We start from the raw sequence: 57,671 nt of genomic DNA on the forward strand, positions 1-57,671 counted from the left end.
CCAAGCTGTTTGTGGACGTGATTAACACTTTAAATCATTGAAAATAAACGTTTAAATGAGAATTGGTGCGTGGAGCGGCGCTTCTTGATGTATTGGAAGGTGCGATTTAGGTTGCTAGCATTAAAAACTATATTGAATTAAAAAACAAATTAATACAAAATAGCGTCGCGGTATGTAAAAACTTCGATGCAAATACGGTTTATCGAAGTCATCCGTGGGCCGCGGATTCGCGGCGGGCGGGGTGCCGTTGCCTGACTGAGCAGCAGATCGGGATCACTGAAAAACTGAGGGGATGACTTTTATGAAGATGAAGCTATGTGTTGCAGCCGTCGGTTGCTTGTTTGGCGGGGCGGTGTTCGCGCAGACGAACGTCGCCATTTACGGCTTGGTCGACGCTGGTATCGAGTATCTGGACGAGGTGCCGAAGGCGGCCGGCGGTAGCGGCAGCCTGGTCCGCCTCGCCTCCGGCAACCTGTCCGGTTCGCGTTGGGGGCTGCGCGGCAGCGAAGACCTGGGCAATGGCTTGAAGGCGGTCATGCAGCTTGAGGGGGGCTTCGAGACCGACACCGGCATGCTCGGCCAGTCCGGGCGCCTGTTCGGCCGGCATGCGTATGTCGGTTTGCAGGGAGCCTGGGGCACGGTGAGTCTCGGCCATCAGCAGAACAGCCTGTACGACCTCATCATCCGCTATGACCCGATGTCGTTCGCTTCGCGCTATTCGGCGCTGACGCACGACAGTACGCTGACCGGCCGGCCCGATAACACGATCAAGTACACGGGAAAATTCTCCAACCTGACCGCGACGGCTTTCTATAGCTTCGGCCGCAACAACGACGGCGAGGTGCCCGGCGAGTCGAAGGTGTCGCGCAACATCGGCGGCGGCGTCAGTTACAGCGCCGGCGCGGCTGATTTCGGCATCGCCTATGACCAGTTCCAGGGCAACACCGTTGCCACCAAGGATCAGAGCGCGCGCCGACTGGCCGCCGGCGCGAACTATACCTTTGGTCCGGTCAAGGCATTTGCGGGTTACCGCTCGCTGAAAGACACGGTCGCTGCCGCGCCGGTGCGCTCGAATCTGTATTGGGCCGGTTTGAAATATAAGCTCACGCCGGCGCTGGATCTGACAGGTGCCGGTTACTACACCGATCGGAAAAACTCCGGCGCCGACCCGTGGAGTTTCGTCCTGTCGGCCGACTATTCGCTCTCCAAGCGCACGGATGCCTATACGACGCTCGGTTACGCGGGTAACAAGAACGGTTCCAATCTGGGCTTGAATGGCTTTGGCAGCAACATCGTTGCCGGTGAAGATCAGTTGGGCCTGGTGGTTGGCATCCGGCACCGATTCTGACCTGATCCGTGCCGATGCGATCTTCCCTTTTTATGGGCGGCTAGTTGCTGTGAAGTGGCGAGATATTTTGTTTAAAACAATAAAAAAATACAATGTATCTCGCCTTCACTCAATCCTTTGTCTTCGGCATCGCGGTCGCCAGATGGCGCCGCATCAGTGCCGATGCCCATTCCGGGTCATTGTTTTCCAGCGCGCTGATGATCTGCAGGTGTTCGCTGCACGATTCGCTGAAGCGCCCTAAGCGGAAGAAATCCGCATGCTCTTCCATCCGTCGCAGCTGGTTCTGCTGCTGCATCGCCTGCAGGATGAAGCGGTTGCCGGAAAAGCGCGCGAGCATTTCATGAAACGACGCATTAAGCGCAAAGAACTCGCTTGCCGACAGTTGTCCTTCCGCTTTCTGCAACAGCTTTTCATGCGCTTCCCGGCTGCGTTGCAGCTGTGCCTGGTCGACCTGGAACGTCGGCTCGAGCATGCCCGCACATTCGAACAAGATGCGGAAGCGATAACTTTCGGAGATCGCTTCTGGCGTGTCCAGCGATGGTGTAAACCGCCAGCCGTGGCCCTTGCGCTTCTCGATCAGGTCGTCCACGCTCATCTTCATCAGGGTCTTGGCAAGCAGGCTGCGCGATACCGGATAACGCGATAGCAATTCCTTCTCGGTCAGCGCTTCCGGTAGCCGCTTTTGCGCGCGATCATCGATCAAGGTCCGGTAGAGCGCATCGCTGGTCATGCCGGTGCCGCTGAAATCCGGCAATTCCTTGTGCGCCGCGTCAGCGCGCACAAAGTAACCGGCGTTCGGCCGGTATTCACTCAGTTCATGTTCGGCAAGCAATTGCAGCGCGGCGCGGATCGGCGTACGCGACACCTCGAAGCTGGCAGCGAACGTTTCTTCGGTCAGATGAGTGCCGGCCGCCAGTTCGCCGGATGCGATCTGGCGGCCGATGCGCTCTGCCAGCTCAAGTTGTAGCGGGCTGCGACGCTCTGTTTTGTCGGTGGTGCTTTTCATTGGAGGGGATAGGGAGTTATTGAAACATTTTGAGGGAACAAGGAATGTGCCGCAAGAAAAATTAAATTCATATTGAACTTAATCGCATTTTAGTACAAAATGCCTTCTAGAGTTTACTGAGGAGTGTGTATCGATGCCTACCATTGAATCCTTTCCGTTTGTAGAGACCGCTGGCGATCCCTACGAACGCGGTCGCCAGCACGGCAGCGCGGTGCCGGAGCGCGTGCGCCGCAGTGTCGCGCTGTACCGGTCGCAGCTTGAACGACGCGGCGTCAGCCCGGAAGCCTTGCGGACGATTGCGCTCGCGATGGTGCCGGTGATTGCCGGCTTCGACCGCGACTATCTGGACGAGATGCGCGGCATTGCGGACGGCGCCGATGTGCCGCTCGAGGATGTCATCGTGATCAACTGCCGGACCGAAATGATGTTCGGCCATAATGAACTGAAAAAGGCGCGCGCCGGCCTCGACGACGGCTGCACCGGGCTGGTGGTATTGCCGGGCAGGTCGGCCACAGGGCGCCTGATGCATGCGCATAACTGGGATTGGCGCGAAGAGTGCGTCGACACCGGCATCGTGCTGAAGATACGGCGCGACGACGGTCCGGATCTGTTGATGTTTACCGAAGCCGGCAGCCTGGCGCGGCATGGGTTCAATAGCGCGGGTGTTTCCTTGTCGGGCAACTTCCTGACGTCGGACCGTGATTACAAGCAGGAGGCGGATGTGCCCTTGGTGCTGATCCGACGCAAGATGCTTGAGGCGCAGAACATTGCGGCGGCAATGCGGGTGTTGTGGCCGACCAGACGCTTTTGCTCGAACAACCTGATGCTCGCGCAGGCGGACGGCGAAGCTGTGGATCTGGAATGTGCGCCGGACGAAATCTTCTGGATCACGCCGGAAGACGACATCCTGGTGCATGCGAATCACTGGATGTGCCCGGTGGCGCGCATGAAACTCAAGGATCTCGGACTGGTGACGAATGCCGATTCGATTTATCGTCAGCGGCGCGTAACGGAAACACTGCGCCGCGCGCCCGGAAAGATCGACTGGGACATCGTCAAGGCCGCGCTCGCCGACGAATTCGGCAAGCCGGACGGCGTGCTGCGCGCACCCAAGCCGGCCAGTTTCGACAGCATTTCCGCGACGGTGGCCACCACGCTGATGGATCCCGCTGCTAAAACCATGTGGATCGCACGCAAGCCGTACGAATCCATTCACTTCGTTGAATACCGTTTATAAAAAACCATGTACCCCACGTAACGCGTCATGGCGTGGCGGTTCGATTCAATCCGGAAGGAGACATCATGAAACAATCATTAGGCCTTTTCCTCGCATCGCTCACGCTGGCATCCGCCGCACCGCAAGCTGGCGCGCAGGCGAACGGTCCATCCGGCACACTGCGCGTTGCGATCAATGCGGACATCCGCAGTACCAACCCGGGGGTGAACCGGGACAACAATACCGATACCCTGATCCTGCATCTGGTCGAGGGCCTGGTCGCCTACGGCGAAAACGGACGGGCGCAGCCGCTTCTCGCGCACAGCATCGATACATCCGCCGACGGCAAGACGGTCACCTTCAAGCTGCGCGATGACGTCACTTTTCATAACGGCAAACCGCTGACCGCCGCCGATGTAGTGTGGTCCTGGCAGCGCTATCTGGAGCCGAAGACCAACTGGGTCTGCGCGGCGGATTTCGACGGCCAGCGCGGCAACAAGATCGAGAGCGTCGAAGCGCCCGACGCGCAGACCGTGGTGTTCAAACTGAACCGTCCGCAGCCGCTGCTATTGACGCAGATGGCGGCGCTTCAGTGTGGCGGCGGTGCCATCCTGCACAAGGATTCGGTCAACCCGGACGGTTCGTGGAAGGCGCCGGTCGGCACTGGTCCATACATGCTGCAGGAATGGCGGCGCGGCGAATACATCGACATGGCCGCCTACCCCGGCTACAAGAGCAGGAAAGGGCCGCGCGACGGCTACACCGGCAGCAAGATCGCGTATGCGGAAAAGGTGCGCTGGATGGTGATCAAGGACGATGCGGCGCGCCGGGTCGCCTTGATCAAGGGGCAGGTCGATCTGCTGCCGGGACTGTCGGTATCCGAGCTGGAAGAAATGGGCAGCCAGCCGAACGTCGAGGTCAAGAGCGCGCCGACCATGACGGTCAATGCGCTGCTGATCCAGTCGCACGACCCGGTGCTGGCCAACCCGCTGTTGCGGCGCGCGCTGGCGCAAAGCCTGGACCTGTCGGCGATCACCAAGTTGGCATCCGGCAGCACCGGCAGCGCGAATTCGTCGATGATTCCGACCGTCAGCCCATATCGCATCTCGCCGGTGCAGAACCAGGGCCATACTTTCGACGTGAACGCGGCCAAGCAACTGGTCGCGCAGTCCGGCTACAAGGGACAGCCGATCAAGCTGGTGACCAACCGCCGCTATCCAGACATGTACGATCAGGCGATGATGGTCCAGTCGATGGCCGCGAAGGCCGGCATCAATATCGAACTGGAAGTGCTGGAGTGGGCGACCCAGCTCGACCGCTACCAGTCCGGCAATTATCAACTGATGTCCTTCGCGTATTCGGCCCGCGTCGATCCGCTGATGAACTATGAAATGATGCTGGGCGACCGCGAGAAGAGCAAACGCAAGGTTTGGGACAATCCGCAAGCAATCGCGCTATATGAGCAGGCGGCCAAGATCAACGGCAGCGACCACGCCGCGCGCCAGAAACTGTTCGACCAGATGCACAAGATGATGCTGGACGATGTGCCGCTGATCGTCTTGTTCAATCCGGGCGATGCCAACGCGGTGAGCAAGAAGCTGGAAGGCTACGCGCCGTGGGCGCTGAACCGCACCCGTGTCTGGAACGTGAAGCGCAACGGCGCCTGAAGTGGATAGGGTCACCATGATATTGATAGTTGCTGCCGAAGCGAGGTGTACGCGATGTTGAGATACATTTTGCACAGGGTGCTGCTGGCGTTGCCGACGCTGCTGATCGTCGCCGTGATTGTGTTCGTGATGATGCGGATGATTCCGGGCGATCCGGCGCAGCTCATCCTTGGCGACATCGAAAACCCGGAAGCGCTGGCGCGCCTGAGGTCGGAGCTGGGACTGGATCGGCCGATCCTGATGCAATTCGTGCTGTGGATGACGAAGCTGCTGTCGGGCGACCTTGGCATGTCGGTCACACAGCAGCGGCCGGTGCTGGATATGCTGTTGTCCAGCTTCGCCGTCACTGCCTGGCTGGTGGTGCCAGCCGTTTTTCTGGCATCGCTGCTTGCAATTCCGGCCGGCATGCTCGCCGCGTGGAAGCAAAACACGGTGGTCGACGTCACGGTGGTGACCATCGCCATCGCGTTTCTGTCCGTTCCGAGTTTCTGGCTCGGCTTGGTGTTCCTGCTGGTGTTCGGCCTCTGGCTGGATCTACTGCCGGTGGTCGGATACGTGTCGCCGACCGAGGATTTTCGGGAAGGCGTGCGCTACTTGATCATGCCGGTCGCCTCGCTGGCCCTGATCGAAATGGGGGTGCTGATCCGCATGGCGCGCTCCAGCACGATCGAAGTGCTGCGGCTGGAATACATCACCCATGCACGTGCGAAGGGACTAGGCGAAATCGCCGTCGCGCGCCGTCATGCGCTGAAGAACGCACTGGCGCCGACCTGGACCATGATCGGCCTGACGCTCGGCGGCTTGCTGGGCGGCGCGGTGGTGACCGAAACCGTGTTCACGTTGCCGGGCATCGGCCACCTGCTGGTGGAAAGCATCTTCGCACGCGATTATCCGGTGGTGCAGGGCTGTCTGCTGTTTGTGACCGCCATTTATGTGTTCGTCAACCTGGTGGTTGACCTGTTCTATCCACTGTTTGATCCAAGGGTGCGCTTATGAACGCCAATGTCAGCACCAAGCTTGGCCCCGCTACCGGCGCGAACGCCAGTACCGGTGCCAACGTCAGCGCGTGGCGCGCGCTGTTCCGGCGTCCCAATGCCATGGTCGGCGGCGTGCTGCTGGCAATCATGCTCGCTGCCGCATTGATCGGCCATTTTTACACGCCATACGATCCGGTCGCCAACGACCTGACAGTACGTCTGATGCCGCCGACCGCCGAACATTGGCTCGGCACCGACGAATGGGGCCGGGATGTGTTCAGTCGCTTGCTGTTCGGCGCGGGCGTCAGCATGACCATCAGTTTCGTCACCGTCGTCTGCGCGGTAACGGCCGGAGCGCTGATCGGTGCCGCGACCGGCTTCTTCGGCGGCTGGTTCGAGCGGGTGGTGATGGCCTGGATGGATGCCTTGCTGGCGTTTCCGTCACTGATCATGGCGCTCGGCGTGATGACGGTGTTCGGCTCGTCGCGTTATGGCGTAGTGCTGGCCCTGAGCCTCGCTTATCTGCCGTCGGTGGTACGCATCGTGCGTTCCAGCGTGCTGTCGCTGCGCGAAAAGGAATACGTGGAAGCGTCGCGCGTGATGGGCAACTCCGAGCTGTACACAATGTTCCGCCACATTCTGCCCAACTGCGTGGCGCCGATCATCGTGCTGGCGACCGCCTTGTTCGGCTGGGCGCTGCTGTCGGAGAGCGCGCTGTCCTTCCTTGGGTTGGGCGTGCCGCCACCGGCGTCGAGCTGGGGCGGGATGCTGTCGGATAGCCGCAACTTCTTCGGACAGGCGCCGTGGCTGGCACTGGCACCGGGGCTGTCCATCTCGATTTCGCTGCTCGGCATTAACCTTTTCGGCGATGCACTGCGCGATCAGTTCGATCCACGCATGAAAAACCTGTGATGACCGCGATGAATTCTCTTCACTCAGCCGCCGGCGCGCAAGCCGACACTCCGGTACTCGCTATCGACAAACTGTGCGTCGGCGTCAGGCAGGCCGACAAGAGCCTGCGCCGCGTGGTTGACAACGCCACGTTTTCGATCAAGCCGGGCGAAATTATTGCGCTGGTCGGCGAATCGGGCAGCGGCAAGACCATGATCGGCCGCTCGGTGCTGCAACTGCTGCCGCAAGTCGCGCGCATCGAGAGCGGCAGCATCCGCTTCCAGGGGCAGGAACTGCTCGGCGCGAACGAAGCAAGGCTGCGCGACATACGCGGCAGCGACATCGGCATGGTGTTCCAGGAACCGATGGTGTCGCTGAACCCGGCATTGACGGTCGGCTTCCAGATGATGGAAGCGCTCAAGCTGCATCACAAGCTATCCGACGCCGAAGCCAGACAGCGCTGCCTGGCAATGCTGGAAAAGGTCAGGATCGTCGATCCGGTCGGCTGTTTTGCCGCGTATCCGCACCAGTTTTCCGGCGGCATGCGGCAGCGGATCATGCTGGCATCGGTGCTGGTGCTGCAGCCCAAGCTGCTGATCGCCGACGAGCCGACCACCGCGCTCGACGCGATCATTCAGAAGGAAGTGATGGACATCATGGCGGCACTCACGCGCGAGATGTCCACCGCGGTGCTGCTGGTCAGCCACGACCTCGGAATGGTCGCGCACTACGCGAGCCGGGTGGTGGTGATGCGGCATGGCCGGATGGTCGAAGAAGGCGCGACCGCCAACATTCTGCTGGCGCCGCAGCATGAATACACGCGGATGTTGCTGGACTCGCTGCCGCGCCGCGGCGAAGCGGTGCAGCGCGATGCGCCGGGCGGCACACTGATTGATGTGAAATCGCTGGCGATCGAGTTCCGCAAGCCGAAGACCGGTTTCTGGCAAAAGCCTGAAGTCAACCGCGCGGTGATCGACGTCGATCTGAAGATCGATCAGGGCGAGACGGTGGCGGTGGTGGGCGAATCCGGTTCCGGCAAGACCACGATCGGCCGCGCGATCGTGCGACTGGTGGACACCGCCGGCGGCAGCATCGAGTTTCTGGGGCGGGACATTACCCGCATCGGCCGCCGCCAGTTGATCGACTACCGGCTGCAGACGCAGATGGTGTTCCAGGACCCGTTCTCGTCGCTCGACCCGCGCATGACGCTGGAGGCGATTGTCGCCGAAGGCTTGCGCAATGTGCCGGATATCAATCGCAAGGAGTGCAGCCGGAGGGCGCGCGCGATGCTGGAGGAAGTCGGATTGGCCGGCGACTATGCGCAGCGCTTTCCGCATGAATTGTCGGGCGGGCAGCGGCAGCGCGTCTGCATCGCACGCGCGATCGTCGCCAATCCGAAATTCCTGGTCGCCGATGAACCTGTGTCAGCGCTGGATGTGACGGTACAGAAGCAGATACTGACGCTGCTGCAACGCCTGCAGCAGAAGTTCGGCTTTACCTATCTGTTCATTTCTCACGATCTTGGCGTGGTCGAGCAGATCTCGGATCGCGTGGTCGTCATGTACCGTGGCCGCATCCTGGAAACCGGGCCGCGCGACGCGATCTACGACGATCCGCGGCATCCGTATACCCTGCGCTTGTTGCAGGCGACCCCGCGCATTGCGCGCACGGCGGATGGCGCCTATCAACTGGCGCTTCGTAACGCGAAGAGACAGCAGGCGCCGCAGGGTTATAGCTATTTCAACCACGGCAGCATTCACGATATGCCGCCGAGCGCCGGCGATCCGCAGATGGTGGAGGTCGGCGACAGGCATTTCGTTGCCTGCGCACCTGCATGAAGGGTACTTAATTCCCCCCTTTAAAGGCAGCCCTGTAAACATGCGTAGGAGAAATAGCAATTAGTTTTAGGGAAGGAGTCCAATCCCGGTGTACTCATTGGCATGGGATTGGTATTAAGTCCATCCGGGAGGTGAGAGATTGAGGAAGGCAGTCCACTGAAGTACCTGGTGGATCTGATGCTCGATGTAGCGTGTGGTATCCAACATGGCGAGCAAGGCGCCAATCCGCGCTTCGCGGTCACCAGCCTGGAAGGCGGCGAGGCGACCGCGTTGTACGAAGAGCTGTACTGCCTGCGCGGCGAAGCCGAGAGCCGCATCAAGTAAGCGTAGCTCGATTTGTTCGAGCCGGCGTGCCAGTAGCAGCAATTCCGGTCGAATCAGCTGCGCCTGTTCTTCGCCACCGTCCAGGCGCTCGCACCATAGCCCCGATGAGTGCTGTCCCCGGCATGTCGACGAGCAATGGGGGGAGGGGGAATTGCGCCTTGCGGATGGAATTCCCACCCAGCGCCTCACCAACTGCCGCTTCCCACTACTGCAGTGGGCCGCTCATCGCGAGCCGGCACGCGTTTCGGCGTGTTGATGAAATATCCGGGCTAACGCGCTTGCAGATACTGCTCCAGGCGCCGGCAACCTTCTTCCAGTCTTTCCAGCGAACCGGCAAAGCACCAGCGGACATAACCTTCGCCTTCCGGTCCGAATGCACTGCCCGGCGCGAGGCCGAGTTTGGCATCTACTACCAGCCGTTTGCACAGCGCCAGCGTGTCACGTTCTCCATCGACACGGAAGAACAGGTACATCGCGCCCTTGGGCTTGGGCGTGGTGATGCCCGACATCGCGTTCAACCGTGCATACAGAAAGTCGCGTGCCGCCTGGTAGCGCGCCACGGTGTGCGCGATGATTTCATCGCCGCGCTCGACGGCGACGATGCCGGCGCGCTGCACGAAGCCGGGCGCGCACGAGGTGTTGTATTCGATCAGCTTGCCGAGGTCGGCCATCAGCGGCTCGGGCGCCACCAGCCAGCCCAGGCGCCAGCCAGTCATCAGCCACGACTTTGAAAAGCTGTTGGCCGAGACCACGCGGTCATCCTTGTCGGCGAGATCCAGGAAGGATGGCGCGCAAGAGCGCGTGCCTGGTGCAACATCCGTATTGTCGTAGACCAGACGTTCATACACGTCATCGGCCAAGATCCAGATGCCGTGCCGGCGGCAATGCGCGAGGATGACTTCCTGTTGTTCGCGGGTAATGACCCAGCCGGTCGGATTGTTCGGTGAATTGATGAATACCGCGCGCGTGCCGGGCGTCAATGTATCCAGCAGTTGCTGCACATCCAGTTCCCAGGTCTGGCCGAAGCGCAACGGCACCGTCACTACTTCCGCGCCGAGGATCTTGGGGATTTCAACGAGATTGGGCCACAGCGGCGTCACCGCCACCACACGATCGCCCGGATTGACGATCAATTGCGACAGCAGCATCAGTGCCGAGACGCCGGCCGAGGTGACTGCGATGCGGCCGGCATCGACTGGCCGGTGCAAGGCCGACACATAGCCGGCTATCGCTTCGCGCAAGGGAGGAATGCCGAAATTATGCGTGTAGAAGGTGTCGCCGGCATCCAGCGCCGACTTGGCGGCATCGCGGATAAAGGTCGGGGTTACCTGGTCGGGTTCGCCGAACCAGAATGGCAACACACCGGTCAGGCCGATACCGGCATTGGCGACTTCACGGATGCGCGATGCGCCCAGGGATTGCACGACAGGGCGCGCGGCAGGTGTCAGAAGCATAGGACGATTCGGTTGGCGAGATCAAAGACAAAGGAGGGCTGCAGATAGGCGGCGAAGGCAAGCGCCAGCACTGAGGCGCCCAGCGCGCCGAGTAGCAGGCGCACCAGCTTTTGGCGAGTTGGCAGGTTGTTGCTCATGGCCGCGCTCCGCAAAACGTGGTTGATGCCGGTCAGGCGAGCGCCGGCTGTTGCCGCACGATCGCCCTTTCATTGATGGGCAGATTGATCAGCGCGGCGAATACGCCCAGCGCGATCGTGATGCCCCATACGGTATTGTAGTTGCCGTCGCGCGTGAATAGAACGCCGCCCAGCCAGACACCGAGGAAGCTGCCGACCTGATGCGAAAAGAACACGAAGCCCGACAGCATCGACAGATACTTGACACCAAAGATGCCGGCGATCACGCCATTGGTCAACGGCACTGTCGACAGCCAGAGCAAGCCCATCGCGCAGGAAAACACGTAGACCGACCACGGCGTCAGTGGCGCCAGCAGGAACAGCGAGATCACGACCGCACGCGTGATATAGATCGACGACAGCAAATAGCGTTTGGGCAACACGCCGCCGAGCTTGCCCGCATAGTAGGAACCGAAGATATTGAACAAGCCGATCAGCGCCAGCGCCATGACCGCCACGCTCGGGTCCATGATGCCCTTGTCTTTCAGATAGGAAGGCATGTGCACGCCGATGAACACGACCTGGAAGCCGCACACGAAGTAGCCGGCGACCAGCAGCAGGAAGGGACGATAGGCGAACGCCTCGCGCGTGGCTTCCATGATGCTTTGTTCGCCGCCAGCCGGTTTTTGCACCGGCATTTCGCGCAAGCCGAAGGCCATCGGCAACATGACCAGCGCCACCAGCGCGGCCAGCAGGAAAAACGCGCTTTGCCAGCCGGTCAAAGAAATCAGTTGTTGCTCTACCGGCATCATGACGAACTGGCCGAACGAGCTGGCCGCCGAGGAAATGCCGAATGCCCATGAACGCCGGTGCTCGGGCGCGGTACGCCCGATGATGCCGCTGACTGCGCCGAATGCGGTACAGGCCAGCGCAGCGCCGATCAGCACGCCCGAACCGAGCACGAACGCGGTCGGCTGCGACACGGTTGCCATCCAGAGCAGGCCGCCCGCGTATAACAGCGCGCCTGCGATCACCACGCGTGCGGTGCCGAAGCGATCCGCCGCCATTCCGGCAAACGGGGCGAACAAGCCCCACATCAGGTTTTGCAGGGCCATCGCCAGCGAAAAGGTTTCGCGCGTCCAGCCATAGGCTTGCGAAATCGGTTGCAGCCAGAAACCGAAACCATGGCGCACCCCCATCGCAAGCGTCAACACCATGCCGGCGGCGATCAGGACGGTCTTGAGTTGCGGCGGTCGGGTGGCGGTCAGCATGGCGGATTCTCGATTCGGAAGGAAATCGAGTGTAGCGCAAAGCAAAAAAGCATGTGGCCTGCCGGATTGACCGGGCCTGTTGCGGGCTTGCGGTCAGGCGCCGGGACGGGAACCTGCGACTCGATTCAGGCGGCTATCGTCTCGATCGCGGCTTGCAAGGCTTGGCGGAAATGCAATATCGCAGGTATGCGGCCCTATTACACGCAACGCCCAGCGTGCTGCACGGCGGGTTGCATTCACGCGCTGCAAAAGAAAAAGCAGCAAGGATGCGGATCCTTGCTGCTTGCGCATAAAACGCTTACTGCTTGCGTCCGAGGAAGCCGCCGATCGCGAACTGGCCGGTGCCCGCGTTCGACAACTGGAAGGTGCCGCCCACTTCGGCAGGACCGCCACCAGCTACCGGACCGAAGTAGCGTCCGCCCACACCGCCGCTAAGCCCACCAACACTTGCGGTTCCGGTCATGTGGTTGGCCAGGCTGGAGCCGGCCGCACCCATCGTGGTCGTACTGGTGAAGTTCACCGGCACGGCGGTGCCTGCGCTGTCATCGGTGACCGCGTTCTGCACCGAGATCGTTACCTGGCGTGTGGCGAAGTTGACGGTCACGGTCGAGGCACCCCGGAATACCGATGGGTCCGACGCACGGTTGGGCGCGTACATGCCATAAGAGAAGCCGGTATACGTCACCGTGCCACTGGTTGGCACCAGGGTCGGGTTCGTCACCGCGCCATAAGCGATCATGCCGCGACGGTTCTTGTTGTGCTCATTGCCCAGTTGTGGTGCCCATTCTGCGATCACCACCGTGTCTTGCGTGATCCAGGCGCCCAGGTTGCTGTACTGCAGACCCCAGTTGTCGAAGCCGCGATAGCCCTTGGAACCCGGGAAAGGCACGCCGATGCCGCTGCCGCCTTCCAGTATGGTCGGATTGCCGTTCGCGTCGTTCGGGCCGTTACCGGCGTGGATGTCGCCGTCTTCATGCACGCGTATCGCGGTAAGGCTGTCCGGCGTGGTGCCGCCGCTGCGCCAGTTGCCGGCCTCGACCCTGGGGCCGCTCGTCTCTGTGGCGGGGCAGGGGTTCACATCAGGACCGCAGCGCGATGGATTGCCGGTGCGCGGGAAATAGCGGTTGTTTGCATAGTTCGCCTGCGTGGCGGCCGGGCCCAGCCTGCCAAAGTTGTAATAGTTCAGATCAGAAGGCGGCGGCAAGGTGGTCGACGTCATCGCACCGGTTGCAGTCAGAACGGTGCGGCCCTGGGAAATACTGAAGGTTTCGATGATGGGCGGCCGGTCGACCTTGCCATCCCATGTCAGGCCCAGATTGCTCAGTACGATGATGGGGGTGCTCATGTTGCTGTTGGCATCCTTGGCGATGCGCGCTTCGGCGAAACCGCCGGATGCAGGGGCAAAGCCCGAGGCAGTCGTCTTGACCAGAATCGGATTGGCGAGATCGCTGGTCGAGATGCCGTGTACCTGCACGCCCGAGTTGGTGACAGTGATCCCGTTATTCGTGCTCAGCACATTGGTGCCGCTGCACTGGAAATTGGCGCCGTCCGGACAAGACATGGTGGTCGCGGGCGCAGGCGTGGGTGTAGGCGTGGGTGTAGGCGCGGGACTAGGGGTGGGCGCAGGCGTGGGTGTAGGCGCGGGCGCAGGAGTAGGAGTGGGGCTAGGCGCAGGTGCTGGACTGGGCGCTGGGCCTGGTGTGGTAGAGCCCGGCGAAGTGGTGCCGGTCGATGGCGCGGCGCTGTCGCCGCCCCCGCCACCACATGCGCTCAGTGCGCCAGCGGCAATCAGCGCCAGGCAAATCGGTTTGATATCGAACTGCGACAACGTCATGTTTGATTCTCCCTTATGTGCGACGCCAGTGCGCTAGCGCGCCCTTGCATGCCCTGAGGCAAATTATTCATCGGTAGCCTTTCTATGAATATCGACATCCGGCCTGATACGGTTGCCGCCGGATCAAATTCGTGCAGCCCTGGTCGATTCGTTGATGCATGAGAAGTGAGGGGGGCAAATTGCCATGCAATGATGCCGTCTATTCATTTATACGTTCTTGATAACAATTAAGCGTTGGCTTGCAATGTTGTAACGAAAGTTTGCGGCTGTGGCCACTATTTCCGTGTATCTCGACGATCTTCATGACTTTGCGCTCACTTTCATGGCGCGACGCGCGCAATCGCGTGCAATACGACACGGGTCTGCCTTTTCATATCGTCGCGGCGGCATTGCTCTCATAGACGAAGGGCGCAAGCACGTCGCAATCCTTTCTTGTCGCCAGCAAGGAAAAGCGGCAGAGCAGGCATTTAGCAACACAATTTGAGGCTACACAAACAGGTACGGTCTCCAACTGGAAAAACACGCGCATGCGACGCATGATGTAGAGCCATGGCGATTAAAAGACTTGCTTCCTCCTAATATTCCTGCCCGCAAAAAAAGCATATGAATCGGCACATGACACCAAACGATATCAACGACATCACTATTTCCCTGTTTGGCGAAGCTGACGAAGCGATGCCCTCGCTCGAAAACGATCTCGAGAGGCTGTACCAGAGCCTGTATTCCACGCTTGCACATCATCGCGCCTATGGCGGTCTGCAGCCATCGGTGAACACCTATGTCGCTCGCAAGAATGGGAGGCCGCTCGCGATACTGCTGTTACGCAGGGAAAAGGATACGGTGCGTGTGCTCAATGAGCAGATCCGTCTCGATGAAGAAGAGCTGAGCCGCTTCGCCCGCTATATCTTCGATACCTTTGACGACGTCAATGTCATCGTGCTGCATGCGGTCGAAGTACGATTGCAGAGACTGGACTTTCCCTGTCAGCAGTTTCACTGCACCGAAGACATCGTACTTGATCTTCCCGACTCAACCGACGCTTATCGGGGGAGTCTGGGCAAGTCGACGCGCAGCTATATCCAGCGCTATCAAAACAAGCTGCGTCGCGACTTCCCAGGCATGCATTACGCAGTCCATGCCGGAGAAGAAATCGACGAAGCACAAGTGCGCAGCATCATCGAACTTAACCGCGCAAGAATGGCGGACAAGAACCGTACATCGTATATCGACGACCTCGAAGCAGAACGCATCGTGCACTTTGCCAGGAGATATGGCCTCATGAGCGTGATGTCGATTGACGGACGTGTCTGTGCCGGCGCGATCAGCTTTCGCATAGGCGACAATTACTTCCTGAAAGTGATTGCCCATGACCCTGCGTACAACGACTATCGCCTCGGGACCTTATGCTGTTATCTCACGATCTGCGAATGTATTGCGCGCGGCGGCAAGGAATACCATTTTCTATGGGGACGCTATGAATACAAATACCGGCTGCTTGGCGTGCAACGCGATCTCGATCATGTCACGCTTTACCGTTCACATCTGCAGATGGGTTTGAACGGACGACAGGCGCTCGGCAACGCCTGCAAGGGAACGGTGCTGCGTGCGCGAAGCTGGGTGCTGCAGCGCGCGCGCGACAATGACCGGCTCGGCATGGTATTGAAGTCCGTCTTGAGCGGATTGCAGGGTGCGAAGAGCCGGATGAAAACAGCGATCTCGTCGCTCAAGCAAAGTCGTTCGGCTTGAGCCCGGTCATGCCATCAGCACTTTTTCGAATTCTTCCGGTGGCATCGCACGCGAAAACAAAAAGCCTTGACCGTAATCGCAGCCCGCATCGATCAGCGAGGTTTTTTGCGCATCGGTTTCGATGCCATCCGCAATGACTTTCAATCCCGGTTCGTGTGCCATCGCAATGATGGATCGCACGATCGCGCGGTCACCCGGACTGGATTTCTTATCCTGCGTGTTGACTCGCATGTCCGCGAAAGGCGGCCTGCGACGCGCAAGTTGTTGTACCCTGAGTCAATAAATCAATTAAAAAAACGGAGACCCTGATGCGGCCACTGGCGAATATCCTGATCGGCGTGGTGTTGCTCATTCACGTGTACATCTTCCTGCTCGAAACCGTACTGTTCCGCACCCGCGGGCGCAAGGTGTTCGGGTTGCGCGCCGAACAGGTGGAAGTCATGGCGCCTGCAATGTCGAATCAGGGCTGTTATAACGGTTTTCTGGCGGCCGCACTGGCGGTTGCCCTACTGCATCCGGATCCGGCGATTGCAAAGGCGTTTGCGGTGTTTGGCTTGCTGTGCGTCGCCGTCGCCGGTGTGTGGGGCGCGGTCACCGTGCAGCGACGCATTCTGTTCGTGCAGACGGTGCCGGCCCTGCTTGCTTTGGCGGTCTTGTTGCTTGCACAGTAAGAGCACCACCGGCGGCTTATTTTTTCAGGAAGTCCCGAATCAGACCGATCTGTTCCGGCACGTTCAATGCGGGCGCATGTCCGCAGCCGGGAATGACTTCCAGTTGTGCGCGCGGGCCGCGCCGGGTCATTTCTTCGGCGGTGTCCTGCAGCAGCAGGTCGGAATCGATCCCACGCATCACCATGGTCGGCATGGTCAGCGTGTCGTAGGCATCCCACAAGTCATAATCCTGCGGATGGACGATGAATTGCCGCACCATCGCCGGATCGTAATGCGGCGTAATCTTCCCGTTCGGCATGCGGCGCGCTGAAGTCTCGACCATGCGCCGCCACTGCGCATCGCTTTGCCAGCCATAGGGCTTGTAGACGGTGCGCAGGAAATCCTCGAATTCGGTCACGGTGTCGAACTGCGGCGGATTGCCGGCATAGGCCTTGATCCGCTCGATCGCAGCTGCGGCCAGCGCAGGTCCGTTATCGTTCAACACCAGATGGCTGATGCGCCCCTTGAGCGTGGTCGCCGCTGCCACCGTTCCGATCGCGCCGCCCATCGACGTGCCGACCCAGCGCACGCTGGCAAAACCGAGCCGGTCGACCAGTTCGGCCGCAAGGCGTGCATAGAATGCCAGGCAATATTCATTGTCGGGATCGGGACTCCATTGCGAATAGCCGCGTCCCAGCGTGTCCGGGCAAATGATGTGATAACGGTCGGCCAGCGCTTCGGCCAACTCATCGAAGTCGCGCCCGGTGCGCGCCAGCCCATGCCACATGATGATCGGCGGCTGGCCGCGCGTACCCCACTCGAGATAGTGGATTTCGCGGCGGCAGCACAATGCGTAATGCGAAATAGGTTTCATTGGCGCTCCCGCAGTTTGCCGACGATACCGGTCGGGAAAAAATACACAGACAGGATGAACAGGATGCCCAGCCACAAGAGCCAGCGATCCGGCGACAGCAGTGCCGACAGCAGCGGGATAGCCTGAGTCGCATTCGCACCGAGCGCCATCAAGTCTTGCAGATAGCTTTGCGCAAGCAGGAAAGCGGTGGCGCCGAATACTGCACCATACATGGTACCCATGCCGCCGATCACAACGATCAACAAAATATCGATCATGATTTCGAACGATAGCGAGGTATCGGGCCCGTTATAGCGTAGCCAGATCGCCAGCAGACAACCGGCCAGCGTCGCAAACACCGCTGCCAGTACATTGGACCAGGTGCGGTAGACGACGGTGCGGTAACCGATGGCTTCAGCCCGGAAGTCGTTTTCGCGGATGGCTTGCAGCACGCGGCCGAACGGCGAGTTGACGATACGCAGCATCGCCAGGAACAGCACTAACGCGCTGAAGAACACGATGTAATACGTCAGGAACTTGCCGTCCAGCGAAGCCCCGAGGACAGGGTTTTCACTGAGTTGGAACGAAGGCGCCAGTACGTCCGGCAACTTGAAGTTCAAGCCATCCTCACCGCCGGTGATTTCGGACAATTGCGAGGCCAGTGTCTGGAATGCCGATGCGACCGCCAGCGTGATCATCGCGTAAAAGATCGCGCGCACCCGCAGCGAAAACAGGCCGATCACCAGCGACAGCACCAGCGACAGCACGACTGCGCCGAGCGCACCGGCGGCCAGGCTGCTCCAGCCTGGCCCCATGCGTGTGCTGGCAATCGCGATGCCATAAGCGCCGATGCCGAAGAACATCGTATGCGCGAACGAGACGATGCCGGTATAGCCAAGCAGCAAATCGTAGCTGGCCACCAGCACGATGAAGATCAGGATCTTGGCAGCGACATTGAGCGACTTTGCACCTGGGAAAATGAAAGGCGCGAAGGCCAAGCCCAGCACGATCACGGTCAGGATTACCGCCAGCACGCGGCTGCGTGGCAAGTCATGGGAGAGTAGACGGGAAATCATCGTGGCCTTACCTGTTGGTTACCGGATAGACGCCCTGCGGACGCCACAGCAGGATGGCGACCATCAGGAGGATGTTGGAAAACAGCGCGACTTTCGGCGCGAGAAAACCGGTGTAGTTGGCCAGCAGGCCGACCAGCAGCGCACCGAGAAAACAGCCGCCGGTCGACCCCAGGCCACCGATGATGATCACGATGAAGATCAGCACATTGACTTGCGCGCCCATCTGCGGGATCACGTTTTGCTGATACAGGCCCCACATCACGCCACCCAGGCCAGCCAGCGCCGAACCGGCGATGAAGACGCCGACGAACAGGCGGCGAATGCGGTAGCCGAGGCTTTCGACCATTTCGCGGTCTTGCACGCCGGCGCGAATCAGCAAGCCGAGCTTGGTGCGGTTGAGCACCAGCACCAGCGTCGCGAACACGACCAGACCGACGACCACGGCGATCAGGCGGTATTTTTCAATCGCCGCATCGCCCAGCAGCACCGAACCGCGCAATGCGGCCGGCAAGGGCAGCGGAATCTGCGCCGGTCCCCAGACCACCTTGATCAATTCCTCGCCGACCACCATGCCGCCCATCGTGATCAGGATCTGCTTGAGGTGCTGTCCATACACCACGCGCACCAGCACACGCTCGAATACCGCGCCGAGCACGCCGGCGACCAGCATCGCGACCAGCATCGCCGCGCCCAGCGCGCCCAGGTTCAGCGCAAGACTGTCGGCAGTGGTCCAGTCGGACATCGCGCCCATCACCGATACCGCGACGAAGGCGCCGAGTGCGATGAACACGCCGTGACCAAAATTGAGCACATCCATCAGGCCGAAGATCAGCGTCAGTCCCGATGCAATGATGAAGATGATCATGCCCATCGCCAGTCCGGCGGCGGTCAGCGTGATCCAGGTCGGCGCCGAGCCGATGAAGGGCAGGGCCGCGAAAGCAAGCGCGGGGACCAGGGCCAGCGGCGCCCAGTCGATCTGGCTGGCCGGCTTCGGCGCGGCAGGCGCAGCGTCGACGGCTGCGACTGCGGCGGGCGCGGTCGTGATTGTGGAAGTCTGTTCCATCGTCATTCCTTAGTGATGAGCGGCAAGCGACAGGCCGAGCAGACGCGTCTGCAAGTCTTCGTTTTCCGCCAGTTCGGCCATCTGCCCGCGATGCACGATCTTGCCGTCGTCCATCACCGCCACGGTATCGCCCAGCTGTTTGGCAAAGTTGAAGTTCTGCTCCACCAGCAGGATCGTGGTATCGGTCTGCTTCAATTCGCGGAAGGCGGCAATCATGTTGGCGATGATCGCCGGCGCCAGGCCTTTGCTCGGCTCGTCGATCAGCAGCAGCTTGCGCGGCTCGACAATGGCGCGCGATACCGCCAGCATTTGCTTTTGTCCGCCCGATAGCTTGCCGGCCGGATGCAGCCAGAATTTTTTCATTGCCGGAAACAGGTCAAAGATCCATTCCAGCCGTTTCGTGTCGATGTCGTCGACGCTGCGCGCCGCGCGCGCAGCCAGCAGCATGTTTTCCTTGACCGACAGGTCGGCGAAGATGCCCATGTTTTCCGGCACGTAGGCGATGCCGAGTTGCGAGATATCGGGCGTGGCGCCGGCGGTGATGTCCTTGCCATCGAAATGGATGCGGCCTTGCGATGCATGCCACAAACCCATGATGGTGCGCAGCGACGTGGTCTTGCCCGCGCCATTGCGGCCGAGCAGCATCGTCAGTTGTCCGCGCGGCACTTCCAGATCGACGCCGTGCAGGATGTGATAGGCGCCGATATGCGTATGCACGCCTTCGAGTGTCAACAGCGGGGCTGTCATGCGGCTTCCTCCACCGGCGCCAGGCCGAGATAAGCTTGTTGTACCACCGGTGAAGAAATCACCGACTCCGGATCGCCATCCGCCATCAGCGTGCCGTTGTGCAGCACGATGATGCGGTCGGCCAGTTCGCGCACCACGTCCATCTTGTGCTCGACCAGCAGGATGGTCTTGTCGCGCCGCGCCTTCAATGCGCGGATCAGATCGAGAATGACCGGCACTTCATCGACGCTCATGCCGGCGGTCGGTTCATCGAACATGTAGACCTCGGGGTCGAGCGCCATCAGCAGGCCGACTTCCAGCTTGCGCTGGTCGCCGTGCGGCAACGCGGCCGCCTTCACATCGCGTTTGGCCAGCAGTGCGACGCTGTCGAGCAATTGCTCGGCGCGTTCGATCAGCGCGCGATGGTGATTCCAGACATTCCACATGTCCAGTCCGACGCGCTGGCGCGATTGCAGCGCGAGTCGCACGTTTTCCATGACGCTCAGGTTGGGAAACAGGCTGGTGAGCTGAAATGCGCGACCGAGGCCGGCATGGGTGCGCGCCGACGCGGTCAGTGCGGATATGCTGTGCCCGTTCAGCAATACGTCACCCGCGCTCGGTTTCAGCTGGCCGGAGATCAGGTTGAAGTAAGTGGTTTTGCCGGCGCCGTTCGGACCGACGATCGCGGTCAGCGTGCCGGGTGCGAAGGTGCAGGACACGGCGTTGACAGCGACATGGCCGCCGAAGCGGATAGTCAGGTCGCGGGTTTCAAGCAGCCCGGCGTGTGAAGTCGGAGATGGGGAAGACATCGATGCTCCAGTGGTCGAGCATGCACCTGCGTGCTTCCCCCTAACTGGGGGAAGGTTGGGATGGGGCGGCCCGCGTAGGGGTAGGGAGTACGAGTCGACGCCTGTGCCAGCTCGGAGACTCTACCCCCACCCTACGCCGGGCGCCCCTACCCCTCCCCCTGCACGGGGGAGGGGACAGGCAGGTGGGCTGCTAACAGATAGGTTGCTGCGATAACGCCGAGGCTCCGACAGCTGCTGAAGCCTCATATGCCGATCAACGCTTGTTCTTGACCGGAATATTCATCTCTTCGGCCTTGATCTCGCGTACCAGTTCCGGCACACCCCATGGGAAGGCCGGATCGACCTTGATCTTGAAGTGGTACATGGACTGCATCGCCTGGTGATCTTCCTTGCGGAAGGTCATCTTGCCCTTCGGCGATTCGAAGCTCATGCCTTCCATCGTCGAGATCAGCTTTTCGGTATTGGCGTCGCCGCCGGTTTTCTTCAAGGCTTCCACCAGTGCGATGCCGGCCGACATGCCGCCCGCGGTAAAGAAGTCAGGCGGATTCTTATAGCGCTTGTAATGCTCGGCCACCAGCCAGTTGTTGGCTGGATTCTTTGGGATGCCGAAATAGTAGTAGGTCGCGCCTTCCATGCCCGGGAAGTTCTTGTAGGAAGCCATGGCCGGCAGGATATTGCCGCCGGTGGCGATTTCGATGCCGTAACGCTTGGGATCGAGGTCGGCGATCTTGAATGGATTGCCGGCGCCGGCCCAGATGATGAAGATGACCTTGCGGCCCGGCTTGTCCTTCAGCGCATCGAACAGGCGCTGGGCACCGGCGGTGAAGTCGGTGGTATTGGTCGGCAGATATTCTTCATGCACGATCTTGGCTTTTTTCAGTGCATCCTTGAAGGCCTTGACGCCGTCGCGACCGAACGCGTAATCCTGCGCCAGCGTGGCGACAGTGACGCCTTCCTTGTCGAGCGCTACCGCATTCGAGATCGCATCCTGCGAAGAATTGCGGCCGGTGCGGAAAATGTAGCGGTTCCATTTGTCGCCCGTGATCGCATCGGCGACCGCCGGTTCGACCAGCAGGATCTTCTTGTATTCCTCGGCGATCGGCAGCATTGCGAGCGCCACGCCGGAACCGGTCGGGCCGACCGCGATATCGGCCTTGTCGTCGGCGTAGGCGGCGGCCAGCTGCGACTTCGCGACGTCGGGCTTGCCTTGCGTATCTTTTTCGATCACCACCAGCTTGTTGCCATTGACGGTCATGGTGCCGCCGGTCGCGTAATCGAGACCCATCATCAACCCGATCTGCGTCTGCTTTGCATACGCTTCAAGCGGACCGGTCTTGTCATACACGTGGGCGATCTTGATGTCTTTGGCGTGGAGTGCTGTAGTGCAGCAAAGAGCGGCGACTGCCGCAAGCAGATGGTGTCTCATGTTCACGTCCTCTTCTGGGTTGTTTTTGGCTGCCGACTTCGCGTCAGGCCACTCACTGTGCCATGGACGGATTCGGGCTTCAAGCAGATTACTCCAAGGCGTGTTCACCGGAAAGTAGTAGAACTACGGTGACTTAAGGTGTCGCGCCGCTATGAATGATGTCCGAAAACGGCTAGACGCTGTTTGAGCCCGCGCGTATAACGTCGACATGGATACCGCAACTGTTTTACCCCAGGACCACGATAAGCAGCTCGACGATGCAAGCTGCTATCGCGCGCTGGCCGCCAAGGACACGCGTTTCGACGGCGTGTTCTTTACCGGCGTCACCACCACCGGCGTGTATTGCCGGCCAGTGTGCACGGTGAAAACGCCGCGCCCCTCGTCGTGCCGCTTCTTCAGCAGTGCGGCGGCGGCCGAGGCGGCAGGCTTCAGGCCTTGCCTGCGCTGCCGTCCGGAACTTGCGCCTTATGCGCTGCAGCAAAACCTTGCGCATGCGGTATGGCAGCGCATCGCCGGTGGCGCACTCAACGATGGTGATGTCGAGCGCCTGGCGGCCGACGTCGGCCTGTCATCACGTCAGCTGCGGCGGGTACTGCTGCAGCATTTCGGCGTAACGCCGGTCGAACTGGCGCAGACGCAAAGGCTGCTGTTCGCCAAAAAGCTGCTGCAGGAAACCCAAATGCCGATGGCGGAAGTTGCTTTTGCTGCAGGCTTTGGCAGCGTTCGGCGTTTCAATGCCTTGTTCGCGCTGCGCTACGGCATTGCGCCCGGTACGATCCGGCGCGCCGCTCCCGGGCCGACGACCACGCCTGATGCACTGACATTGCGCCTGGCTTACCGGCCGCCATTCCAGTGGGAGCATATGCTGCGTTATCTGGCGGGACGCGCGACAGCCGGCGCGGAAAGCGTGGAGGCCGATGGCGGCGGTGCGTATCTGCGCGGCATACGTCTTGAGCAAGCGAGTGGCTGGCTGCGGGTCACCCACATGCCTTCGCGCCATCAGCTCTTGCTGGAAGTCGCACCATCACTGTCGACGGTATTGATGCCTTTGCTGGACCGGGTGCGCAAGCTGTTCGATCTCGATGCCAATCCCGCGCTCATCGAATCGCATCTGATGCAGGACCCGCTGATCGCGTCACGCATCAGTGCCATGCCGGGGCTACGTGTGCCGGGCGCTTTCGATGCATTCGAATTGGCGGTACGGGCCGTGCTGGGACAACAGGTCAGCGTTGCCGGTGCCACCACCTTATCGGGACGGCTGGTGCAGCGCTTCGGCACGGCGATGCCGACGCCATTCGTCAAAGTGACGCATCTGTTTCCCTTGCCCGAAGCGCTGGCGGCAGCCGACGTCAATGCAATCGCCGCCATCGGCTTGCCGCAGACCCGTGCGCAGACCATCCTCAACCTTGCGCAGTTCGCCGTCGCCGGCGGCCTGCGCATGCCGCCCGGCCTGCCGCTGGAAGACGCAGTGGCGCGATTGAGAACAGTGCGCGGCATCGGTGACTGGACCGCGCACTATATCGCGCTGCGGGCATTGCGCTTTCCGGACGCTTTTCCGGCCGGCGATCTGGGCTTGCAAAAAGCCGCGGCAGAAAACAACGGCCGCCTGACCGACAAACAACTCGCCGCACGCGCAGCCGCTTGGTCGCCATGGCGTGGCTATGCGGCGCTGGCTTTATGGATGGGGTAATCATGACTTGCTACACCGAATATCACAGCCCTTTGGGCATCTTGCTCCTTGCGGCTACTGAACGCGGCCTTTCCGGCTTGTACTTTGAAGAGCATAGATACTTCAAGGGAACACGTGACTGGCGACGCGACGCTACGCATCCGCATCTGATGCGTACGATGGCGCAGTTGGATGAGTATTTTGCGGGACGACGACGCGTGTTTGATGTGCCGCTCGATATGGCGGGCACGCCATTCCAGGGGGCAGTATGGAATGCGCTGATGTCGCTGCCCTATGGCAGCACCTCAACCTATCAGGCAATCGCCCAGCGCATTGCCAACCCGAAGGCGATACGGGCGGCAGGCACCGCAATCGGACGCAATCCCGTATCGATCATCGTACCTTGTCACAGAGTGTTGGGGGTGTCCGGCGCCTTGTCCGGTTATGCAGGCGGGGTGGAACGCAAAAGCTTTCTGCTTGAACTCGAAAGCAGCAGTCACGGCAAGCAAGCGCTTTTGCAGGGAATGATTGCAGGCTAGATTGAGTCTGCCCTAAAGGATGGCTGTGCCATGTGAAACGTCGGGATGCAGCAGTGTGCGGTGCATCGAAAGAAGCCAGTCGGCCAACCTTCGCGCGTAGATCCCGGATGAACCGGCACACCGCTGTCGGATCGATTACTTCGCGCCTGTGCCGCCGCTGGCGCCAGTACCTGCGCCTACGCCGGTGGTACCCGTGGTACCTGCACCGGAAGTGCCGGGAGTGGTCGTCGTGCTGGCGCCTTCAGCCGAACTTGGAGCGGGCATGCTGCTGCTCGAACCGCCGGAGGAAGGTGTGCCTGACGAGGAAGGCATTCCAGACGAGGAAGGGCTGCTTGGGCTGGTAGTGGAAGCGCCGCTGGTGCCACTGGTGCCGTAGCTGCCGGAACCTCCGGAACTGCCAGTGCTGGACCTCATGCCGGTGCCCGAGGTGCCGCATGCGCTCAATACCAATGCGCATACCAGAGGGATAGTCCATTTCATCATAAGAATTCTCCTTAAGAATCGAGCAGTTACCAGCGTCAACTGGCAAACTTGCTCATGCCAAAATGGCACGCTGCGACTGTGTAGAATCTATCAACACTCGAAAGTTCCGGCGGAAGCATTTGGTTACACACGGGAGGGAAGACGCAAAGGGGGAGTGCCGCGCACTTGCGGCAAAAATCCAGCTGATTCCGGTCACCAAGAAAGGTCAAGAGTTCGTGGCTGGAAAGAGATAGCGCGGATGAAGGTCCGCGCCAGGGCAAATTTACTTCTTCGATACTTCGTTGCCGACCAGGCCGCCGACTGCAGCGCCGCCGATCGTGCCAAGCGTGCTGCCGCCCGTAACTGCATTGCCGGCGACACCGCCAAGTACCGCACCGGTACCTACGCCGACTTGTTGCCGGGTTGGCGTTCCACAAGCTGACAATGCGGATACAAGAGTAAGCGCGCTCACTATCGAGATCAAAGTACGTTGAATCATCATACCCTCCGGAACATTGGTATTCACGTTTCCGGCAAGCCGGAAAAAAACGCGTTATGCGTTTTGCAAAAGTTCGACCGTTGCGTTACGGTGCTAGTTCCGACCTGGCATTTTCAGGAAACATAAGCCCATGCCGCCGCTGTACGGTGCGGCGCAACAATGCGATTGCGAAAGGAGAATGAACATGATCCATGGAAGCTGCATGTGCGGCGGAGTGCATTATGAATACACCGGCCATCTCGGCACCATGACGGTGTGCCATTGCAGTGACTGCCGGAGGGCGCAAGGCTCCAGTGGTGTGGTCGCTGCGCCGATAGATCGTCATCTGTTTCGCTGGACGGCAGGTGAAGATTTGATTGCGGAGTACGAATCGTCGCCGGGAAAGAAGCGCGCATTTTGCCGGCGCTGCGGCGCACCGTTGTATTCGCGTCGCGACGACGCGCCGGACATACTTAGGCTACGCATGGGATCTATCGATACGCAGATCGAAGCAACACCGGTAGCGCATATCTATACGGTGGACATCCCGCCATGGGCCGACTTCCATGACGAGTTGCCGCGTTATGACACGCATGAACATGGTCGTTATTGATACCAATCCCAGTCCATAGCACGACATCAACGAATGATATTCACGCTATTCGCAGCATGAAAAAAAGCGGCTTTCGAAAATCGAAAGCCGCCTGGATTTGCCTACTGCGTGCGTACTGCGCGATGTGTCTGATCTACGCCGTTATGCCGCTTTCTTTGTAGCGGCCTTTTTGGCGACGGCTTTCTTCGCTCCGGTCTTGGCTGCGGCCGTTTTCGTTGCAGCCGTCTTGGTCGCCACCGCTTTCTTTGGCGCTTCTTCGGCATCTTCCTTCTCCGCCGCCTTGCCCTTGGCCGGTGCCTTGGCCTTGCGCTCTTCGAACTCGAAGCCGACCTTGCCGTTCTTGTCCTTTACCAGGAAGGCCTTGAACGGCCGGCGCGTGCGCTGCGAAATAAAGCCGGGCAAAAGATCGGTCTTGCCGTCATTGAGCAGCTTGGCCATCTGCTCGGGCAGGATTTCCTGCTGCAGGATGATGCGTCCGCTGCGGAAGTCGCACTCTTTCGGTTTGGCGACCGTCTTTTCGCAGACGTAAGCCAGTCCCATTTCGTACACGCCGCTGGCGCATTTCGGGCATGGACCGAGCGGCGTCTGTTCCGAAAAATCGACGCCTTCGCCATCTTCGCCTTCATCCTGGTTTTGTCCGAAATCGAATTCCAGCTTGAAGTTGTTGATGTCTTCATCCCGCGCGATCTTCAGGATCGCGGCGAACGGACGGCCCATCTTGGAACGGAATCCTTGCAGCGGACCGATCTCGCGCTTTTCGAGCAATTCCTCGACTTCCGCGATTTCAAATTGCCGGCTGCCCGGGATCTTGCTCATCGAGAATTCGCACTTGGTGCAGGCGAAGCGGCGATAATTTTCCTTCACCACGCCGCCGCAATTCGGGCAGGGTGTCTTCAAGGTCGCATAGTCGCCGGGGATAGTGTCGTTGTTGTATTCCTTCGCCCGCTTGACGATCACTTGCGTCATCTGCGCGATCTCGCGCATGAACTCTTCACGGCTGATCTTGCCGCGCTCCATCTGCGACAGCTTGTACTCCCAGCCGCCGGTCAGTTCCGGCGCGGTCAGCTCATTGACGCCGAGTCCGCGCAGCAGTGTCATCAGCTGGAATGCCTTTGCGGTGGGAATGATTTCCCGGCCTTCGCGCAGCAGGTATTTTTCATTGAGCAAGCCTTCGATGATCGCCGCCCGCGTCGCCGGCGTCCCGAGTCCCTTGCCGGCCATCGCTTCGCGCAGGTCTTCATCATCGAGCAGCTTGCCGGCGCCTTCCATTGCCGACAGCAGCGTCGCTTCCGAATACCGCGCAGGCGGTTTCGTCACCAGGCCGTTGGCGACGACTTTCTCGGTCTTGACCTTTTCATCCTTGGCGACCGGAACCAGCGTGCCGGCATTTTCCTTGTCGTCGTCGTTCGCCGCTTCCTTGCCATAGATCGCCAGCCAACCGGGGTTGGTCATGACCTTGCCTTCAGTCTTGAACTGGTGGCCCGAAACTTCGGTATAGCGCGTCGTGACCTGGAATTCGGCCGCCGGGAAAAACACCGCCATGAAGCGGCGCGTAACCAGGTCGTACAGTTTCTGTTCCGGCTCCGACAGGTTCCTTGGTGCCTGCGTGGTCGGGATGATCGCGAAGTGGTCGCTGATCTTGCTGTTGTCAAAGATGCGCTTGTTCGGCTTGACCCAGCTCTTGTTCAGGATCTGCGACGCAAACTGCTGGTAGTTATGATTTTCCGATACCGTTTCCAGCGTCTGCTTGACGGTGCTGAGGTAATCCTCCGGCAGGTGGCGCGAATCGGTACGCGGATAGGTCAGCACCTTGTGCTTTTCATACAGCGCCTGCGCCAGGCCGAGCGTGTTCTTTGCCGAGAAGCCGAAGCGGGCATTGGCTTCGCGCTGCAGGCTGGTCAAGTCGAACAGTGCCGGCGCAATCTGGGTTGCCGGCTTCGATTCCTCGGTCACCGTACCCTGCTTGCTGCGGCATGCGGCTACGATCGATTCGGCGGCAGCCTTGCTCCACAATCGTTCGGCGCGTTTTTCGGGATCGGTTTCATCCTTCTTGAATTTCGTGTCCAGCCAGCGGCCTTCATAGATGCCGGCCGCGCAGATGAATTCGGCGCGCACTTCCCAATAGTCGCGCGGCACGAATTTCTTGATCTTTTCTTCCCGCTCGACCACGATCGACAAGGTCGGCGTCTGCACGCGCCCGACGGTGGTCAGGTAGAAACCGCCTTCCTTGGAATTGAAGGCCGTCATGGCGCGCGTGCCGTTGATGCCGATCAGCCAGTCGGCTTCGCTGCGGCAGCGCGCGGCATCGGCCAATGGCAGCATTTCGCGATCTTCGCGCAGACGGGCGAAGCCGTCGCGGATGGCACCCTGCGTCATCGATTGCAGCCACAGGCGCTTGAGCGGCTGCTTGGCTTTTGCGTACTGGACGATCAGGCGGAAAATCAGCTCCCCTTCGCGGCCCGCGTCGCAGGCATTGATGAGGGCGCCGACGTCCTTGCGCTTGAGCAGCTTGGTGAGCACCTTGAGGCGCGATTCGGTCTTCGGAATCGGATTGAGGGCGAAATGCGGCGGGATCATCGGCAAATGGGTAAAGGTCCATTTGCCGCGTTTGACGTCGTATTCTTCGGGTACCGCGATTTCGACCAGATGGCCGACCGCGGACGACAGCACGTATTCGTCGGATTCGAAGTACTCATCGTGCTTTGTAAAGCCGCCGAGCGCCTTCGCGATATCGTTCGCGACAGAGGGCTTCTCTGCGATGATGAGGGTCTTGGTCATAAGCGTGTTCTCTTTATAGAGCAGGCGCGGTAACGCGTGGAAGGCAGCCGGTAGGACTTGCTTGAGTGCAATCCCTACTAATATAGCAACTTATCGGGTGAATTAGCGGCCAATGATAAGCGCGTTGCGGGAGAAACCGCAAGCGAGGACAAATGCGAGTGCCCGCTGTGTCCCGGTAAGGCATCCCGGCAACAGCGGGCAGGTGGTATAGATAAGGGCCTGACGCGGCTAGTGCAAGAGGCGCGGTTCTGCGTCTTCGTCGTCGGAAAACAATTCATCAAAGATCAAGCCATCCGGTTCCTTGCCTTGGCTCCAGAGAACCATGAGCACGATTACCTTGATCTTGTCGAGCGACACCTGCGAATCATCACTTGCTGCCAGTGCACGTTCAATGATGATTTCGCGCTGAATCGAGTCGATGACCTTGGCCGATTCCAGAAATTGCAAAAAGCCTATGGTTTCGGTGCCGAGCACATCCATTTCCTGTTGTGCATAGATACGTATGCCAAAGGAAAAGGCGGTTTGTTGCGGGTAGCGATCTGAAAATTCGCTGGTTGCTTCAGCGAGGTCGGTAAGCCAGCCCAGTGCCTTGGAAATCTCTTCTTCCTCGAAGCCGACAGCCGACAATTTCTTGGTCAGGGCTTCCGAGTCCGGGCAGGCGTCGGGGCGGTAATAAGTTTCGTAGAGGTAAACGAGAACGTCGAACATGATTTCACTGTACCGTTAAGGCTAAGGTCCAATTTTCCGGACAGTAACCAGGTTGCGAATAAATGACACTCTCGAGTGCATCTTTTCTTGCATGAAGACACCTGAAGCCAAGAAAAGAGGTGCCATGCCTGCGACAGTACAAAAAATATTGCAGTCTTACAGGTACAGCATATCTTAAAACAGAAAATGCCGACAGCAGGTTTTTGGTATCAGGATGTTGCCAATCGACGGATCATGCCACCTGGAAGTGTTTCCACGCGGCCATCCAATTCATAGGCCAGCAATTGTGCACTCAAGTCGGCAATGCCGATCTTGCAACGCTCTGCAAGCGCGTCGATGTGGACCGGATCATACCCCAACGCGGAAAGTAGTGCGCAGCCGCTGCCATCTTCGCTGGTTTCCTGCCGGGGCGCAGGCGTCAGTCGGGTTGAAAGCTCGCCAAGCTCTTCCAGAATATGCTGGGCCGAATCGACCAGCTTTGCGCCTTGCCGGATCAGCAGATGGCAACCCTTGGACAAGGGCGAATGAATCGATCCCGGAATCGCGAATACATCGCGGCCCTGTTCGGCTGCCATGCGCGCGGTGATGAGCGAGCCCGATTGCGCGGCTGCTTCGATCACCAGCACGCCACGCGACAATCCGGAAATGATGCGGTTGCGGCGGGGGAAGTGCGACGCCGCCGGGCCAGCGCCAAGCGGATACTCGCTGACGATGCAGCCCGAGTCGGCGATCCGGTGCGCCAGTTCATGATTCCTGGCCGGGTAAACCGAATCCGCTCCGGTACCGATGACCGCAACGGTAGACCCGGTTCCGCGCAGCCCGCCGCAATGCGCCGCCGTGTCGATGCCGAGCGCCAGACCCGATACCACCGTCAGTCCGGCCTGGCTGAGGGCTTCGGAAAATTTTTCCGCATTCAGGATGCCTTGCCTGGTCGCGTTGCGGCTGCCGACGACAGCGATGGAAGTCGCGGCGAGCAATTCGTGCCGCCCTTTTATATAGAGCAGCAGCGGCGGGTCGGGGATGTTGAGAAGATGGCGCGGATAGTCGTCATCCGCCAGTGTGACGATCCGGTTGCCGGGGCATGCCGCCCATGCCAGCGTCTTGTCGATCCGGGCGCGCGTGGCATCGGAAAGCGGCAGCAGCAGTGCGCGCGCGACCCGTTCGGATGCGACGGAGGCAAGCGCGTGAAAATCGGTGTTGAAGATATTGTCGGGCAGCCCGAACGCAGCCAATAGCCTGTGTCCGGTGTCAACTCCTACACCAGCGGTCTGCTCGAAGCGTATCCACTGCGCAATGTCCTGCGCCCGATCCGATTGCGTCATGCGAGCCTTGCGTTATTCCGGCGAACGCGCCACATCGCCTATCTGAACCGTGTCAGTGACTTGCATGACCAATCCGTAGGAGATGTTGTCGAACACGCGGAAGATGAACAGGTTGCCGTAGCGGTTGTCCGGAAGCTTGACCTTGGCCTTGCCCCATGATCCGACCGAAAAGAAACCGCGGTCTTCGGTGCGGTCCGGGACCAGTTGGCCGAAACGATAAAGCTCGAGTACGGTGCCTAGGTCGAGTCCATCCTTGCTGCCGCGATTGACGCTAACGATCTGGTTCTGACCCGCCTGCGACACGCCGCCGTAGACTGACATGATGCGCGCATCGACCGGCTTTTCGGGCGGATGCGGCATGTAATTAAGAATAGGGGTGGGCGGCACCGGCAGCAGGCGGTCGCCCACCGCCATTTCTTCCTTGACGGTCACGACGCGGAACACATGCGCTTCATTGGCGACCTTTGCTTCGCGTTCCAGCTTTACGGTGCCCAGGTAGGCGGCTTCATAGCCCATGACTTTGCCGCTCTCCGGATCTTTGAGCGGTGTGCCCGGTCGAAATACCTGGAAAGAGGTGCCGGACTTCAGGTCGCCGCGCACATAGGCCTTGTCATTCTTGCCGAGGATGACGCGCCCTTCGTCGGTCGCCATGATGCGCGGGCCGGTCTTGAGTTCGCCTTCGGAGACGACCAGCGGTTGCGACAGGAAGGGCTCGATCATGTTGGATGGAATTGCCGGCACCGCATTCTGGCCAAGGCCTTCGGTACGCAATTGCGGCGACAGTTTCACCGTCGGTATGCCCGCGCGATCGCTGGCGGAACCGACTGCATTGCCAAGATGAAGACGTCCGGTGGCGCGGTCGAGGTAGACGACCTGGCCTGGATAGATCCAGTGCGGATTGCGTATCTGGTCCCGGTTCAGGCCCCAGACTTGAGGCCAGCACCAGGGATGCTGCAGGAATTTGCCCGAAATGTCCCACAGAGTGTCGCCGCGTACCACCGTATGCTGGTCGGGCGCACTCGGCAGAAATGCACAGCGCGGAGAGATCTTGGCTTCCTCGCCATCCGCCGCATAGCTGGTGGCAGCCGATGCCAGCGCGAGGAAAAGGGCTGCTGTGCTAAACTTTTTCATATATATGTCCGGTGAAAGTGGCCAAGTCGACCCCATCATCTACTGCAGCGAAGTTTACTGCAGCGTATTGTCAACGTGTAAAGAATTCCTGAGACAAAACTTGCCAAATTGAATCAAATTCTGCACATAAATCCTTGAACTAGCAAGAGAAACGACTCGCCGACAAGGTGTGGTTGTTGCGCAAAAGCCGTATGTCCCTATTGAATATTCTTCGTTATCCTGATCCGCGTTTGCACAAGATCGCCAAGCCGGTCGCCATCTTTGACGAGCGCCTGAAAAAACTGGCCGCGGACATGGCGGAAACCATGTATGCCGCTCCCGGGGTAGGCCTTGCCGCGACCCAGATCGACGTGCATGAACAATTGATCGTCATCGATACTTCTGAAACGCACGATCAATTGCGCGTATTTATCAATCCCGAAATCGTTTGGACCAGTGAGGAGCGCCAGGTGTATGACGAAGGCTGCCTGTCCGTACCCGGCGTTTATGACGGGGTCGAACGGCCGGCCCGCGTGAAGGTGAAGGCGCTGGACCTGGAGGGCAAGCCTTTCGAGGTCGAAGCCGACGGTTTGCTCGCGGTATGTATCCAGCATGAAATGGATCACCTGAAGGGCAAGGTATTCGTCGAGTATCTGTCACCGCTCAAGCGCAACCGCATCAAGACCAGGCTGCTGAAGGAAGAGCGCGAGCTGAGCAAGGAAAGGAAAAAGGCCGTCGCGGCGCGCTGATCGGCATCGGGAACGTTCGCGGCAACCGTGTCCTCGGCTTGGCCAGGACCGGAAGCTACCGGGCAAAGCCTTTATACTTCGCGCAATTCCTTCCAACCTGACCTGCCGTTTCCATGAAGATCATCTTTGCCGGTACTCCCGAATTCGCTGCAGTTGCCTTGGAAGCCCTGTGCCAAGCCGGCTTTGACGTTCCATTGGTATTGACGCAGCCGGACCGTCCGGCCGGACGTGGCATGCAATTGCAGGCTTCGCCGGTCAAGCAGTTCGCTATGGAACGCAATATTCCTTTGGCCCAGCCCCAGTCGCTGCGGCTCGATGGCAAATACCCGGCCGTCGCGGAAGAGGCGCATGCGCTGCTGCATGCGACACCGCACGATGCAATGGTGGTTGCCGCTTACGGACTCATCCTGCCGCGCAGCGTGCTCGATATTCCAGCGCACGGCTGCATCAATATCCATGCATCGCTATTGCCGCGCTGGCGTGGTGCGGCACCGATTCATCGTGCGATCGAAGCAGGCGACCAGGAAACCGGCGTGACCATCATGCAGATGGAAGAGGGGCTGGATACCGGGCCGATGCTGCTCAAGGAAAGCCTGAGCGTCGCCGGCGATGATACGACCGGCACGCTGCACGACAAGCTGGCCGCACTCGGCGGTCGCCTGATCGTCGAAGCGCTGCGCAGACTGGAACAGGGGCAGTTACAGGCGATCGCCCAACCCGAGCAGGGCACGACCTATGCGGCAAAAATCGCAAAGGATGAAGCTGCGCTGGATCTGACGCAATCGGCCAGCGTCCTGCACAGAAAAATCCGCGCATTCAATCCCTTTCCCGGCGCGGCCGCAATGTTTAACGGCACTCCCGTCAAGCTATGGCGAGCCGAGCCGGCCTCCATATCAACTGGCGCCACATCGGGGCAGGTGCTGGCGGCCAATGCCCGGGATGGTGTGGTGATTGCCTGCGGCGAAGGCGCGTTGCGCGTGCATGAACTGCAGAAGCCGGGAGGCAAACGCTTGCCGGCTGCCGAATTCCTCAAAGGCTTTCCGCTCGAAGGCGGGCGCTTCGATTGACAACTCGGGCATTGATTACGCAGCCGCAACCGAACCGGGCGCTACCGGCAGCGCGAGCACGCTATCTGTCGGCACCACTTCACCGAAGGCATCGCTGATTTCAGTCAGGGCCGCGCGGTGCAGTTCGGCGTGACCGATAATGCCGCCATCCCAAGCCTCGATATCCCTTGTCGCACAGGCGTCGCCCGCGACCAGCACTTGGTAACCGAGCGGCTTGGCGTCGCGCGCGGTGGTGGAAATGCACATATGCGTCATCAGCCCGCACAGGACCAGGGTTTTGATCCCGCGCGCCTGCAGGCGCTGATGCAGATCGGTGCTGGCAAAACTGCTTGCAGTGGTTTTTTGCACCAGCAAATGTTGTGGCCGAGGTGCCATGTCTGCGTGGAAGGCTGCGCGGTCGCTGTCCTTGGGAAACAACGCCCCGCCGGCCGGCCCCAGGTGCTGTACATGGATGACCGCAATACCATGGCGGTCGCCGAAATCGACCAGTTGTCGGGCCCGGGACATCGCGGCTTTCCCGTCAGGGATGGGCAGGCGGCCACCATCGAAGTATTCCATCTGAAAATCGATAACGATCAAAGCGGTGGTAGCTGCAGCCAGTTGATCAGTCGAAGGCACTCCGGAAATGGTGCGCATGGTGGGATGGAACATGATGGCTCCTTGTCGAAAAGTGAAGGTCATGCCATCGTATTGGCGATCTGATTGCTTGCCAATCTGCCAAAACGCACATAATTTGTGCAGAAATCGCACAAATAGTGACGCTTTGTCTTGTCCGCCAGCATGTTGTTACCTTGGCGTTAAGAAAGGTGCTGTCGATAGCCGCTTACCCAAGGTATTGATTTCACGTATAATTTTTTCTGCGCCGATTTGATTGGAAAAGTCAAAACCCAGCTTGCGGGCGCCAGGGTCCAGCCCCATACCAAATGCAGCTAAAGCGGAAAGCCAAACCCGGTCCCGCTTTGCAGGCCGGGTTTTTTGCATTCAAGGGATAACATGAAACGCGACGCCATTTCCTCCACCGAAGCGCTATTGCGCGATCTGCTGTCACAACGCATCCTGATTCTTGATGGGGCGATGGGCACCATGGTCCAGCAATACAAGCTGACCGAGGAAGACTTTCGCGGCACGCGTTTCGCTGATTTTTCAGTGCCCGGCAAAGAGTTGTTCGTCAAGGGCAATAACGATTTGCTGGTGCTGACCCAGCCGCAGATCATTCGCGAGATCCACGAACAATACCTGGCGGCGGGCGCCGACCTGATCGAAACCAATACCTTCGGCGCGACCAGCGTGGCCCAGGATGACTATCACATGGGTCATCTCGCCTATGAAATGAATGTGGAAGCCGCGAAGATCGCGCGCGCAGCCTGCGACAAGTATTCCACAGCCGACAAGCCGCGTTTTGTCGCCGGCGCCCTGGGACCGACTCCGAAAACGGCTTCCATCTCGCCGGATGTGAACGACCCGGCAGCGCGCAACATCACGTTCGACCAGCTGGTCACCACCTACCTGGAACAGACGCGCGGCCTGGTCGACGGCGGCGCCGACGTATTGCTGGTCGAAACCATCTTCGATACCCTCAATTGCAAGGCGGCGCTGTTTGCGATCGACAGCTACTTCGAACAGACCGGCAAGCGCTTGCCTATCATGATTTCCGGCACAGTCACCGACGCTTCCGGCCGCATTTTGTCCGGCCAGACCGTGGCCGCATTCTGGCATTCGGTCCGCCATGCCCGACCGCTGAGCGTCGGCCTCAACTGCGCGCTGGGCGCCGCGCTGATGCGTCCGTATGCCGAAGAACTATCGAAGATTGCGGATACCTTCATTTCGGTGTACCCGAATGCCGGCTTGCCCAATCCCATGGCCGATACCGGTTTCGACGAAACGCCGGATGTCACCTCATCCCTGTTGAAGGAATTTGCCGGCAGCGGCTTCGTCAATATCGCCGGCGGCTGCTGCGGCACCACGCCTGCGCACATCAAGGCGATTGCCGATGCCGTCAGTGCGTTGCCGCCGCGCAAGTTGCCCGAGTCGCCGGTCGCGATGAAGCTGTCGGGCCTCGAACCTTTCTTCGTTGACGACCAATCGCTGTTCGTCAACGTCGGCGAGCGCACCAACGTGACCGGATCGAAGGCGTTCGCGCGCATGATCCTCAACGAGCAATACGACGAGGCGCTGTCCGTGGCGCGCCAGCAAGTGGAAAACGGCGCCCAGATCATCGACATCAACATGGATGAAGCGATGCTCGATTCGGTCGCGGCGATGACGCGCTTTCTCAACCTGATCGCCTCCGAACCAGATATTGCCCGCGTGCCCATCATGATCGATTCGTCGAAATGGTCGGTGATCGAAGCGGGCCTCAAATGCGTGCAGGGCAAGTCGGTCGTCAATTCGATCTCGATGAAGGAAGGCGAGGAAGAGTTTCTGCGCCAGGCCACGCTATGCCGCCGCTATGGCGCCGCCGTCATCGTGATGGCGTTCGATGAAAAGGGCCAGGCCGACACGTTCGAGCGCAAGATCGAAATCTGCGAGCGCGCGTACAAGCTGCTCACGGAGAAAGTAGGTTTTCCGCCGGAAGATATCATCTTCGACCCGAACATCTTCGCGATTGCAACCGGCATCGAAGAGCATAACAATTACGCGGTCGACTTCATCAATGCGACGCGCTGGATCCGCCAGAACCTGCCGCATGCCAAGATCAGCGGCGGCGTGTCCAACGTCAGCTTCAGCTTCCGTGGCAACGACCCGGCGCGCGAAGCCATTCACACGGTCTTCCTGTATCACGCGATCAAGGCCGGCCTGACCATGGGCATCGTCAATGCCGGCATGGTCGGCGTGTATGACGATCTCGGTCCGGAACTGCGCGAGCGGGTGGAAGACGTGGTGCTCAATCGCCGCGACGATGCCACCGAACGCATGATCGAATTCGCCGCGACATTGAAGGCCGGCGGCAAGAAGGAAGAACAGAATCTCGAATGGCGCAACGATCCGGTGGAGAAGCGTCTCGCCCATGCGCTGGTGCATGGCATCACGCAATGGATCGTGGAAGATACCGAACAGGTGCGTGTCAATGTGCTCAATAGCGGCGGCCGGCCGATCAATGTGATCGAAGGCCCGCTGATGGATGGCATGAACATCGTCGGCGACCTGTTTGGCCAGGGCAAGATGTTCCTGCCGCAGGTCGTGAAGTCGGCACGCGTGATGAAGCAGGCAGTGGCCCACCTGATTCCATACATCGAGGAAGAAAAGCGGCTTGAAGAGGAAAGAACTGGCATTGCCGCCAAGCCTAAAGGCAAGATCGTGATTGCCACTGTCAAGGGCGACGTGCACGACATCGGCAAGAACATCGTGTCGGTGGTCCTGCAGTGCAATAACTTTGAAGTGGTGAACATGGGCGTGATGGTGCCGTGTTCCGAAATTTTGGCGAAAGCGAAGGCGGAGAATGCCGACATCATCGGCTTGTCCGGCCTGATCACGCCTTCACTGGAAGAGATGGCTTATGTCGCGAAAGAAATGCAGCGCGATCCGCATTTCCGCATGCTCAAGATTCCGCTGCTGATCGGCGGCGCGACCACCAGTCGCGCACACACCGCCGTCAAAATCGCGCCCAATTATGAAGGGCCGGTGGTCTACGTGCCGGATGCCTCGCGCTCGGTCTCAGTTGCGCAATCGCTGCTGACGCAGGAACAGCGCGACCAGTACGTCGAAGACATCAAGAACGATTACGAGCGCATACGCGAGCAGCATGCGAACAAGAAGGCGGTGCCGATGGTATCGCTGGCCGAGGCGCGGGCGAACAAGACCAAGCTGGATTTTGCGCCGGTCAAACCCAAGTTCATCGGCCGTCGCGTATTCAAGAATGTCGACCTTGGCGCGCTGGCGCAGTACATCGACTGGGGCCCGTTCTTCCAGACCTGGGATCTGGCCGGTCCTTTCCCTGCGATCTTGAAAGACGAAGTCGTCGGCGAGCAAGCCAGCAAGGTGTATGAAGAAGGGCAGGCGATGCTGAAGAAGCTGATCGAAGGTCGCTGGCTGACTGCCAACGGCGTGATCGCATTGCTTCCCGCGAATACGGTCAATGACGACGATATCGAAATCTATACCGACGATACGCGCAGCAAGGTCGCCTTCACTTACTATGGCTTGCGCCAGCAAAGCGCCAAGCCGGTAATCGACGGCGTCGCACGTCCGAATCAATGCCTAGCCGATTTCATCGCGCCGAAGGCATCCGGCGTGGCCGATTACATTGGCTTATTCGCAGTCACGACCGGCATCGGTATTGAAAAACATGAAAAGCGCTTCGAGGATGCGCACGACGATTACAGCAGCATCATGCTGAAGTCGCTGGCCGACCGCTTGGCGGAAGCCTTTGCCGAGCACCTGCATGAACGTGTTCGCAAGGATCTGTGGGGATATGCGGCGGAAGAAAAGCTCAGCAACGAAGAGCTGATCAAGGAAGCCTACCGCGGCGTCCGGCCAGCCCCGGGTTATCCGGCGTGTCCCGAGCATACGGTGAAGGCCGATATGTTCAAGCTGTTGCAAGCCGAAGAGGTCGGCATGCAGATTACTGAATCGTTTGCCATGTTCCCGGGCGCTGCCGTGTCCGGCTTCTATTTCGCCCATCCCGAGTCCAAGTATTTTGTGGTCGGCAAGATAGGCGAAGACCAGGTCAATGACATGGCGGCGCGGCGCGACGTGAGCAAGGATGAGCTGGAGCGCTGGCTGGCGCCTAATCTGTAATTCAGGAAGCTGCCGCATGTGCGGCAGAAAAACCGTCGCGCGCAGGTCTAATGTGCGGTGCGCGCGACAGTATCGCCCCATTCGAAGGCCGAGATCTGCAGGCTGTACAGGTTGTCACTGGTCAACTGAAAACGATCGACCAGTTCATCCAGCATCGGACCGGCTTCTTCGATTCTTTCCATGTGTTCGGCCAGGCTGAGCATGGCGCCGTAGACGCCTTCGCGGTGCAACAGCGCTTCGCTGACTTCATCCACTACCGCCACCTGTTCCAGGATTTCCGTCATCGGGATGCTGAACAGCGTATCCATCAACGACATGATTCCCACCGTGAAAGCGGTGTCGGCCATGTTGCGGTTGCGCGGTTCGATCTGATGCGCAATCAATTCCAGCAACTTGCCGCGCGTCGCAGCCAGCGTCAGCAGCGGCGTCATATTCTGACCTTTCTTGCACGGCTCGGCATACAACATGATTTGTAGCCATCGCTGTAACTGGTTACGTCCAAGCAGAAGCAATGCCTGGCTGACCGAATCGATACGCCTGCGCGTACCGGCGGCAGGCGTGTTGACCAGTCTGAGCAAATTAAAGCAGAGTGATACATCCTGTTTGACACTGCGTTCGATATCGACGGTGTCGGCGTCGGAATTGAGCTGCGCCATCAATTGCATCACGGCGAGCTGGGACGGCGACAGCTTTTTCCCGCTGAGGATGAGCGGCTTGGCGAAATAATAGCCCTGGAAAAAGTCAAAGCCGAGTTTCATGCAGGTTTCGAACTGTTCCTGGGTTTCGACTTTTTCTGCCAGCAGTTTCTTGTTCGCCAGCTTGAATTGCGGCGTTAGTTTCAGCAATGCCGACAGTGGCATGTCACGCAGGTCGAACTTGATGGTTTCCACCAGCGGCAATAACTGCTGCACTTCTTCGGAATCGGTAATCACATCGTCAAGCGCAAAGCGGAAACCTTCTTCCACCAGTTGCGCGATACGGGCCAGGATTTCCGGAGTCACTTTCATGGTCTCGACGATTTCGAGCACCACTTTTTCGCGCGGAAGAAACTGGAAGATATCGCTCATCAGCACAGCGGCATCGACATTCAGATAACCCAGCGAATCGCCGATCACTTTTTCCATCCCGAGCTGCGAGGTATGGGCGATCACCGACGCGGTTGCCGACAAATCGCTGGTCACATTGGCCGGGCCGGTGGCGGCGTTGCGGAACAGAAGCTCGTACGCAACAAGTGACTGGCTGCGATCGAGTATCGGTTGCCGGGCAAGAAAAAATTCGCGTACGCGCAACGGGCGCGCTGCAAGGTTCTCTGACAGGGAAGTGGCAATCATCGCGTTACTCTTGTCTTCGCCATCGTTGGAAGGATCGCGCTCTGCGCTGCCGGCCGCATTAGGTAAATGCAAACAGGTCGTATGGGTCGCAGGCCATCAAAACTGGCGTCCGTGGGAGTATCGGGCACCAGCAAGTCTGGTACTGCAACGCATACGGCATCTTCGCACTCGACTGCATTTGCGGAAGTGTCGCAACGCCGTCGTTAGAGCAGAACCGGTTAGATTGACTCCGCTTTAAATATACTCTAGCGCATTTCAGTTGCCATGGCGCAACTTTCGATTGTGCGCTGCACAGCGCCCGGTTCAGAGGGCGGTAGGTGCGCCGTCGACAAAAACCTTCATTTCGCCGCTGGCGAATTGGGTCCAGATTTCATTATTCGTCAGCGGTGCGGTGACGATGATCGCAACCCGGTCCTGCGGCGTCGTGACTTCGGAAAAGTCGACTGTCATTTCTTCGTCGGACAGGGCTGCGGTCGTAAACGGGTATTGGCGCACGATGTAATGCAGGTTGGTCGAGCAATGGGCAAACAGTGCGGACCCGTCCGACAGCATCATGTTGAATGGTCCATGGGCGGCGATCTCGGCGACCAGTTCGCGCAGCGCGGCACTCAAGTCGGCAAGCGATGGCGCCGAATCGCCGAAGCGCCGCCGCAATTCCTGCAACAGAAAGCAGAACGCCAGCTCGCTGTCGGTATTGCCTACCGGTCGGAAGGCTCCGGTCAATGAAGGCGCGTATTGCTTGAGGTCGCCATTGTGGGCAAATACCCAATACCGTCCCCACAGTTCACGCACGAAAGGGTGGCAGTTTTCCAGTGCTACCCGGCCCTGGGTTGCCTTGCGAATGTGCGCGATCACGTTTTTCGACTTGATCGGCCAGCGCTTGATCAGGTCGGCGATGGGAGATGCCATAGCTGCTTCATGATCGACGAAATGGCGAACGCCGGCGCCTTCAAAGAAGGCGATGCCCCAGCCGTCATTGTGGACGTCGGTGCGGCCGCCACGCGTGGCGAAGCCGGTAAAGCTGAATACGATGTCCGTCGGGACATTGCAATTCATTCCGAGGAGCTGACACATGGCATGAAAATGATTTCGGGTTGAAGCAATGCGGGCGGAGATTCACGCCACCAGGCCAACATAGCACGATCAGCAACAGGTGTGCTGCGAATACATCATGCCGCCTGCCACGGATCGGCTTCGGGACGAGGAAACTGTTTTGCCATGAAGTCGACGAAGGTTCTCACTTTTGCCGATAGCAGACGACGGCTCGGATAAACCAGCATCACCGGCAACCTTCCCAGTTCGTGCCCGGGCAGCAGCCGCACCAGACGCCCGGCGGCCAGATCGTCGCCCAATGCAAACGATGGCCGAATCGTGATTCCCATTCCGGCGATCGCACAATGACGCAGCAGGTCGCCATTGTTCGATACCACTTTCCCGCTTACCGGAATATTGACCGTGCCGCCATCAGGACCCTTGACCGGCCAATGATGGCGCAACTGTTCGTAAGAAAAATTCAGGCAGGAATGATGAGTGATATCTTCCAGGTCTTCCGGAGCGCCATGCCGCTTGACGTATTCAGGGGATGCGCATAACAGGGCTTCCGATACCGCAAGCTGACGTGCGATCATGCCGGCGTCGAATTTCTGGAAGTCGATGAAAATCCCGACATCGAAACGATCTTCGACCAAGTCGACGGTGCGGTCCGACAGGGTGACGTCCAATGTCACATCCGGGTAGAGACTCGCATACACCGGAAGCACATGCGCGAGCTGCTGTTGTCCAAACCCCAGATGCGAATAGATGCGCAGGATGCCGGCGGGCTTCTTTGCCTGCGAAGAAGCGATCGCTTCCGCGTCTTCGATTTCCTGCAGGATCTGCAATACCCGCTCCAGATAGGCATGTCCGGTTTCGGTCAGGGACAGCTTGCGCGTGGTCCGGTTCAGCAGGCGTGTGCCAAGGTGGTCTTCCAGATCGGCGACCAGGCGCGTGACGACCGCGTTGGACATATCGAGCGCTTGTGCTGCACGTGCGAAGCTTCCCTGTTCCACCACTTTTGAAAATACCCGCATCGATTGCAATCGATCCATCTCAACACCTTGATTTCAATTGTTTCTAAAGAGGGAATAGTGCTTTGCGATTATTGGTGTTTTTTGTGAACGGCGCAATGACTACACTTGATCCTATCCATGAGCAGACACCGCGACTTGCCCGTCGAAGACCTCGCTGCAGTCCGCAGCGAAGCGATCCGGCAGGCACCTGGGCGTCGGAGCGTTAGTAGCTTTAGCAGCTGAGTTGGGCGTAACGCTGGTGCCGCGAATGCAAACCAGGCCGTCCGTTCTGAAACAAAAAAAGCGTGCATGGAGTACGCTTTTTCTTTATATGAACGCTTTGCCGGACGGTGATGCAAATTCGGTACACTTTGGGACCGCGCTTGCACGACAAACGTCGTCGTCAACCAGGAAATCAAACGGAATCAAGTGCTTGGCGGGCCGGCATGTGTTTTGCGAACGCAGGACAGTATGACAGGCAACCGCATCAAGCGGTATGGATAGCGGCTTATGACAGTTAATAGGCACACCGCTGTTGCCTCTCACGTCGATCTCCGGTTCCCGCCATTGTCCGCGTAAGTGGGGCGTGGCGGGTTTTTTCATTTTGCACTCAAAAGAAGATGCCTTTGAGGAAATTATCTCCACGTCCGGCATGACGAAATAGACAGCTGGGAATTGGAAGCAAGACGTGAGTTAACACTTTTGGACGGACAGGATTAAATTCCTGGGGGATATTGATTTGCCTGTGTGTAATAAGTATGGTGTTGCCAGCTTCAGTAAAAGGCAGGTATCACGCCTATTTTGCGGCTTTACGCGGGCATTACATACATTCCTCGCTTTTCTTTCCGATAGCCATCCACAGTCATCCATATTCTGGAATCGGCATTAGCCATGCTTCCATCGGAAGTGACGGCCTCAGTATATCTAGTGCAAAAAATAAACAGTTAATCAGCGCGCACGTTACATATTTGGACAAAACTTTTCGTCCTTTGAAAAGAAGTCCTAGCAAATCAACAGTTTGCCCGACGGGCTTGGCTTTTGCTATTGCCGTATTCACCCAGTGTCGTCCCGATGAACGTCACGGTAAGCCGTGCCTGCGTCACATCGGGTGCCAATACGCTGATCGTTTGTCTAGTGGTTAAGAAGATTAAGGATGAAACATATGACGCAAACAAGAACGCAAGCCCACGCTCCGATGTCAAGCATGAAAGCCGCACGCGCAATCTACCGCTCGCGCCCGCACGACCTGCAAAATCTTTATGTCAGTCTCAAGCAATGGCGGATCTTTCATGCAGTCATCGACTGCGGCGGGTTTGCCGAGGCTGCCAAAGCACTTCACCTGAGCCAGTCGACCATCAGCTATACCGTCTCCAAATTGCAAGACCAGCTTGGTACTTCCTTGTTGCGAATCGAGGGGCGCAAAGCCAAGCTGACTCTGGAGGGGCGCGCCTTGCTGGACCGCTCCCGCCACATTCTGAAAGAAGCCATCGAACTCGAAAATTTCGCCAAGGACCTGGGTCAAGGCCTGGGTGGCGAAGTAAAACTGGTGGTCGACCACAATTTTCCGCCGCACTTGCTGGTGCGCGCGCTGGACGAGTTTTCCCGCACCGGGTGCGTTGCAAGCAATGTAAAGCTGAGCGAAGTCGATACGCTGCATGCCGAAGATGTCTTGCGCGACCTGAACGTCGACCTCGCCATTAGTGAACGCGTGCCTCTGGGTTTTCTGGGCGAGCCGCTGGTGGAAGTCGAGCATTTGCCGGTTGCGCATCCCGAACATCCATTGCTCAAACTCGGCCGCGATGTCAGCGCCATCGACCTGGCGCAGCATGTGCAGATAGGCGTTGGCCACGCCGCTGATCGCGAGCGCTCGACCGCCAGTTCAAAGCCTATGCGTCGCTGGGCAATGAGCAGTCCCGATACGGTGGTCGAGGCTCTTACCGAACGGCTGGGCTATGCGTGGCTGCCGGAACACCGAATTCGCAGGTGGCTTGATAACGGCTTGCTGGTCCGCCTGCCCGTGGGCGACAACCGACCGCACAAGACCATGCTGTATCTGATTCATGGACGTCCATGGGCTTCCACTGCAGCCGCTGGCAGGCTTGCGGATGTCTTGCGCGGCATTACCTGCGAATCCGCATCTACCCATGGCGCCAACAATGTAGTCGTGTAGTTCCATCGATCGGCGATGCCATTGCGCATCGCCGATACCGAATACCAAAGCCGTTTCAGGTTGCACCGGCAAGACGCGGCTGACGTCATGTGCTCGTGGAGCAAGGCAGGGTGGCACAACGAGGTGATGCGATGGCAAGCAAGAGCAACGCCGTGCCGCAGGTAAATCGTCCGGCATCGACGGTACAGTCAGGGTGAAACTGCTGTAGTGCTTAGGATACGCTACACGCCTGCATCAGCCTGGACATCAAAGTGTCTATTTGCGCGCATCCATTTCACTACCTGGATTGCCAACAAATGAAGGCCGTGCGCCAGACATGACTTCAGGCCGGATGTTGTACTTTTCTATCAGCCGATAAAGCGTGACACGCGATACGCCAAGCAATGATGCCGCGCGCGAAATCTGATTGCGTGATTGTGCCAGCGCGCGCCGTATCATGGTTCGTTCGGCTGCGGCCCGGGCATCTTCGAGCGACATCAACTGACTATCGCCCGAATTGCGGTTGAGCCCCAGGTCTTCCGGCTGGATAAAACGTCCTTCCGCCATCACAGTCGCCCGCTGGACCCGGTTCACCAGTTCACGCACATTGCCTGGCCAGCTATGGCTGAGCATGGCATTCATTGCAGCCTTTGAAAAGCCGCGCAGGCTGCGGTTATGCATACTGGCAAACTTGGAAAAATAATGTCGTGAGATATCTTCGATGTCCTGTCCTCGATCGGCGAGTTGGGGTATCTCGATGCAGACGACATTGATGCGGTAATACAGGTCTTCGCGAAAACGGCCTTGCGCCACGGCCTCGGCGAGATCGACGTGGGTAGCGGCAATGACGCGCACGTCGATTTCAAGGCTGTCGTTTCCACCCACGCGCTCTATCGTCTTTTCCTGTAGAAAACGCAACAGGTTGACCTGCATGTCGAAAGGCATGTCACCGATTTCATCAAGAAACAGCGTGCCGCCCTGTGCGGCTTCGATACGACCGATCTTGCGTTGGTGGGCGCCTGTAAAAGCGCCTTTCTCATAGCCGAACAATTCCGACTGAAATAATTGAGGCGCAATTGCACCGCAATTGACAGCCACGAACGGGGCGTTCCGGCGCGCCGACTGGCGATGAATGGACAGTGCCGCCAGTTCCTTCCCGGTGCCTGACGGTCCCGCAATCATGACGGCCGCATCGGTACGCGCGACCTTATGCAACTGGCTGAACAACTGCAGCATCTGCGGCGTCTTGCCGACCATGGCAAACTCGCCGTCATCGACGAGCGGCTGCGGACGGCCCAGGTTTTCATTCCTGACATCGCGCAGATACGCCATGCCCCAGGCATGGCGCAACGTCAGCACGATATGGTCAAGCTGGGCGGGAATCGAAATGAAGTTGAACAGGTGCTCGCCGATAAAATCGCGCATGCGTGGCAGCGAGATCAGTTCCTGGGCAACGAGGCCGACCCAGGTGACCCGGGTATTGCTGACGAAGGGTTCGCACTTGTCCAGATGCGCAAGGTCGGCTTCATGAGTCACCGTCAGCAGGCCGACGCGGCAACCGGTCTGCAAGGCGTCGTTCGCGGCGTCGAGACTGAAGCATTCGATAAGGTTCAGTCCCTGCTGCCTAAGTGTTTCGGTGTACTGGCACGGTTGACCGTTGCGGCCGGCCAGCCGTAATACCAGAACCGGCTGGGTCGTCGGTGCAGAATTGGACGCATACAGCATTTCGCATACCTTCTTATTGATGCCTGCCGAAGCATCGGGGCGCGTGGAAAACGCGGTTGTGTCTGACGTCTGCCGGTCGATAAAGACTGCCTACGCCGGTATTTCCAGCGAAATTCCCCGATGTCTATCGTTGGTAAAAGAGTCTGTTTTCAGACTCGAACCCGGCTGAGCTTAGCGGCTTTTATCTAGCCTAACAATGCCATAAATAGGGGATTTCCATTGAACCGGTATGGCATTTGTTTTTTGTCAATAGACCGTGGATTTGCCGTTTATTTCGCCCAACATATCCACTTTTTCGATAAATTTGCTGCGGTTCAGGCAGCCAAGATTGAGGCGGCAGCGCCACAGGCTATGGCCGGACGCGATGTATTTCCGTTCGAAGGGTGTGATTGGTGCCTCCGTGACATAGGACTCGCAAGTTACTGCCTGCCCGCTCAGGTGAGCGAGCGCCGCGGCAAACTCTTCAATATAGATGCGCCAGTTGCTTCTGCATTCCAGTTCGCCGCCCAGGCTCGCGAGGGTCGGAAAAACTGCATGGCCATGCCAGCGGCGCGCAAGCTGTCCAACCTTCGGCCATGGATTCGGGTACAGGATGTAATGGCGCGCCAATTGCACTCCGGCGGTTTGCAACAGGCGCCAGTAGTCAACCAGATCGGCGCGCACGGTGATGAGGTTATCGGGCGTATCACCGCGCCATTGGGTATTGCGCGACAGCCGGTCTGCCGACTGATCCACGCCGATGATGAAAGAGTCGGGATATCGTGTGGCGAGATGCAGGCTCGACAATCCCACGCCGCAGCCGGCGTCGAGTATCAGAGGGGCATTCCCCGCCCTTGTCCATGCGGCAATGCTGGCGTCGAAGGCCTCCTTGTTATAAGGCATGATCGGCTTCTGGAATTGTGACCGTGCATGTTTGTCGACCAGCATGAACAATTGCTCATGAATGGTAGTCTGGGCGCTGCTGATGGAACGAGAATTGGCGTACATAAACGAATGGTAAAAAAACGGCGCGCGACTGGGTTGTAAGTAATACACGTCGAATCGCGAAGGGTACTCGCGACTGAACATAACAGGTTGGCTGGAGCTCAGGCCCAAGCCGGCGCGCGATAAATGTCGGCGGCGAAATCGACAAAGGCGCGAACTTTCGGCGACAGATGGCGATTATGCGGATATACCGCGTACAAGGTGCGCGGCCGCATCGGGGAGTCGGAGAGCACCTGCACCAGCCGGCCCTGCGCAAGATCCTCATGCACTATGAATGGCGCGGTGGTCGCAATGCCGATGCCTTCGAGCGCCGCGTGCCGAAGCGCCACACCGGTATTGGCTTGCAGGCTGCCTTTGACCGTTACCGTAAGCGGCTGCCCATCGGGCGCGGTGAAACTCCATTCCTGCGGACGCGGCACCATGGTATAGGTCAGGCAGTTATGGTCAGTCAATTGTGCCGGCGCGACCGGCATACCGCATCGGCTCAGATAAAGGGGCGATGCCACCAGCATGGCTGGTATAGACGCCAAGGCCTTGGCTACCAGACTCGAATCGGGCAAGTCACGCGCAAGACGTATGCCGACGTCAAAGCCATCTTCGATCAGGTCGACATTGCGATCGTTGCACACCAGATCGACGCGCAGATCCGGATAGCGCGTCATGAAGCGCGGCAGCCATAGCGCCAGGTCAAGGGTACCGAAAGCCATGGGCGCATTGACGCGCAATACGCCGCGCGGGGCGGCATGATGATGAGAAACTGCGAGATCAGCCTCCAGCAATTCGGCCAGAATTCGGCGCGCGCGTTCATGGTAAGCATGACCAGCTTCGGTCAGCGCCAACCGCCGTGTCGTGCGATTGAGCAAGCGCGCGCCGAGCAAAGTCTCAAGCTGGCGTACCTGCCTGGATATCAGTGTGTGCGATACCTTGAGTTCGGCGGCTGCGGCCGAAAAGCTGCCAGCTTCCACCACACGGCAGAATGCCTTTAATGCATTGAGCTGGTCCATTCTGCACCCGTTCCCGCTTCGCAATCCGACGACCGTGCAACGCCAAGCCTGCGCAAGGGCAGGCCGAGGTTTGCTTGCATCAGAAACAGAAGCCGATTGAAATGCCGCCATCATGCCATAGGGCAGACGTGGAATGCAGCGACAGCGGGAGGTCGGTTGGTTGGTAATCCGGCCCTCAGGCCGGAAACTTTTGATAAAAGGCTACAGAAACAATCACGCTTCCGTAGGGCCGTTTGAAAAAAATTAATGGAGCGTGACTGGCTGACGCATCAACGCGTCATATTTACCGAGGAAGTCATCGATTTCTTCAACGCTCGGTTCGGTCGCGATGAGGTTTTCCACTTCTTCGCGGAACGACCGGGCGAGCGTACCTCCGATGAAGATTTCACGTTTGCCGGATTTATCCATGATTTCGTATCCGCCAAAGCGCAATGCTTCGCGACCGTCATCTGCGCCAAACTCCACTACGCTGTACTGCTCGCTGTTGTAGATTAAGTTCATGTTGCGCTCCTTGTTACGGGGACAGTGTAGGTAACACGCTTTCCTTCAATGCAAAAATGAGGCCACCTCCACGCTTTTCAAGATGGAAGAGGAAAATCGGAAGAGGATGATTGAATGCGCGAAGGAAATACACCGGTATATGTTGCCGGTTTACATACAAGCGATTGGCGAGGCACATTAGAGCGGATTGCGGTTCAGCGTAGGGGTCGCGCAGCCCCGGGAACTGGCCGAATGCTAGGCACGGCGACGCGTCGTAGCGGGGGCTACGGCAAGGAGCCGTAACACCGCAGGCGGCCAGTTCCCGGGGCTGCCCGAAGGGTTCGGACCAGAAGGGCGCATTGCGGCGTTGCGCCGCTTGCACAGGGGGCCACCCTGTGCGGCGTGCCGCGCCTTGCACTGCATCCCTTCTGGTCCGAACGCGACCCCTACGCTGACCCGCAATCCGCTCTAACGTGAAGGTCGCTCGTCAATTGCAGTAGGGAATCGTAAGGCGGCTGTGCGAGAAACAGTCGCAGGGTTTCCAGATGAGTGGATGTCGCAATGCCTATGTAAAGCCGCAGCGGCTTCTTTCTGAGCAGGCGATTCAGCGTCACGCGCATGGTCAGATTGCCGGTACAGCACAGGCAGCCAGGTGCAATGCGGGAAATCTGCAACTGGGGAAATTGCATCGTCGCATCGAGTGAGGATAGTCCATCTGGCAAACCTTCAAGCAGCAAGGCGGTTTCCAGATGCGGATCGAGCAGAGGCGCGATCGCCGCTTCGCGCGAGGCGGCAGTACCACCGACGACCAAAGTGGTCAGAGTCACCCGGCGCTTAGCCTTTTCTGGACACTTTGCTTGGCTCTACGCCGAGCTGCTTGAGCTTGCGATAAAGATGCGTGCGCTCCAGGCCGGTACGCTCCGCAACACGTGTCATGCTGCCACCTTCGCGAACCAGATGATGCTCGAAGTAGGCCCGCTCGAATGCATCGCGTGCCTCGCGTAAAGGCATATCGAAGGACAAGCCTGACAATGGCGTTTCGGCTGCCGGTTGCGAAACTGGCGCAGTGTGGCCGCTGGCCAGACCCGGAGCATAGGCGCCGTTCGCTGCCGCGGTTGCTATGATCGGTTCTTCATAGGCAACCACCGGGGCCGGCCGAGCTGGATAGGCAGAAGTCGGGCGAATGGTTTCCGGGGTGCGGGTCAGCCCTTGCTGCACGGCCTTGAGTAATTTTTGCAAAGCGATTGGCTTTTCAAGGAAGTTGAGCGCTCCGATGCGTGTTGCTTCCACCGCTGTATCGATCGTCGCATGCCCGGACATCATGATGACCGGCATGGTCAGCAAACCATCGCGCTGCCATTCCTTGAGCAAGGTGACGCCATCGGTATCAGGCATCCAGATATCGAGCAATACAAGATCCGGCGTGCCTTGTGCGCGAACGTCACGCGCCTGCTGTGCGTTTTCCGCAGTGGTAACGACGTGACCTTCATCTCCGAGGATTTCGGAAAGCAATTCCCGGATTCCCATTTCATCATCGACTACCAGAATATTTGCCATATGCTTACCTTATTTGCTTCTATCGTTGCCAAGTTCGTTGATGCCAGGGTCTGGTTCAGGTCGGCGCTAACTTTAACAGTAAAATTGCCACTTTTGCACCATTTCCGCTCGATTGGTTTTTGATATCAATTCGCCCGCCGTGTTCATCGATAATCTTCTTGACCATGGCCAAACCTAGTCCGGTACCACGTGCCTTTGAGGTAACGTAGGGCTCGAAGGCGCGCGACAGTATCTTCGCGGAAAATCCCGGGCCATTGTCCGTTACCGAAAGTCGCACTGCGGTGTTACGGCTGCCATCGGAATCCTGATAATGCACGGTTTCCGTAAGGACATCGACACGCGCCTTTTCTGCACCCGGCACCCGGTCGGCGACGGCATCCTGGGCGTTTTGGAGCAGATTGTGAATGACTTGCCGTAGCTGGGTTTCATCTCCCATTACCTGCGGCAAGCCGGACCCGAGCGACGCATGAATAATGTCGCGCTCGTCACCGGCGGTGTACAGATGCAGGATTTCCTCTACCAGCTCATTCAGATGCAAGGGCGTCAATACTGCCGGTGGTGTCTTCGCATAATCGCGGAAATCATCGACCATACGTTTCATTGCCGAGACCTGGTTGACTATCGTTGCCGTACTCTTGGTCAACATTGCAACATCAGGCTCGGTAAGTTTAGCTTCCAGCTTCATCTGTAATCGTTCTGCCGACAACTGTATGGGCGTCAGAGGATTCTTGATTTCATGCGCAAGCCGCCGCGCAACTTCGCCCCAGGCAATCGAGCGCTGGGCGGAAATCACATCGGAAATATCGTCGAACACGACGATATAGCCTTTTCCGCCGGCAATCGGCAGGTAGGATCCTCGCGCAAGCAGGGTGATATCGTTTTCGCCTTCCGTGCCTGCACTGCGGCGCGGTACTTCGATCTGTTTTTGCCAGTGCAATTCTTCCGTGCTGCCGGCGGATTGTGCGCTCTGTTCTGAAAAGGCTTTCGTGATTGCCGTTGCCATCGGCTCCAGACCGGCAATGGTGGCGAGCGACTGGCCGATATGCGGATCGAAATCATGATGCAAAATTCGCTCGACCGATTCATTGCAGGTGACCAGGCGGAATTGTCCATCCAGGACCATCACGCCGGCCGACATATTGGCCAGCACCGATTCCAGATAAGCCTTCGCGTTTTCCAGCGCCGTGCGATTGCGCTCGACCGAGATGCGCGCCTCCGACAATTGGCGCGTCATGGTGTTGAACGACTGCGTCAGCGTGCCGAGTTCATCGGAGGTTGCCACGATCGGTCGCGGCGACAGATTGCCCTCTGCAACCGCTTTGGTACCCTCGGCCAGTACCAGCAGCGGTTGCGCAAGATCGCCGGCGATCAGAAAGGCGGCTGCGATCGCGCCGAAGATCGCGAGCAGCAAGGTCAGCGTCAAGGTCACAATATAAATCTTGCGCAAGCCTGTGCGCGCGAGCGAGCGTTCCTGATATTCGCTATAGGCGGCACGCAATGCTTCGGCATTCGCGGCCAGATGCGACGGTACCGGTTGCAGCAACTGCAGGAAGCGCGATTCGCTTTGCAGGCTGAGCCCGTTGTTCGACGCAGGAATGGCTACCACGACGCGTAACCGCAGGCCGGCAGCTTCACCGGAGGCAGCAGCCGGCGCTGCCTGCTGCTCCGCCGTTTCGTTATTTTCCTTTGCCGGATTCTCGTGAAAATCAAAGCCTCCCTCAATGGCCGAATACGCTCGCGTCAGGCGTGCCTGACGCAGCATGGCAGCGGTCGGCAGGTCGGGAATAAAGCTGGCCAGGCGGCCGCCGACGGTTGCCACGATTTGACCGTTGGAAGTAACGATAGTTGCTTCCTGCATTTGACTTTGATCACGCAGCCGCGTCAGTTGCGTCACTTGCGACGACTCGGATAGTTCGGAAAGTTCGAGCGCAATGCTGCGCGCCTTTGCGCTGAGGTCGGCGAGGGAGCCGTCGAGTGCGGTACGTCCCAACGTCAGACCGGATTCCAGCGCCGATTCGACCCGCACGTCGAACCAGGATTCGATCGAGCGCGATACGAACTGCACCGACACAATATAGATGACGGTGCCCGGCAAAATACCGATGACGGCGAACAGGAGCACCAGTCGCGCCATGAGCCGTGAGCCGAATTCCCTTCGCTTGTAACCCTTGTATAGCCGTCCCAGCAGCAGGGCGACCAAGGCCAGCAGTGCGACCGCGATCACGGCGTTCAGTACCAGCAGCTCCGGATAATGCCGGTCGAAGAACGCCGAGTTCTCGGAGGCCGACGCCAGCAGGAACAGCAGGATGCTGACGATCGCACCGCCGACGACGAGGAAATAACGCAGGAAACGCTGCACGTTTATTCGGCCCTGAAAGTGAACTGTTGCCAGTCCGACGAAAAGCGCCAGTCGGAACTGTTGAGCGCATGTACCTGGAACGGCTTGGGCAGCCGCGCCACATCAAGTCCCATGCGGACCGCTACGTAATAGGTTTCGCCGGACTTGAGCGCACCTTTTTCCGCAACGATCCAGCGGCTTGGGCGACGCACGAGCGACAGCGCATCGTCGAGGGTAGCGAAGCTTTGCTGCAGCCGGCCGCCGATCGACGCATGGTACTGATGGGTCAGTACATTGTAGGAAATCCGGATCGTTTGCGACGCACTGATGGTTTTTTCATCAAACCAGTACCAGCGCGGGCGATTGATCTGCACATCGGTCGTAAAGTACAACGGAATGCCCCGCGTGACCGCGTCTTCCAGTCCGCGCGTCAACTCGAATGAAAATGCCAGCGCGAGCCGGTACCCGTCGTCAGTGCTTTCCAGAGTGGCACGGGTAATATCGACGCCTTCCGCGGCACGCGCGGGCAGCGACAGGACCGGCGCAAGCAACAGCGCTGCCAGGAACCAGCCGGTCAGAAATCGGAAAAAGCGATGAGTCACTCGTATCGGGGCATTGTTCAGGAAAGTTGAGGCATGCCGGGACAATATTGTCCGGTCAGCCTTGCAGCCACGATGGCGTATCTGTGAATGACCTCCGGGCGGAAAGTTGGCGTGCCGCTGTCATATCCTGACTTATCTGACAAGAATTTGCGAACGTGCAAGTGTATGTATTCATGCGCCTTCCAGCAGAGACCGGTTTATTGCAAAAGATACTATCAGACAGCGCTCTTTTGGAATAGCGCATAGAACAAACCATCGTGATCTTGCTGCGCTTCCGAGACGGGCAGCAACTGACCCGGTGCCGACAGTCTGAGTGCGCCGTTTCTGACGGCAAAGGCTGCAGCCTGGGCTTCCGATTCCTGTGGCCAAAGCGAACAGGTGACGAACAGCAGTGTGCCGTCCGGTCGCAGCATCTGCCACAGATTATCGAGAATGCGTGCCGATACGGACGCCAGTTGCGCGGCGTCGGCCTTGCGGCGCAGCCATCGAATATCGGGATGACGCCGGACGATGCCGGACGCGGTACACGGTACGTCGGCCAGAATGCGGTCGAACGGCCGGCCATCCCACCAGCCGCGTTCGGCTGCATCGCCCTGCCGCAGCGTTGCTCCCAGTCCCAAGCGTTCAAGGTTTTCCGAGATGCGCGTCAGTCGCCGTGCATCGCTGTCCAGCGCCAGCAGGTCCACCGTTGCCTGTTCCAGAATGTGCCCGGTCTTGCCGCCCGGAGCGGCACAGGCATCGAGTACCCGCATGCCGTCGTGCAGATCGAGCAGCGGTGCAGCCAGTTGCGCCGCGGCGTCCTGCACCGAGACGACGCCATCGGCAAAACCGGGAATCTGGTCGACCGGGATTGGACGAGCAAGGCGCACGGCGCAGGGGCCGATCGCGCGGGCGGCTATGCCTTGCGCATCCAGCAGCGCAAGATAGTCGTCCACCGTGCTCTTGCGGCGGTTGACGCGCAGAGTCAGCGGCGGCGTGGTATTGCCCGCATTGAGTATCGCTTGCCACTGTGCCGGATAGGCAGTGCGGATACTGTCTATCCACCAGCCCGGATAATTCCATTGGGCCGCAGGGACTGTCGCGATCTGCGCAAGCAATGCATCGCGTTCACGCAGGAAGCGGCGCAATACCGCATTGACCATGCCTTTCGCATGCGCCATGCCCGGATCGGCGGCACAGGCGTTGACCGCCTGATCGACCACGGTGAATGATTCATAAGGCGCGTCCTCGCCGGTATGGAGTATCAATGCCAGCGCAGTGCAGAGCAAGCCGTGCAGCTCAGGCGGAGATGGCGCCTTTTTCGCAAGCAGCCCCAGCAGCGCTTCGGCCCGGCCGAGTTGGCGCATCGTGCGGTAGGCAATGTCTTGCATGGCACCGCGCGCCTGCGGCGACGGATTGTCTTGGGCGAAAACGCTTGCCAATGCCTGCGGCAGCGCAGTGCCGCTCTTGACTTTTGTGACCGCACGAGCGGCGCCGAGCAGGCTGAAGGCGAGCGAATCGGATTTCAAACGGATTGTGGACACGTGGTGAACCTGAAAAAAAATCGCGGGCAGCGTATCAATTGTTTTAAGGAGTTTACTGCCGCGTCAATGCCAGCTTGACGCCAAGGCCGACGAACGCCGCGCCGACGGTGCGTTCCAGCCATAGCTTGACGCGCGGGTTGTTGCCGGCGCGGCGGGCCAGTGTCCCGGCCAGAAAAGCCGTGCCGCTGTTCCAGCCCATGCTGATCAACGCGAACGCTGTGCCGAGCAGTAAAAATCCTACGGTCTTGTGCGGCGCGTCGGCGTGCACGAATTGCGGAATGAAGGCCAGGAAAAACAGGATGACTTTGGGATTCAGCACATTGGTCACCATGGCCTGCCAAAAAATCGTGCGCAGCGAACGCACATCGCTCTGGGCGCTAGCGGCTGCGCCCGCAGGCTTGGTCAGCATCATGCGTATGCCGAGATAGATCAGATACAGGCCGCCAGCCAGCTTGATCAGCATGAATGCCGTGGCGGATGCGGCCAGCACCGCACTCAGGCCGATCGCCGATGCCAGCGCGTGGATGAAGCAGCCGGCCGAAATGCCGAGTGCCGACATCAAACCTGCGGATCGGCCTTGCGCGACGCTGCGCCCGACGATATACGCGGTGTCCGGACCGGGAGTGGCATTAAGCAACAGTACCGCGGCGAGAAAAAGGCCAAAATTGTAAATGCCGAACGAGTCCATGATGCCGCTGCCCCCGGATGAAGCAATAAGTTAAAACAGGATTGTAGCCGGTGTCAGCATACGGGCTCGTTCAAACTGCGCAGTCCGGGCTCATGGCCTCGGCAAAATGCTTGTCCAGCCACGCATCGATGTCATCGAATACGCGTTGGGCACCGACTTCGTTCAATACTTCGTGGTAATAGCCGGTGTAACGGTGGATGGTCCCGGTTCCCGCGCGCAGCGCAGAGAAAAAGCGATCGCTGCCGGATGCATCGACCAGGCGGTCGTCGCCTGCCACCACCATCAGCGTCGGCAGCGTTAGCGAAGAAGCATGCCGATGCGCGAATGCGGCGGCATCCAGCATGCCCCTGAGCAGGCGGGCGCTGATTTTCGGATGCACCAGCGGGTCGTTTTCATAGGCGCTGACGATGGCGGGATCATGCGATAGATAACGGGTTTGCAAGCCGTTCGGCACACCGAGGCCGGGGGCAATCGCACCAAGCGCCTTCAGCAGCAAGCCATGTACGCCGGACAGCGGAATCGCGAGCGCCGGCGACGACAGGATCAGCCCGCGCAGGGGTACCATGCCGGCCGTCGCGCAACGTGCGGCAAACAGGCCGCCCATGCTATGCCCGAACAATATCGGCGGCCGCCCCGAGCGGCGGGCCACGTCGGCAATCACCGTGGCGGCATCCTGCACGATGGCGTCGGTATTGGGAGTGTCGCCACGTGCGCCGCCGGAGCGTCCATGACCGCGATGGTCATAGGTTCGCACTGACCAGCCGCGTGCATTGAAAAAGCGGGCCACATGCGCATAGCGTGCGCAATGTTCGCCCAGCCCGTGCATCAGCACGATATCGCCCCGGGCGTCGGCGACTGGCCAATCGGCGATAAAAAGCGGAGTGCCGTCGCCGGCGCCGAGTCGCTGTTCGACCGGTGCGCCAGCCGGTAGCTCGCGTGCCGTCGGCACTATACGCCCCACATCACGTCGTGGCCGTCATGCTTGGCGGCGCGCAGCATTTCCAGCAAAGGATAGGCACGGGTTGCAAAGCTGACAAACTCGACCGGCTCATGCTCATTGTCATCGCCGTTCTCGCCGTGATGGGCATACACGTCGCGCCTGACTTCCTCTGTTGTCGGATGGAGGCGGCTTTCAGCGATTTCCGCTTCCAGTCGCGATACTGCGCGCGGTGTTTCCTCTGCGGTAATAACCCCGCGCCGGACGTCCTTGTTCAGCAAATCAAGAATGCGCTTGGCATGGTCTTCGTACATCAGCACTTCGGCAGCCGCTTTTGATTTGAATTTGACCAACATGGAGCCTCCAATTGTGGTTCGATACGATTAAACGATAGCATGACTTTGTAAATTTGCTATACGCCAAATCAGACCATTGGAGGCCTTGCGCAGTTCATTCATTGGCTCTCTGCCGTCATGCGGCGGCGCACCTGATGAAAGCCTGCAGGCCGGCTCAACCCGGTTTGAACGAAGTAAAGAAAGTATCGATTTGTTCTCGCGGGATATTTTTTTCCTGGCCGACCACCACGATCTGGTAGACGCGGCGGTCTTTCACGATAAAGCGGGCGACCATGAGCCGTGTGTCGCTTGCTGTGGATGGGCTGGGCCCGGCGATTTCGACTTCCGTCATGGCCGGGGCGCCTGCCGACGACACCGTCTTGTCATGCCTGACGGTGCCGCCCATGTTACGGATCATCGCCGTCTTCATGGCAGTCAGCGCCGCCGCCGCTTGCGCTGCGTCGGCCAATGTCGCACTGCCGACGGCAAAGCTTGCACCGTCGACGTCGGCGGCCGTCATGGTCATCGTGACCTGGATGCCATCCAGGTTGATGGCGCGGGAATGGGAAGATGGCTTGCCGGGAAACAACGCCTGGAAGTTCGCGTCGGGGCTGCGAACTTCGCGCCAGTCGTATTTGGGGCTGCAGGCAAGCAGAAGCGCGGCGGCAGCGATGCAAGCCGCCTTGCGCAGGAATGAATAGGAGAGATGTGCCATGCCGATATGGTAGCAGCCGGCGGCGCTTCTATCCGGCGGCAGCTTCGGCCGCGGAGGCGGTGCGGCCTTGCTGGAAGGCGCGCATCCCGACCATCACGCCTATGCACAGCAGCGCAATGCCGGCCAGCACCGGAAGGGGCGGGATCGTACCGCGCCAGATGAAGGCATACAGCAGCGCGGACAAGGTTTCGAACACGATCAGCTGCCCGGCCAGGGAAGTCGGCAGACGCTGGCTTGCCTTGTTCCAGAGCATGGTGCCAAGCCATGAGGCGCACAAACCCAGCACCAGCATCAAGCCGATGAAAGGCCAGGGACGAGGGCCCAATGGAAAGTCATAGTTGCCGCCGCCCATGCCGGTATAGGCGCCATACGCCGCGAACCCAGCCAGTGCAAGCGGCAGCGTCGCCAATCCTTGGGCCGTCGACCAGGTCGATGAACGGATGTGCGGATGGCGTTTCATGTGCCGCGCATTCATGATTGGATACCAGGTCCACGCAGCCAGTGCGCCCAGCGCGATGAAGCAGCCCAGCGCATAGTCGTGCAGCGAGCGTGAGCCGTCCAGATGCGCCAGTTCGCTCGCATTGACCAGCATCAGTCCGGCCAGGATGATCACCAGCGAAGGCGCCAGCCGCCGCCATGCAATGGCCTCGGATGGATGGCCGGGCGCCCAGTTCGAGAAGATAGAGATGATCACCGGCAGGGTGCCGATCAGCATGGCCGGCAGGGGCGCGT

The 57,671-nt window shown here is 59.2% G+C and carries 53 protein-coding genes (1 of these 53 only partly in view); 18 read left to right on the top strand and 35 right to left on the bottom strand.

Going from position 1 to position 57,671, the window contains the following annotated elements; translation table 11 throughout:
- Window positions 1–307: 307 nt before the first annotated feature.
- A complete protein-coding gene (locus D3871_RS01965; protein ID WP_420799652.1) occupies window positions 308–1,348 on the top strand; it encodes a porin in 1,041 nt (346 codons plus the stop codon).
- Between the two features lie 109 nt (window positions 1,349–1,457).
- On the opposite strand, the gene D3871_RS01970 is transcribed toward D3871_RS01965, so the two are convergent.
- Entirely contained in the window at window positions 1,458–2,354 is an 897-nt protein-coding gene (locus D3871_RS01970) for a GntR family transcriptional regulator (RefSeq protein WP_119767383.1), read from the bottom strand.
- A gap of 133 nt (window positions 2,355–2,487) precedes the next feature.
- Between D3871_RS01970 and D3871_RS01975 the strand changes: the two genes are divergently transcribed.
- The 6 genes from D3871_RS01975 (at window position 2,488) to D3871_RS02000 (ending at window position 9,267) form a co-directional block, all read left to right on the top strand.
- The gene (locus D3871_RS01975; protein ID WP_119767384.1) at window positions 2,488–3,591 is read left to right on the top strand and encodes a C45 family autoproteolytic acyltransferase/hydrolase; all 1,104 of its coding nucleotides are present in this window, start codon (window positions 2,488–2,490) and stop codon (window positions 3,589–3,591) included.
- A 65-nt stretch (window positions 3,592–3,656) separates the two neighbouring features.
- A complete protein-coding gene (locus D3871_RS01980; protein WP_119767385.1) occupies window positions 3,657–5,237 on the top strand; it encodes an ABC transporter substrate-binding protein in 1,581 nt (526 codons plus the stop codon).
- A gap of 54 nt (window positions 5,238–5,291) precedes the next feature.
- Window positions 5,292–6,233, top strand: coding sequence for an ABC transporter permease (locus tag D3871_RS01985; protein ID WP_119767386.1), 942 nt, complete (start codon window positions 5,292–5,294; stop codon window positions 6,231–6,233).
- On the top strand, window positions 6,230–7,126 hold the full coding sequence (locus D3871_RS01990; protein WP_119767387.1) for an ABC transporter permease: 897 nt from the start codon (window positions 6,230–6,232) through the stop codon (window positions 7,124–7,126). The genes D3871_RS01985 and D3871_RS01990 overlap by 4 nt, the downstream gene beginning before the upstream one ends.
- 8 nt (window positions 7,127–7,134) lie before the next feature.
- On the top strand, window positions 7,135–8,943 hold the full coding sequence (locus D3871_RS01995) for an ABC transporter ATP-binding protein (RefSeq protein ID WP_119769824.1): 1,809 nt from the start codon (window positions 7,135–7,137) through the stop codon (window positions 8,941–8,943).
- Window positions 8,944–9,120: 177 nt separating this feature from the next.
- Window positions 9,121–9,267 (top strand): transposase, encoded by a 147-nt coding sequence (locus D3871_RS02000; RefSeq protein ID WP_119767388.1) that lies wholly within the window; start codon window positions 9,121–9,123, stop codon window positions 9,265–9,267.
- A 269-nt stretch (window positions 9,268–9,536) separates the two neighbouring features.
- On the opposite strand, the gene D3871_RS02005 is transcribed toward D3871_RS02000, so the two are convergent.
- The 4 genes from D3871_RS02005 to D3871_RS30120 all read right to left on the bottom strand — a co-directional run bounded on the left by D3871_RS02005 (window position 9,537) and on the right by D3871_RS30120 (window position 13,669).
- The gene (locus D3871_RS02005) at window positions 9,537–10,721 is read right to left on the bottom strand and encodes a pyridoxal phosphate-dependent aminotransferase (RefSeq protein ID WP_119767389.1); all 1,185 of its coding nucleotides are present in this window, start codon (window positions 10,719–10,721) and stop codon (window positions 9,537–9,539) included.
- The gene (locus D3871_RS30115; protein WP_158597854.1) at window positions 10,712–10,858 is read right to left on the bottom strand and encodes a hypothetical protein; all 147 of its coding nucleotides are present in this window, start codon (window positions 10,856–10,858) and stop codon (window positions 10,712–10,714) included. The genes D3871_RS02005 and D3871_RS30115 overlap by 10 nt, the downstream gene beginning before the upstream one ends.
- Before the next feature lie 32 nt (window positions 10,859–10,890).
- Complete coding sequence (locus tag D3871_RS02010; RefSeq protein WP_119767390.1) at window positions 10,891–12,108, bottom strand: MFS transporter; 1,218 nt, start codon at window positions 12,106–12,108, stop codon at window positions 10,891–10,893.
- A gap of 298 nt (window positions 12,109–12,406) precedes the next feature.
- Entirely contained in the window at window positions 12,407–13,669 is a 1,263-nt protein-coding gene (locus D3871_RS30120) for a HupA family protein (protein WP_158597855.1), read from the bottom strand.
- On the opposite strand from D3871_RS30120, the gene D3871_RS30125 reads away from it, so the two are divergent.
- Complete coding sequence (locus D3871_RS30125) at window positions 13,668–13,979, top strand: hypothetical protein (protein ID WP_158597856.1); 312 nt, start codon at window positions 13,668–13,670, stop codon at window positions 13,977–13,979. The two genes, D3871_RS30120 and D3871_RS30125, sit on opposite strands and share 2 nt — an antisense overlap.
- A gap of 578 nt (window positions 13,980–14,557) precedes the next feature.
- Window positions 14,558–15,688: a GNAT family N-acetyltransferase gene (locus tag D3871_RS02025; protein WP_158597857.1), complete on the top strand. Its 1,131-nt coding sequence runs from the start codon at window positions 14,558–14,560 to the stop codon at window positions 15,686–15,688.
- A gap of 6 nt (window positions 15,689–15,694) precedes the next feature.
- On the opposite strand, the gene D3871_RS02030 is transcribed toward D3871_RS02025, so the two are convergent.
- Complete coding sequence (locus D3871_RS02030; RefSeq protein WP_119767393.1) at window positions 15,695–15,919, bottom strand: EAL domain-containing protein; 225 nt, start codon at window positions 15,917–15,919, stop codon at window positions 15,695–15,697.
- 77 nt (window positions 15,920–15,996) lie between these two features.
- Between D3871_RS02030 and D3871_RS02035 the strand changes: the two genes are divergently transcribed.
- On the top strand, window positions 15,997–16,359 hold the full coding sequence (locus D3871_RS02035; protein WP_119767394.1) for a DUF1304 domain-containing protein: 363 nt from the start codon (window positions 15,997–15,999) through the stop codon (window positions 16,357–16,359).
- 16 nt (window positions 16,360–16,375) lie between these two features.
- Here the strand turns inward: D3871_RS02035 and D3871_RS02040 are convergent, their stop codons facing one another.
- The 6 genes from D3871_RS02040 to D3871_RS02065 form a co-directional block, all read right to left on the bottom strand.
- Entirely contained in the window at window positions 16,376–17,212 is an 837-nt protein-coding gene (locus D3871_RS02040) for an alpha/beta fold hydrolase (RefSeq protein ID WP_119767395.1), read from the bottom strand.
- Window positions 17,209–18,267 carry a branched-chain amino acid ABC transporter permease gene (locus D3871_RS02045; RefSeq protein ID WP_119767396.1) on the bottom strand — a complete coding sequence of 353 codons (1,059 nt, stop codon included), beginning with the start codon at window positions 18,265–18,267 and terminating at the stop codon, window positions 17,209–17,211. The genes D3871_RS02040 and D3871_RS02045 overlap by 4 nt, the downstream gene beginning before the upstream one ends.
- 7 nt (window positions 18,268–18,274) lie before the next feature.
- Window positions 18,275–19,330 (bottom strand): branched-chain amino acid ABC transporter permease, encoded by a 1,056-nt coding sequence (locus D3871_RS02050; protein ID WP_119767397.1) that lies wholly within the window; start codon window positions 19,328–19,330, stop codon window positions 18,275–18,277.
- A gap of 9 nt (window positions 19,331–19,339) precedes the next feature.
- Window positions 19,340–20,077 carry an ABC transporter ATP-binding protein gene (locus D3871_RS02055; protein WP_119767398.1) on the bottom strand — a complete coding sequence of 246 codons (738 nt, stop codon included), beginning with the start codon at window positions 20,075–20,077 and terminating at the stop codon, window positions 19,340–19,342.
- Window positions 20,074–20,832 carry an ABC transporter ATP-binding protein gene (locus D3871_RS02060; RefSeq protein ID WP_119769825.1) on the bottom strand — a complete coding sequence of 253 codons (759 nt, stop codon included), beginning with the start codon at window positions 20,830–20,832 and terminating at the stop codon, window positions 20,074–20,076. Before D3871_RS02060 ends, D3871_RS02055 begins: the two co-directional genes overlap by 4 nt.
- 286 nt (window positions 20,833–21,118) lie before the next feature.
- A complete protein-coding gene (locus tag D3871_RS02065) occupies window positions 21,119–22,291 on the bottom strand; it encodes a substrate-binding domain-containing protein (protein WP_119767399.1) in 1,173 nt (390 codons plus the stop codon).
- Window positions 22,292–22,499: 208 nt separating this feature from the next.
- Between D3871_RS02065 and D3871_RS02070 the strand changes: the two genes are divergently transcribed.
- From D3871_RS02070 to D3871_RS02080, 3 genes are all read left to right on the top strand, one after another.
- Window positions 22,500–23,981, top strand: a complete 1,482-nt coding sequence (locus tag D3871_RS02070) for a DNA-3-methyladenine glycosylase 2 (protein WP_119767400.1) — start codon at window positions 22,500–22,502, stop codon at window positions 23,979–23,981.
- 2 nt (window positions 23,982–23,983) lie between these two features.
- Window positions 23,984–24,499 (top strand): methylated-DNA--[protein]-cysteine S-methyltransferase, encoded by a 516-nt coding sequence (locus tag D3871_RS02075; protein WP_119767401.1) that lies wholly within the window; start codon window positions 23,984–23,986, stop codon window positions 24,497–24,499.
- 193 nt (window positions 24,500–24,692) lie between these two features.
- Window positions 24,693–24,875, top strand: a complete 183-nt coding sequence (locus D3871_RS02080) for a hypothetical protein (RefSeq protein WP_147376734.1) — start codon at window positions 24,693–24,695, stop codon at window positions 24,873–24,875.
- A gap of 369 nt (window positions 24,876–25,244) precedes the next feature.
- Here D3871_RS02080 and D3871_RS02085 read toward each other — a convergent pair whose 3' ends face one another.
- Entirely contained in the window at window positions 25,245–25,463 is a 219-nt protein-coding gene (locus D3871_RS02085; protein WP_119767403.1) for a glycine zipper 2TM domain-containing protein, read from the bottom strand.
- Window positions 25,464–25,644: 181 nt separating this feature from the next.
- Here D3871_RS02085 and D3871_RS02090 point away from each other — a divergent pair, with 181 nt between their 5' ends.
- Entirely contained in the window at window positions 25,645–26,052 is a 408-nt protein-coding gene (locus D3871_RS02090) for a GFA family protein (RefSeq protein ID WP_119769826.1), read from the top strand.
- A gap of 141 nt (window positions 26,053–26,193) precedes the next feature.
- On the opposite strand, the gene D3871_RS02095 is transcribed toward D3871_RS02090, so the two are convergent.
- The 4 genes from D3871_RS02095 to D3871_RS02110 all read right to left on the bottom strand — a co-directional run bounded on the left by D3871_RS02095 (window position 26,194) and on the right by D3871_RS02110 (window position 31,991).
- Window positions 26,194–28,830, bottom strand: a complete 2,637-nt coding sequence (locus tag D3871_RS02095; protein ID WP_119767404.1) for a DNA topoisomerase III — start codon at window positions 28,828–28,830, stop codon at window positions 26,194–26,196.
- Between the two features lie 228 nt (window positions 28,831–29,058).
- Window positions 29,059–29,538 (bottom strand): Smg family protein, encoded by a 480-nt coding sequence (locus D3871_RS02100; protein ID WP_119767405.1) that lies wholly within the window; start codon window positions 29,536–29,538, stop codon window positions 29,059–29,061.
- 209 nt (window positions 29,539–29,747) lie between these two features.
- Entirely contained in the window at window positions 29,748–30,860 is a 1,113-nt protein-coding gene (gene dprA / locus D3871_RS02105; RefSeq protein WP_119767406.1) for a DNA-processing protein DprA, read from the bottom strand.
- A gap of 12 nt (window positions 30,861–30,872) precedes the next feature.
- Window positions 30,873–31,991, bottom strand: a complete 1,119-nt coding sequence (locus tag D3871_RS02110; RefSeq protein ID WP_119767407.1) for a LysM peptidoglycan-binding domain-containing protein — start codon at window positions 31,989–31,991, stop codon at window positions 30,873–30,875.
- Between the two features lie 191 nt (window positions 31,992–32,182).
- Between D3871_RS02110 and def the strand changes: the two genes are divergently transcribed.
- The gene (gene def / locus D3871_RS02115) at window positions 32,183–32,719 is read left to right on the top strand and encodes a peptide deformylase (RefSeq protein WP_119767408.1); all 537 of its coding nucleotides are present in this window, start codon (window positions 32,183–32,185) and stop codon (window positions 32,717–32,719) included.
- A gap of 113 nt (window positions 32,720–32,832) precedes the next feature.
- Entirely contained in the window at window positions 32,833–33,786 is a 954-nt protein-coding gene (gene fmt, locus D3871_RS02120) for a methionyl-tRNA formyltransferase (RefSeq protein ID WP_119767409.1), read from the top strand.
- 15 nt (window positions 33,787–33,801) lie between these two features.
- Here the strand turns inward: fmt and D3871_RS02125 are convergent, their stop codons facing one another.
- Window positions 33,802–34,437, bottom strand: a complete 636-nt coding sequence (locus D3871_RS02125) for a cysteine hydrolase family protein (protein ID WP_119769827.1) — start codon at window positions 34,435–34,437, stop codon at window positions 33,802–33,804.
- 342 nt (window positions 34,438–34,779) lie between these two features.
- Between D3871_RS02125 and metH the strand changes: the two genes are divergently transcribed.
- Complete coding sequence (gene metH / locus D3871_RS02130; protein WP_119767410.1) at window positions 34,780–38,523, top strand: methionine synthase; 3,744 nt, start codon at window positions 34,780–34,782, stop codon at window positions 38,521–38,523.
- A gap of 47 nt (window positions 38,524–38,570) precedes the next feature.
- Here metH and D3871_RS02135 read toward each other — a convergent pair whose 3' ends face one another.
- The 3 genes from D3871_RS02135 to D3871_RS02145 all read right to left on the bottom strand — a co-directional run bounded on the left by D3871_RS02135 (window position 38,571) and on the right by D3871_RS02145 (window position 41,941).
- Window positions 38,571–39,854, bottom strand: coding sequence for an EAL and HDOD domain-containing protein (locus tag D3871_RS02135; RefSeq protein ID WP_119769828.1), 1,284 nt, complete (start codon window positions 39,852–39,854; stop codon window positions 38,571–38,573).
- A 303-nt stretch (window positions 39,855–40,157) separates the two neighbouring features.
- Entirely contained in the window at window positions 40,158–40,928 is a 771-nt protein-coding gene (locus D3871_RS02140; RefSeq protein WP_119767411.1) for a class II glutamine amidotransferase, read from the bottom strand.
- A 95-nt stretch (window positions 40,929–41,023) separates the two neighbouring features.
- Window positions 41,024–41,941, bottom strand: a complete 918-nt coding sequence (locus D3871_RS02145) for a LysR family transcriptional regulator (RefSeq protein ID WP_119767412.1) — start codon at window positions 41,939–41,941, stop codon at window positions 41,024–41,026.
- Between the two features lie 1,165 nt (window positions 41,942–43,106).
- Between D3871_RS02145 and D3871_RS02150 the strand changes: the two genes are divergently transcribed.
- On the top strand, window positions 43,107–44,072 hold the full coding sequence (locus D3871_RS02150) for a LysR family transcriptional regulator (protein WP_158597858.1): 966 nt from the start codon (window positions 43,107–43,109) through the stop codon (window positions 44,070–44,072).
- Between the two features lie 255 nt (window positions 44,073–44,327).
- Here D3871_RS02150 and D3871_RS02155 read toward each other — a convergent pair whose 3' ends face one another.
- The 14 genes from D3871_RS02155 to D3871_RS02220 form a co-directional block, all read right to left on the bottom strand.
- Window positions 44,328–45,776 (bottom strand): sigma-54 dependent transcriptional regulator, encoded by a 1,449-nt coding sequence (locus D3871_RS02155; RefSeq protein WP_119767414.1) that lies wholly within the window; start codon window positions 45,774–45,776, stop codon window positions 44,328–44,330.
- Between the two features lie 246 nt (window positions 45,777–46,022).
- Entirely contained in the window at window positions 46,023–46,763 is a 741-nt protein-coding gene (gene trmB, locus D3871_RS02160) for a tRNA (guanine(46)-N(7))-methyltransferase TrmB (RefSeq protein ID WP_119769829.1), read from the bottom strand.
- A 98-nt stretch (window positions 46,764–46,861) separates the two neighbouring features.
- A complete protein-coding gene (locus D3871_RS02165; protein ID WP_119767415.1) occupies window positions 46,862–47,764 on the bottom strand; it encodes a LysR family transcriptional regulator in 903 nt (300 codons plus the stop codon).
- 243 nt (window positions 47,765–48,007) lie between these two features.
- A complete protein-coding gene (locus D3871_RS02170) occupies window positions 48,008–48,265 on the bottom strand; it encodes a BTH_I0359 family protein (protein ID WP_057292409.1) in 258 nt (85 codons plus the stop codon).
- Window positions 48,266–48,690: 425 nt separating this feature from the next.
- A complete protein-coding gene (locus D3871_RS02175) occupies window positions 48,691–49,071 on the bottom strand; it encodes a GTPase (RefSeq protein ID WP_119767416.1) in 381 nt (126 codons plus the stop codon).
- Between the two features lie 7 nt (window positions 49,072–49,078).
- Window positions 49,079–49,801, bottom strand: a complete 723-nt coding sequence (locus D3871_RS02180) for a response regulator (RefSeq protein WP_119767417.1) — start codon at window positions 49,799–49,801, stop codon at window positions 49,079–49,081.
- Window positions 49,802–49,856: 55 nt separating this feature from the next.
- Window positions 49,857–52,160, bottom strand: a complete 2,304-nt coding sequence (locus D3871_RS02185; protein ID WP_119767418.1) for a sensor histidine kinase — start codon at window positions 52,158–52,160, stop codon at window positions 49,857–49,859.
- Between the two features lie 2 nt (window positions 52,161–52,162).
- Entirely contained in the window at window positions 52,163–52,741 is a 579-nt protein-coding gene (locus D3871_RS02190; RefSeq protein WP_199724714.1) for a DUF4390 domain-containing protein, read from the bottom strand.
- 215 nt (window positions 52,742–52,956) lie between these two features.
- Window positions 52,957–54,264, bottom strand: a complete 1,308-nt coding sequence (rsmB, locus tag D3871_RS02195; RefSeq protein ID WP_119767419.1) for a 16S rRNA (cytosine(967)-C(5))-methyltransferase RsmB — start codon at window positions 54,262–54,264, stop codon at window positions 52,957–52,959.
- A 52-nt stretch (window positions 54,265–54,316) separates the two neighbouring features.
- Window positions 54,317–54,952, bottom strand: coding sequence for a LysE family translocator (locus D3871_RS02200; RefSeq protein WP_119767420.1), 636 nt, complete (start codon window positions 54,950–54,952; stop codon window positions 54,317–54,319).
- A 70-nt stretch (window positions 54,953–55,022) separates the two neighbouring features.
- Window positions 55,023–55,901, bottom strand: coding sequence for an alpha/beta hydrolase (locus D3871_RS02205; protein ID WP_233575481.1), 879 nt, complete (start codon window positions 55,899–55,901; stop codon window positions 55,023–55,025).
- Window positions 55,901–56,245 (bottom strand): DUF1840 domain-containing protein, encoded by a 345-nt coding sequence (locus D3871_RS02210; RefSeq protein WP_119767421.1) that lies wholly within the window; start codon window positions 56,243–56,245, stop codon window positions 55,901–55,903. The genes D3871_RS02205 and D3871_RS02210 overlap by 1 nt, the downstream gene beginning before the upstream one ends.
- Window positions 56,246–56,399: 154 nt before the next feature.
- Window positions 56,400–56,939 (bottom strand): hypothetical protein, encoded by a 540-nt coding sequence (locus D3871_RS02215; RefSeq protein WP_119767422.1) that lies wholly within the window; start codon window positions 56,937–56,939, stop codon window positions 56,400–56,402.
- A gap of 28 nt (window positions 56,940–56,967) precedes the next feature.
- Window positions 56,968–57,671: the 3' portion of a DMT family transporter gene (locus tag D3871_RS02220; RefSeq protein WP_119767423.1), read on the bottom strand. 268 nt of this gene lie beyond the right edge of the window; 704 of the gene's 972 nt are visible here — the last part of the coding sequence; the start codon falls outside the window, past its right edge; its stop codon occupies window positions 56,968–56,970.

This window comes from Noviherbaspirillum saxi (genome assembly GCF_003591035.1).
Lineage (GTDB): Bacteria > Pseudomonadota > Gammaproteobacteria > Burkholderiales > Burkholderiaceae_D > Noviherbaspirillum > Noviherbaspirillum saxi.

Bases quoted from the DNA above. Each gene is read 5' to 3' on its own strand.
- D3871_RS01965 (WP_420799652.1), top strand. From the start codon at position 308: ATGAAGCTATGTGTTGCAGCCGTCGGTTGCTTGTTTGGCGGGGCGGTG.
- D3871_RS01970 (WP_119767383.1), bottom strand. From the start codon at position 2,354: ATGAAAAGCACCACCGACAAAACAGAGCGTCGCAGCCCGCTACAACTT.
- D3871_RS01975 (WP_119767384.1), top strand. From the start codon at position 2,488: ATGCCTACCATTGAATCCTTTCCGTTTGTAGAGACCGCTGGCGATCCC.
- D3871_RS01980 (WP_119767385.1), top strand. From the start codon at position 3,657: ATGAAACAATCATTAGGCCTTTTCCTCGCATCGCTCACGCTGGCATCC.
- D3871_RS01985 (WP_119767386.1), top strand. From the start codon at position 5,292: ATGTTGAGATACATTTTGCACAGGGTGCTGCTGGCGTTGCCGACGCTG.
- D3871_RS01990 (WP_119767387.1), top strand. From the start codon at position 6,230: ATGAACGCCAATGTCAGCACCAAGCTTGGCCCCGCTACCGGCGCGAAC.
- D3871_RS01995 (WP_119769824.1), top strand. From the start codon at position 7,135: ATGAATTCTCTTCACTCAGCCGCCGGCGCGCAAGCCGACACTCCGGTA.
- D3871_RS02000 (WP_119767388.1), top strand. From the start codon at position 9,121: ATGCTCGATGTAGCGTGTGGTATCCAACATGGCGAGCAAGGCGCCAAT.
- D3871_RS02005 (WP_119767389.1), bottom strand. From the start codon at position 10,721: ATGCTTCTGACACCTGCCGCGCGCCCTGTCGTGCAATCCCTGGGCGCA.
- D3871_RS30115 (WP_158597854.1), bottom strand. From the start codon at position 10,858: ATGAGCAACAACCTGCCAACTCGCCAAAAGCTGGTGCGCCTGCTACTC.
- D3871_RS02010 (WP_119767390.1), bottom strand. From the start codon at position 12,108: ATGCTGACCGCCACCCGACCGCCGCAACTCAAGACCGTCCTGATCGCC.
- D3871_RS30125 (WP_158597856.1), top strand. From the start codon at position 13,668: ATGGTGGTCGCGGGCGCAGGCGTGGGTGTAGGCGTGGGTGTAGGCGCG.
- D3871_RS30120 (WP_158597855.1), bottom strand. From the start codon at position 13,669: ATGTCTTGTCCGGACGGCGCCAATTTCCAGTGCAGCGGCACCAATGTG.
- D3871_RS02025 (WP_158597857.1), top strand. From the start codon at position 14,558: ATGACACCAAACGATATCAACGACATCACTATTTCCCTGTTTGGCGAA.
- D3871_RS02030 (WP_119767393.1), bottom strand. From the start codon at position 15,919: ATGCGAGTCAACACGCAGGATAAGAAATCCAGTCCGGGTGACCGCGCG.
- D3871_RS02035 (WP_119767394.1), top strand. From the start codon at position 15,997: ATGCGGCCACTGGCGAATATCCTGATCGGCGTGGTGTTGCTCATTCAC.
- D3871_RS02040 (WP_119767395.1), bottom strand. From the start codon at position 17,212: ATGAAACCTATTTCGCATTACGCATTGTGCTGCCGCCGCGAAATCCAC.
- D3871_RS02045 (WP_119767396.1), bottom strand. From the start codon at position 18,267: ATGATTTCCCGTCTACTCTCCCATGACTTGCCACGCAGCCGCGTGCTG.
- D3871_RS02050 (WP_119767397.1), bottom strand. From the start codon at position 19,330: ATGGAACAGACTTCCACAATCACGACCGCGCCCGCCGCAGTCGCAGCC.
- D3871_RS02055 (WP_119767398.1), bottom strand. From the start codon at position 20,077: ATGACAGCCCCGCTGTTGACACTCGAAGGCGTGCATACGCATATCGGC.
- D3871_RS02065 (WP_119767399.1), bottom strand. From the start codon at position 22,291: ATGAGACACCATCTGCTTGCGGCAGTCGCCGCTCTTTGCTGCACTACA.
- D3871_RS02070 (WP_119767400.1), top strand. From the start codon at position 22,500: ATGGATACCGCAACTGTTTTACCCCAGGACCACGATAAGCAGCTCGAC.
- D3871_RS02075 (WP_119767401.1), top strand. From the start codon at position 23,984: ATGACTTGCTACACCGAATATCACAGCCCTTTGGGCATCTTGCTCCTT.
- D3871_RS02085 (WP_119767403.1), bottom strand. From the start codon at position 25,463: ATGATGATTCAACGTACTTTGATCTCGATAGTGAGCGCGCTTACTCTT.
- D3871_RS02090 (WP_119769826.1), top strand. From the start codon at position 25,645: ATGATCCATGGAAGCTGCATGTGCGGCGGAGTGCATTATGAATACACC.
- D3871_RS02095 (WP_119767404.1), bottom strand. From the start codon at position 28,830: ATGACCAAGACCCTCATCATCGCAGAGAAGCCCTCTGTCGCGAACGAT.
- D3871_RS02100 (WP_119767405.1), bottom strand. From the start codon at position 29,538: ATGTTCGACGTTCTCGTTTACCTCTACGAAACTTATTACCGCCCCGAC.
- dprA (WP_119767406.1), bottom strand. From the start codon at position 30,860: ATGACGCAATCGGATCGGGCGCAGGACATTGCGCAGTGGATACGCTTC.
- D3871_RS02110 (WP_119767407.1), bottom strand. From the start codon at position 31,991: ATGAAAAAGTTTAGCACAGCAGCCCTTTTCCTCGCGCTGGCATCGGCT.
- def (WP_119767408.1), top strand. From the start codon at position 32,183: ATGTCCCTATTGAATATTCTTCGTTATCCTGATCCGCGTTTGCACAAG.
- fmt (WP_119767409.1), top strand. From the start codon at position 32,833: ATGAAGATCATCTTTGCCGGTACTCCCGAATTCGCTGCAGTTGCCTTG.
- D3871_RS02125 (WP_119769827.1), bottom strand. From the start codon at position 34,437: ATGTTCCATCCCACCATGCGCACCATTTCCGGAGTGCCTTCGACTGAT.
- metH (WP_119767410.1), top strand. From the start codon at position 34,780: ATGAAACGCGACGCCATTTCCTCCACCGAAGCGCTATTGCGCGATCTG.
- D3871_RS02135 (WP_119769828.1), bottom strand. From the start codon at position 39,854: ATGATTGCCACTTCCCTGTCAGAGAACCTTGCAGCGCGCCCGTTGCGC.
- D3871_RS02140 (WP_119767411.1), bottom strand. From the start codon at position 40,928: ATGTGTCAGCTCCTCGGAATGAATTGCAATGTCCCGACGGACATCGTA.
- D3871_RS02145 (WP_119767412.1), bottom strand. From the start codon at position 41,941: ATGGATCGATTGCAATCGATGCGGGTATTTTCAAAAGTGGTGGAACAG.
- D3871_RS02150 (WP_158597858.1), top strand. From the start codon at position 43,107: ATGAAAGCCGCACGCGCAATCTACCGCTCGCGCCCGCACGACCTGCAA.
- D3871_RS02155 (WP_119767414.1), bottom strand. From the start codon at position 45,776: ATGCTGTATGCGTCCAATTCTGCACCGACGACCCAGCCGGTTCTGGTA.
- trmB (WP_119769829.1), bottom strand. From the start codon at position 46,763: ATGTACGCCAATTCTCGTTCCATCAGCAGCGCCCAGACTACCATTCAT.
- D3871_RS02165 (WP_119767415.1), bottom strand. From the start codon at position 47,764: ATGGACCAGCTCAATGCATTAAAGGCATTCTGCCGTGTGGTGGAAGCT.
- D3871_RS02170 (WP_057292409.1), bottom strand. From the start codon at position 48,265: ATGAACTTAATCTACAACAGCGAGCAGTACAGCGTAGTGGAGTTTGGC.
- D3871_RS02180 (WP_119767417.1), bottom strand. From the start codon at position 49,801: ATGGCAAATATTCTGGTAGTCGATGATGAAATGGGAATCCGGGAATTG.
- D3871_RS02200 (WP_119767420.1), bottom strand. From the start codon at position 54,952: ATGGACTCGTTCGGCATTTACAATTTTGGCCTTTTTCTCGCCGCGGTA.
- D3871_RS02210 (WP_119767421.1), bottom strand. From the start codon at position 56,245: ATGTTGGTCAAATTCAAATCAAAAGCGGCTGCCGAAGTGCTGATGTAC.
- D3871_RS02215 (WP_119767422.1), bottom strand. From the start codon at position 56,939: ATGGCACATCTCTCCTATTCATTCCTGCGCAAGGCGGCTTGCATCGCT.